61 protein-coding genes, 5 tRNA genes and 1 riboswitch (2 of these 67 only partly in view) are annotated in these 54,461 nt (G+C 55.8%); of the genes, 35 read left to right on the top strand and 31 right to left on the bottom strand.

Translation table 11 applies throughout. The annotated features are described in order from the left end of the window. The 6 genes in view from OOJ60_RS20325 to pduA are tightly spaced (at most 18 nt apart) and all read right to left on the bottom strand, a layout consistent with a single transcriptional unit that may run on beyond the window. A protein-coding gene (locus OOJ60_RS20325; protein ID WP_205613087.1) for a diol dehydratase reactivase subunit alpha crosses the window boundary here: on the bottom strand, nucleotides 1-736 show its 5' portion. The gene continues 1,097 nt to the left of window position 1, outside the view; the window shows 736 of its 1,833 coding nt (coding positions 1-736); it begins with the start codon at nucleotides 734-736; its stop codon lies beyond the left edge, outside the window. Between the two features lie 15 nt (nucleotides 737-751). Next, nucleotides 752-1,276, bottom strand: a complete 525-nt coding sequence (gene pduE, locus OOJ60_RS20320; RefSeq protein ID WP_205613086.1) for a propanediol dehydratase small subunit PduE — start codon at nucleotides 1,274-1,276, stop codon at nucleotides 752-754. A gap of 13 nt (nucleotides 1,277-1,289) precedes the next feature. Next, nucleotides 1,290-1,958: a propanediol dehydratase medium subunit PduD gene (pduD, locus tag OOJ60_RS20315; RefSeq protein ID WP_042284166.1), complete on the bottom strand. Its 669-nt coding sequence runs from the start codon at nucleotides 1,956-1,958 to the stop codon at nucleotides 1,290-1,292. 10 nt (nucleotides 1,959-1,968) lie between these two features. Next, nucleotides 1,969-3,633 (bottom strand): propanediol dehydratase large subunit PduC, encoded by a 1,665-nt coding sequence (gene pduC, locus OOJ60_RS20310; RefSeq protein ID WP_181822979.1) that lies wholly within the window; start codon nucleotides 3,631-3,633, stop codon nucleotides 1,969-1,971. Nucleotides 3,634-3,651: 18 nt separating this feature from the next. Beyond that, nucleotides 3,652-4,464 carry a propanediol utilization microcompartment protein PduB gene (gene pduB, locus OOJ60_RS20305; protein ID WP_042284162.1) on the bottom strand — a complete coding sequence of 271 codons (813 nt, stop codon included), beginning with the start codon at nucleotides 4,462-4,464 and terminating at the stop codon, nucleotides 3,652-3,654. After that, on the bottom strand, nucleotides 4,461-4,745 hold the full coding sequence (gene pduA / locus OOJ60_RS20300) for a propanediol utilization microcompartment protein PduA (RefSeq protein ID WP_042284159.1): 285 nt from the start codon (nucleotides 4,743-4,745) through the stop codon (nucleotides 4,461-4,463). Before pduA ends, pduB begins: the two co-directional genes overlap by 4 nt. A gap of 523 nt (nucleotides 4,746-5,268) precedes the next feature. Here pduA and pduF point away from each other — a divergent pair. The 23 genes from pduF (at nucleotide 5,269) to ldtA (ending at nucleotide 25,416) form a co-directional block, all read left to right on the top strand. After that, the gene (gene pduF / locus OOJ60_RS20295) at nucleotides 5,269-6,084 is read left to right on the top strand and encodes a propanediol diffusion facilitator PduF (RefSeq protein WP_042284157.1); all 816 of its coding nucleotides are present in this window, start codon (nucleotides 5,269-5,271) and stop codon (nucleotides 6,082-6,084) included. Between the two features lie 198 nt (nucleotides 6,085-6,282). Continuing rightward, nucleotides 6,283-7,200, top strand: a complete 918-nt coding sequence (gene pocR, locus OOJ60_RS20290) for a transcriptional regulator PocR (RefSeq protein WP_042284155.1) — start codon at nucleotides 6,283-6,285, stop codon at nucleotides 7,198-7,200. A gap of 314 nt (nucleotides 7,201-7,514) precedes the next feature. Beyond that, nucleotides 7,515-7,689: riboswitch (cobalamin riboswitch) on the top strand. An 89-nt stretch (nucleotides 7,690-7,778) separates the two neighbouring features. Next, nucleotides 7,779-9,158, top strand: a complete 1,380-nt coding sequence (locus OOJ60_RS20285) for a cobyrinate a,c-diamide synthase (RefSeq protein ID WP_205613085.1) — start codon at nucleotides 7,779-7,781, stop codon at nucleotides 9,156-9,158. Continuing rightward, nucleotides 9,155-10,114, top strand: a complete 960-nt coding sequence (cbiB, locus tag OOJ60_RS20280) for an adenosylcobinamide-phosphate synthase CbiB (protein WP_205613084.1) — start codon at nucleotides 9,155-9,157, stop codon at nucleotides 10,112-10,114. The genes OOJ60_RS20285 and cbiB overlap by 4 nt, the downstream gene beginning before the upstream one ends. 10 nt (nucleotides 10,115-10,124) lie before the next feature. Further along, nucleotides 10,125-10,757, top strand: coding sequence for a cobalt-precorrin-8 methylmutase (locus OOJ60_RS20275; RefSeq protein ID WP_042284148.1), 633 nt, complete (start codon nucleotides 10,125-10,127; stop codon nucleotides 10,755-10,757). After that, entirely contained in the window at nucleotides 10,754-11,893 is a 1,140-nt protein-coding gene (gene cbiD, locus OOJ60_RS20270) for a cobalt-precorrin-5B (C(1))-methyltransferase CbiD (RefSeq protein ID WP_200034098.1), read from the top strand. The genes OOJ60_RS20275 and cbiD overlap by 4 nt, the downstream gene beginning before the upstream one ends. Beyond that, the gene (locus OOJ60_RS20265) at nucleotides 11,887-12,492 is read left to right on the top strand and encodes a cobalt-precorrin-7 (C(5))-methyltransferase (RefSeq protein WP_060570645.1); all 606 of its coding nucleotides are present in this window, start codon (nucleotides 11,887-11,889) and stop codon (nucleotides 12,490-12,492) included. The genes cbiD and OOJ60_RS20265 overlap by 7 nt, the downstream gene beginning before the upstream one ends. Beyond that, nucleotides 12,482-13,051: a decarboxylating cobalt-precorrin-6B (C(15))-methyltransferase gene (locus OOJ60_RS20260; protein WP_205613083.1), complete on the top strand. Its 570-nt coding sequence runs from the start codon at nucleotides 12,482-12,484 to the stop codon at nucleotides 13,049-13,051. The genes OOJ60_RS20265 and OOJ60_RS20260 overlap by 11 nt, the downstream gene beginning before the upstream one ends. Then, entirely contained in the window at nucleotides 13,044-13,817 is a 774-nt protein-coding gene (locus tag OOJ60_RS20255) for a cobalt-precorrin-4 methyltransferase (RefSeq protein ID WP_060570644.1), read from the top strand. Before OOJ60_RS20260 ends, OOJ60_RS20255 begins: the two co-directional genes overlap by 8 nt. Continuing rightward, a complete protein-coding gene (gene cbiG, locus OOJ60_RS20250) occupies nucleotides 13,798-14,853 on the top strand; it encodes a cobalt-precorrin 5A hydrolase (protein ID WP_205613082.1) in 1,056 nt (351 codons plus the stop codon). Before OOJ60_RS20255 ends, cbiG begins: the two co-directional genes overlap by 20 nt. Beyond that, nucleotides 14,853-15,578: a precorrin-3B C(17)-methyltransferase gene (locus OOJ60_RS20245; protein ID WP_205613081.1), complete on the top strand. Its 726-nt coding sequence runs from the start codon at nucleotides 14,853-14,855 to the stop codon at nucleotides 15,576-15,578. Before cbiG ends, OOJ60_RS20245 begins: the two co-directional genes overlap by 1 nt. After that, nucleotides 15,575-16,375, top strand: coding sequence for a cobalt-precorrin-6A reductase (locus OOJ60_RS20240; protein WP_205613080.1), 801 nt, complete (start codon nucleotides 15,575-15,577; stop codon nucleotides 16,373-16,375). The genes OOJ60_RS20245 and OOJ60_RS20240 overlap by 4 nt, the downstream gene beginning before the upstream one ends. After that, nucleotides 16,372-17,166: a sirohydrochlorin cobaltochelatase gene (gene cbiK / locus OOJ60_RS20235; RefSeq protein ID WP_200034078.1), complete on the top strand. Its 795-nt coding sequence runs from the start codon at nucleotides 16,372-16,374 to the stop codon at nucleotides 17,164-17,166. The genes OOJ60_RS20240 and cbiK overlap by 4 nt, the downstream gene beginning before the upstream one ends. Beyond that, nucleotides 17,163-17,876, top strand: a complete 714-nt coding sequence (locus OOJ60_RS20230) for a cobalt-factor II C(20)-methyltransferase (protein WP_060570640.1) — start codon at nucleotides 17,163-17,165, stop codon at nucleotides 17,874-17,876. Before cbiK ends, OOJ60_RS20230 begins: the two co-directional genes overlap by 4 nt. Continuing rightward, nucleotides 17,873-18,610, top strand: a complete 738-nt coding sequence (gene cbiM, locus OOJ60_RS20225; RefSeq protein ID WP_060570639.1) for a cobalt ECF transporter S component CbiM — start codon at nucleotides 17,873-17,875, stop codon at nucleotides 18,608-18,610. Before OOJ60_RS20230 ends, cbiM begins: the two co-directional genes overlap by 4 nt. 1 nt (nucleotide 18,611) lies before the next feature. Continuing rightward, complete coding sequence (locus tag OOJ60_RS20220; RefSeq protein WP_205613079.1) at nucleotides 18,612-18,893, top strand: energy-coupling factor ABC transporter substrate-binding protein; 282 nt, start codon at nucleotides 18,612-18,614, stop codon at nucleotides 18,891-18,893. Next, complete coding sequence (locus OOJ60_RS20215) at nucleotides 18,880-19,557, top strand: energy-coupling factor ABC transporter transmembrane protein (protein ID WP_205613097.1); 678 nt, start codon at nucleotides 18,880-18,882, stop codon at nucleotides 19,555-19,557. Before OOJ60_RS20220 ends, OOJ60_RS20215 begins: the two co-directional genes overlap by 14 nt. An 8-nt stretch (nucleotides 19,558-19,565) precedes the next feature. Further along, nucleotides 19,566-20,390: an energy-coupling factor ABC transporter ATP-binding protein gene (locus tag OOJ60_RS20210; RefSeq protein WP_042284117.1), complete on the top strand. Its 825-nt coding sequence runs from the start codon at nucleotides 19,566-19,568 to the stop codon at nucleotides 20,388-20,390. Continuing rightward, the gene (locus OOJ60_RS20205; RefSeq protein ID WP_042284115.1) at nucleotides 20,387-21,907 is read left to right on the top strand and encodes a cobyric acid synthase; all 1,521 of its coding nucleotides are present in this window, start codon (nucleotides 20,387-20,389) and stop codon (nucleotides 21,905-21,907) included. The genes OOJ60_RS20210 and OOJ60_RS20205 overlap by 4 nt, the downstream gene beginning before the upstream one ends. Then, entirely contained in the window at nucleotides 21,904-22,446 is a 543-nt protein-coding gene (gene cobU / locus OOJ60_RS20200; RefSeq protein WP_042284113.1) for a bifunctional adenosylcobinamide kinase/adenosylcobinamide-phosphate guanylyltransferase, read from the top strand. The genes OOJ60_RS20205 and cobU overlap by 4 nt, the downstream gene beginning before the upstream one ends. Then, entirely contained in the window at nucleotides 22,443-23,186 is a 744-nt protein-coding gene (gene cobS, locus OOJ60_RS20195) for an adenosylcobinamide-GDP ribazoletransferase (RefSeq protein WP_042284111.1), read from the top strand. The genes cobU and cobS overlap by 4 nt, the downstream gene beginning before the upstream one ends. 25 nt (nucleotides 23,187-23,211) lie before the next feature. Further along, nucleotides 23,212-24,270 carry a nicotinate-nucleotide--dimethylbenzimidazole phosphoribosyltransferase gene (gene cobT / locus OOJ60_RS20190; RefSeq protein ID WP_042284109.1) on the top strand — a complete coding sequence of 353 codons (1,059 nt, stop codon included), beginning with the start codon at nucleotides 23,212-23,214 and terminating at the stop codon, nucleotides 24,268-24,270. 213 nt (nucleotides 24,271-24,483) lie between these two features. Then, a complete protein-coding gene (ldtA, locus tag OOJ60_RS20185) occupies nucleotides 24,484-25,416 on the top strand; it encodes a L,D-transpeptidase (RefSeq protein ID WP_199956758.1) in 933 nt (310 codons plus the stop codon). A 61-nt stretch (nucleotides 25,417-25,477) separates the two neighbouring features. Here the strand turns inward: ldtA and OOJ60_RS20180 are convergent. From OOJ60_RS20180 to OOJ60_RS24890, 3 genes are all read right to left on the bottom strand, one after another. Further along, nucleotides 25,478-25,553: transfer RNA gene (locus OOJ60_RS20180), tRNA-Asn, on the bottom strand. Between the two features lie 99 nt (nucleotides 25,554-25,652). Next, on the bottom strand, nucleotides 25,653-27,140 hold the full coding sequence (locus OOJ60_RS20175) for an EmmdR/YeeO family multidrug/toxin efflux MATE transporter (protein ID WP_060570632.1): 1,488 nt from the start codon (nucleotides 27,138-27,140) through the stop codon (nucleotides 25,653-25,655). Nucleotide 27,141: 1 nt separating this feature from the next. Further along, a complete protein-coding gene (locus OOJ60_RS24890; protein ID WP_350397303.1) occupies nucleotides 27,142-27,294 on the bottom strand; it encodes a DUF5951 family protein in 153 nt (50 codons plus the stop codon). A gap of 6 nt (nucleotides 27,295-27,300) precedes the next feature. Here OOJ60_RS24890 and OOJ60_RS20170 point away from each other — a divergent pair. Beyond that, nucleotides 27,301-27,376: transfer RNA gene (locus OOJ60_RS20170), tRNA-Asn, on the top strand. Nucleotides 27,377-27,432: 56 nt separating this feature from the next. On the opposite strand, the gene OOJ60_RS20165 is transcribed toward OOJ60_RS20170, so the two are convergent. The 3 genes from OOJ60_RS20165 to OOJ60_RS20155 form a co-directional block, all read right to left on the bottom strand. Then, complete coding sequence (locus OOJ60_RS20165) at nucleotides 27,433-28,887, bottom strand: AMP nucleosidase (protein ID WP_042284105.1); 1,455 nt, start codon at nucleotides 28,885-28,887, stop codon at nucleotides 27,433-27,435. A 115-nt stretch (nucleotides 28,888-29,002) separates the two neighbouring features. After that, the gene (gene shiA / locus OOJ60_RS20160) at nucleotides 29,003-30,319 is read right to left on the bottom strand and encodes a shikimate transporter (protein ID WP_205613078.1); all 1,317 of its coding nucleotides are present in this window, start codon (nucleotides 30,317-30,319) and stop codon (nucleotides 29,003-29,005) included. Nucleotides 30,320-30,527: 208 nt separating this feature from the next. Then, nucleotides 30,528-30,603 (bottom strand) — tRNA-Asn (locus OOJ60_RS20155). A gap of 323 nt (nucleotides 30,604-30,926) precedes the next feature. Between OOJ60_RS20155 and nac the strand changes: the two genes are divergently transcribed. Then, the gene (gene nac, locus OOJ60_RS20150; RefSeq protein ID WP_042284100.1) at nucleotides 30,927-31,844 is read left to right on the top strand and encodes a nitrogen assimilation transcriptional regulator NAC; all 918 of its coding nucleotides are present in this window, start codon (nucleotides 30,927-30,929) and stop codon (nucleotides 31,842-31,844) included. Nucleotides 31,845-31,945: 101 nt separating this feature from the next. Further along, on the top strand, nucleotides 31,946-32,896 hold the full coding sequence (gene cbl, locus OOJ60_RS20145) for an HTH-type transcriptional regulator Cbl (RefSeq protein WP_205613077.1): 951 nt from the start codon (nucleotides 31,946-31,948) through the stop codon (nucleotides 32,894-32,896). Between the two features lie 37 nt (nucleotides 32,897-32,933). On the opposite strand, the gene OOJ60_RS20140 is transcribed toward cbl, so the two are convergent. Both OOJ60_RS20140 and mtfA read right to left on the bottom strand, forming a co-directional pair. Then, nucleotides 32,934-33,009: transfer RNA gene (locus tag OOJ60_RS20140), tRNA-Asn, on the bottom strand. A gap of 100 nt (nucleotides 33,010-33,109) precedes the next feature. Then, complete coding sequence (mtfA, locus tag OOJ60_RS20135) at nucleotides 33,110-33,907, bottom strand: DgsA anti-repressor MtfA (RefSeq protein WP_042284095.1); 798 nt, start codon at nucleotides 33,905-33,907, stop codon at nucleotides 33,110-33,112. Nucleotides 33,908-34,000: 93 nt separating this feature from the next. On the opposite strand from mtfA, the gene OOJ60_RS20130 reads away from it, so the two are divergent. After that, a tRNA-Ser gene (locus OOJ60_RS20130) sits at nucleotides 34,001-34,090 on the top strand. Nucleotides 34,091-34,293: 203 nt separating this feature from the next. Here OOJ60_RS20130 and ompC read toward each other — a convergent pair. Then, nucleotides 34,294-35,466, bottom strand: a complete 1,173-nt coding sequence (ompC, locus tag OOJ60_RS20125) for a porin OmpC (RefSeq protein ID WP_205613076.1) — start codon at nucleotides 35,464-35,466, stop codon at nucleotides 34,294-34,296. A 651-nt stretch (nucleotides 35,467-36,117) separates the two neighbouring features. On the opposite strand from ompC, the gene drpB reads away from it, so the two are divergent. From drpB to OOJ60_RS20105, 4 genes are read left to right on the top strand one after another with little or no spacing between them, the layout of a single operon-like run. Beyond that, nucleotides 36,118-36,387 carry a cell division protein DrpB gene (drpB, locus tag OOJ60_RS20120; RefSeq protein ID WP_082636905.1) on the top strand — a complete coding sequence of 90 codons (270 nt, stop codon included), beginning with the start codon at nucleotides 36,118-36,120 and terminating at the stop codon, nucleotides 36,385-36,387. A gap of 52 nt (nucleotides 36,388-36,439) precedes the next feature. Beyond that, entirely contained in the window at nucleotides 36,440-37,138 is a 699-nt protein-coding gene (locus OOJ60_RS20115) for a phosphohydrolase (protein WP_205613075.1), read from the top strand. Between the two features lie 50 nt (nucleotides 37,139-37,188). After that, nucleotides 37,189-38,622, top strand: coding sequence for a DNA cytosine methyltransferase (locus tag OOJ60_RS20110; RefSeq protein ID WP_205613074.1), 1,434 nt, complete (start codon nucleotides 37,189-37,191; stop codon nucleotides 38,620-38,622). Further along, on the top strand, nucleotides 38,603-39,070 hold the full coding sequence (locus OOJ60_RS20105) for a very short patch repair endonuclease (protein WP_199956763.1): 468 nt from the start codon (nucleotides 38,603-38,605) through the stop codon (nucleotides 39,068-39,070). The genes OOJ60_RS20110 and OOJ60_RS20105 overlap by 20 nt, the downstream gene beginning before the upstream one ends. Here OOJ60_RS20105 and yedA read toward each other — a convergent pair. Continuing rightward, nucleotides 39,062-39,982, bottom strand: coding sequence for a drug/metabolite exporter YedA (gene yedA / locus OOJ60_RS20100; RefSeq protein ID WP_181822995.1), 921 nt, complete (start codon nucleotides 39,980-39,982; stop codon nucleotides 39,062-39,064). The genes OOJ60_RS20105 and yedA overlap by 9 nt on opposite strands. A 175-nt stretch (nucleotides 39,983-40,157) precedes the next feature. Here yedA and OOJ60_RS20095 point away from each other — a divergent pair, with 175 nt between their 5' ends. From OOJ60_RS20095 to dgcQ, 3 genes are all read left to right on the top strand, one after another. Beyond that, nucleotides 40,158-41,069: a DUF808 domain-containing protein gene (locus OOJ60_RS20095; protein ID WP_060571443.1), complete on the top strand. Its 912-nt coding sequence runs from the start codon at nucleotides 40,158-40,160 to the stop codon at nucleotides 41,067-41,069. A gap of 77 nt (nucleotides 41,070-41,146) precedes the next feature. Then, entirely contained in the window at nucleotides 41,147-41,332 is a 186-nt protein-coding gene (locus OOJ60_RS20090; RefSeq protein ID WP_042284069.1) for a YodC family protein, read from the top strand. Between the two features lie 122 nt (nucleotides 41,333-41,454). Continuing rightward, nucleotides 41,455-43,149: a cellulose biosynthesis regulator diguanylate cyclase DgcQ gene (gene dgcQ, locus OOJ60_RS20085; protein ID WP_205613073.1), complete on the top strand. Its 1,695-nt coding sequence runs from the start codon at nucleotides 41,455-41,457 to the stop codon at nucleotides 43,147-43,149. Here dgcQ and OOJ60_RS20080 read toward each other — a convergent pair. Continuing rightward, on the bottom strand, nucleotides 43,146-43,961 hold the full coding sequence (locus OOJ60_RS20080; protein ID WP_199956765.1) for a mannosyl-3-phosphoglycerate phosphatase-related protein: 816 nt from the start codon (nucleotides 43,959-43,961) through the stop codon (nucleotides 43,146-43,148). The genes dgcQ and OOJ60_RS20080 overlap by 4 nt on opposite strands. A 292-nt stretch (nucleotides 43,962-44,253) precedes the next feature. Continuing rightward, a complete protein-coding gene (gene yodD, locus OOJ60_RS20075) occupies nucleotides 44,254-44,481 on the bottom strand; it encodes a YodD family peroxide/acid resistance protein (protein ID WP_042284746.1) in 228 nt (75 codons plus the stop codon). 130 nt (nucleotides 44,482-44,611) lie between these two features. Here yodD and dsrB point away from each other — a divergent pair, with 130 nt between their 5' ends. Next, nucleotides 44,612-44,800 carry a protein DsrB gene (gene dsrB, locus OOJ60_RS20070; protein WP_042284063.1) on the top strand — a complete coding sequence of 63 codons (189 nt, stop codon included), beginning with the start codon at nucleotides 44,612-44,614 and terminating at the stop codon, nucleotides 44,798-44,800. Between the two features lie 54 nt (nucleotides 44,801-44,854). Here dsrB and rcsA read toward each other — a convergent pair whose 3' ends face one another. The 13 genes from rcsA to fliG form a co-directional block, all read right to left on the bottom strand. Continuing rightward, nucleotides 44,855-45,478, bottom strand: a complete 624-nt coding sequence (rcsA, locus tag OOJ60_RS20065; RefSeq protein ID WP_042284059.1) for a transcriptional regulator RcsA — start codon at nucleotides 45,476-45,478, stop codon at nucleotides 44,855-44,857. 279 nt (nucleotides 45,479-45,757) lie between these two features. Then, complete coding sequence (gene fliR / locus OOJ60_RS20060; RefSeq protein WP_042284056.1) at nucleotides 45,758-46,552, bottom strand: flagellar biosynthetic protein FliR; 795 nt, start codon at nucleotides 46,550-46,552, stop codon at nucleotides 45,758-45,760. Nucleotides 46,553-46,557: 5 nt separating this feature from the next. Then, the gene (gene fliQ, locus OOJ60_RS20055; RefSeq protein WP_042284053.1) at nucleotides 46,558-46,827 is read right to left on the bottom strand and encodes a flagellar biosynthesis protein FliQ; all 270 of its coding nucleotides are present in this window, start codon (nucleotides 46,825-46,827) and stop codon (nucleotides 46,558-46,560) included. A gap of 9 nt (nucleotides 46,828-46,836) precedes the next feature. Continuing rightward, nucleotides 46,837-47,574, bottom strand: a complete 738-nt coding sequence (gene fliP / locus OOJ60_RS20050) for a flagellar type III secretion system pore protein FliP (RefSeq protein ID WP_042284050.1) — start codon at nucleotides 47,572-47,574, stop codon at nucleotides 46,837-46,839. Beyond that, nucleotides 47,574-47,948: a flagellar biosynthetic protein FliO gene (fliO, locus tag OOJ60_RS20045; RefSeq protein WP_060571434.1), complete on the bottom strand. Its 375-nt coding sequence runs from the start codon at nucleotides 47,946-47,948 to the stop codon at nucleotides 47,574-47,576. The genes fliP and fliO overlap by 1 nt, the downstream gene beginning before the upstream one ends. 2 nt (nucleotides 47,949-47,950) lie before the next feature. Then, nucleotides 47,951-48,364, bottom strand: coding sequence for a flagellar motor switch protein FliN (fliN, locus tag OOJ60_RS20040; RefSeq protein WP_042284046.1), 414 nt, complete (start codon nucleotides 48,362-48,364; stop codon nucleotides 47,951-47,953). After that, a complete protein-coding gene (gene fliM, locus OOJ60_RS20035; RefSeq protein WP_042284043.1) occupies nucleotides 48,361-49,365 on the bottom strand; it encodes a flagellar motor switch protein FliM in 1,005 nt (334 codons plus the stop codon). Before fliM ends, fliN begins: the two co-directional genes overlap by 4 nt. Before the next feature lie 4 nt (nucleotides 49,366-49,369). Then, nucleotides 49,370-49,834 carry a flagellar basal body-associated protein FliL gene (gene fliL, locus OOJ60_RS20030; protein ID WP_042284042.1) on the bottom strand — a complete coding sequence of 155 codons (465 nt, stop codon included), beginning with the start codon at nucleotides 49,832-49,834 and terminating at the stop codon, nucleotides 49,370-49,372. Between the two features lie 104 nt (nucleotides 49,835-49,938). Continuing rightward, on the bottom strand, nucleotides 49,939-51,147 hold the full coding sequence (fliK, locus tag OOJ60_RS20025) for a flagellar hook length control protein FliK (RefSeq protein WP_205613072.1): 1,209 nt from the start codon (nucleotides 51,145-51,147) through the stop codon (nucleotides 49,939-49,941). Next, a complete protein-coding gene (gene fliJ / locus OOJ60_RS20020) occupies nucleotides 51,144-51,587 on the bottom strand; it encodes a flagellar export protein FliJ (RefSeq protein ID WP_042284040.1) in 444 nt (147 codons plus the stop codon). Before fliJ ends, fliK begins: the two co-directional genes overlap by 4 nt. A gap of 21 nt (nucleotides 51,588-51,608) precedes the next feature. After that, a complete protein-coding gene (fliI, locus tag OOJ60_RS20015) occupies nucleotides 51,609-52,979 on the bottom strand; it encodes a flagellar protein export ATPase FliI (protein WP_205613071.1) in 1,371 nt (456 codons plus the stop codon). Next, nucleotides 52,979-53,686 carry a flagellar assembly protein FliH gene (gene fliH, locus OOJ60_RS20010; RefSeq protein WP_199956768.1) on the bottom strand — a complete coding sequence of 236 codons (708 nt, stop codon included), beginning with the start codon at nucleotides 53,684-53,686 and terminating at the stop codon, nucleotides 52,979-52,981. The genes fliI and fliH overlap by 1 nt, the downstream gene beginning before the upstream one ends. Next, nucleotides 53,679-54,461: the 3' portion of a flagellar motor switch protein FliG gene (fliG, locus tag OOJ60_RS20005; protein ID WP_042284037.1), read on the bottom strand. It continues 216 nt past the right edge of the window; 783 of the gene's 999 nt are visible here — the last part of the coding sequence; its start codon lies off the right edge, out of view; the stop codon is at nucleotides 53,679-53,681. The genes fliH and fliG overlap by 8 nt, the downstream gene beginning before the upstream one ends.

Genomic DNA, 54,461 nt, shown 5'->3' with positions numbered 1-54,461 from the left:
CGACGGCGGAGCGGTTGCCAATCAGGGCGCGCGCCATCGGTACAATGTTTTTAGTTTCGTCCGCGTTCAGGTTGAAGACGGTGGCAATGCCGTACGGGTTAGACAGGGTTTCGATGACTTTGCCCGGTATTGCGACTTCGATAGCCGCCAGCATGCCGAGTGGAATTCGGTCGATGTACAGCACTTCGTCAACGATAGGCAGCGGTTTTTCCAGTCGGTTACTGACCAGTACGCCGTCATCCTGCTGCAAAATGACGCCGGTTAACTGATAGCCCGCGCGAACAGCGGCGTTGATCATGGTGGCGACATCGGCGAAGTCGAATGCCGACGATACCACCAGAATGTAAGGTACCTCTGCCGCGCGTGTCAGAAGCTCTTCCGGCGTGATAGTCATGCCCACCCCCAGACCAACGCCGCCTGGCGTCTTGGGGTTATGACCGATCATAGTGGACTCGGTGATGATGGTTTCCGTAATGGTTTCCATCGCCACATCGCCAATCACCGGCGTGGCTTCGTTTATGCGAATGAGCGAAATATCGCTGACAGTGATGCCGGCGTTTTTGGCCGCAAGCGTAAGCGCCTCCTGAATGCCAAACACATTACGTAATGTGCCTTTTATTCCGGTGGTTTCCGCCAGCGCGCTGCCGGTAATGGTCAGCTTGCCAGTATCATCGAGGGTCGCCAGAGCGACTTCTGTTGATGAGTTGCCGATATCAATGCCAGCTATATATCGCATCGCGTTTCCTTAACGTTAATCGTCGCCTTTCAGTTTTTTACGCTCGACGTACAGCATCGCGGCCTCGCGCACAAAGGCGGCGCAGATCTTCGCCTGATAGCGGTTTTCGAGATCGTCCGCGATGGCCATCAGCTCATCTTTCGTTGAGCGGTAAGGACGCAGTGCGTTGTAAATCTCAAGAATGCGATCGTCAGGTACGGCGGTCAGTTCAGCAGCGCGTTCAAAGTTCATCGCCAGGCGGTCGCGTCCGGCATCCCGGGCGATAGCGGCCTGAATACGCAGCGTTTCCGGTGTGATACGCATATCCTGGGCGGTGACTTTATTGCTGAGGACGTTTTCCAGGGTGAAATCATCCAGCGTTTTATTGGTGGCCGTTTTCACCCATTCCGGATGTTTGTTCGCCAGCGGGTAATCGGTCACTTTAACGGTCTGAGTTGAATGGCTTACCGCAGCCGCCGCCGGGGCAGGCGCATCGCCCTGCAGGCTGTTCATGCGGCTCAACACGTCCCGAACCATCGATTCAATTGCATCGGTATTCATAAAGGGATCCTTATTAAAGCGCCACGCGCAGTTCCTGCGGGTTTTTGCCTGTTACGACGTACTTCGTCTCTTTAATATGCAGAATGGCCGACTTTGCCTGATACTTCGGACGCGCCATCTGGTCGTTCAGCGTCGGCACCGGTTGCGGCGATTCACGCTTGGCATAGCGCGCGGCGTTTTTACCGATCTGCCGGTAGGTCGCCAGCGTCAACAGCGGCGCCTGCGGGAACAGCTCCAGGTTAGAAAGCGGCGGCAACCCCTGCTGGTGGATCACGGTGGTGCCTTTCGACTGAATGCCGATAGAGATACCGGAGCCGCTCAGTCTGTTGCCTTCGACCGCGACAAACGCCACGTCGGAGGATTTAAAGCAGCGAATCACGCGCGCTTTGATGCCTTCTTCTTCAATGCCGGCAATCACTTCGCGCAGGATGCTCTTATGCGGCAAGCCAACAATGTTGACTGTCTGAGAGAGACCGAACGCCGGACCGACCGCAATGACCACTTCGTCCTGTTGCGTGCCCTGTTTCGCCTCGCCGATTTCGGTCAGAAAGCTGTCTCCTGTTGGAGCGGCAGAAGCGGCAGCGCTACCCGGCGCGCGAAAGGAGACCGGCTTATCGCTGGTCTGCATTTCAGACAGCACGTCTTCGATAATCTGGCGCAGCAGTTTTTCATTGATTTCCATTGTTCACCCCTTAGCCAAGCTCGTTGGGATCAAGTGCGCCAGGGATGTTTTTAATCTCTTCCCAGCGTTCGCCCTGCAGGCGATAACCTGTTGCCGGACCGGCATAATCGTTGACGTCATTGACCGCAGAGAGCACTTGTCCGTCGCCGACGATGATGGCGGAGGTGTGCAGATAGTCCCCGGTTAACTTCGCTTTCTGGATGTTAAGCATGTCCTGCGCCACGTCGGTAAAGCCGCCCTGAGCCAGCGCTTTTACGACTTCCAGACCATTTCGGTTCTTATTGATGATCTCCTGAGCGAACTTAATGTCTTCAACGATGTTACGTTCCGGCATATCCTTCGAGCCGTGCGCGTAGGTGGCGGCTTCCACTTCTTCATCGGTGATCGGCGGCAGGCCCATCCCGGCGAATACTGCCTGCAGCGCGCGCGCCGCTTTGTTACGAATGGCGATAACGTCTTCTTCGCGGACCGGACGCAGGCCGCCGTCGACCTTCAGGTCACGTTGAATAACGTTGTAGTCATCGAAGTCCTCTGCGTCTTCGTTGGAGCCGGCAAACATGTTGTCGTAGTTCGGCACCGCGGAATAACCGGACGAGATAAAGTCCGTTCCCGGCAGAAACTGCATCAGCAGGCGGGCGGTCCGGCGCATATCGGAGTGGGTAAAGGTCTGGTCATTACTGGAGGCGCATTCCAGATCCAGTGACGAACAGATCAGGTTTTCAGCCAGTACCGCACGGATCCCGGAAGGAACGGCGGACGGAACGCCGATGCAACTCACCGAACCGTTTTGCAGTCCCTGAACGCCAGCCGCTTTGGTGATGTAAATGCAGCGCGCTTCGAGATAAAGCATGGATTTCCCTTCCGCGTAGCCCATCTGCACTTCTGAGCCGGAACCGGAGGTGAAGCGCATTTTCAGTCCGCGAGAGGCATAAGAGGACGCAAGAAACCCTTTCGACCACGGCGTATCGTCACCGTCGGTAAATACCGGTTCGGTACCATATACAGAGATGGTTTCGGCGTAGCAGGTGTGGCCCAGCATACCGAGCTTTAACTCTGTGGCTTCTTCCAGTGAACACTGGGTGAGAACCCCAGGACGCCCCACCTGCGAACCCACGAGCAGAGCGATAGCGTTGAACGGCGCATAGCGCGCGACGGCAACGGTGGTTTCCTGTTCGTCAAAACCGCGCCATGCCCCTTCGGCGGCGTCAGCGGCGATCTGTACCGGGTTATCTTTAACGTTGGTGACGTGGGCCTGCTGTGACGGCGTGCGACGGGCGCGCATTTTCTGCATTGCCATCATCATCTCAACCACGTTCATGTGGGAGACCACTTCGACAATTTTCGCCGGGGTCATTGCGGTGGTGAGCGGCACAATATCGCTGCGCTTCACGTTTGGATCGCACAGCATATTGGCGAGCTTGACGGAGTCCATCGCCATCACCTCTTCCGCGCGCGCCAGGTTAATGCCGTAGCGGGCAATGAAGTGGTCGATCAGGTCAAACTCGCTGACGGATTTGCCATCCAGTTCGGTTACCGCGCCGTTAACGATTTTAATCGAGGGTTTCGGATCGTTCGGGCTTTCCATCGCAATGAAGCCTTCTTCGATCCACTCCTTAACGAACCCGTCCTGGTTAACAGGGCGTTTCGCCAGTGCTTCAAATCTTTTCGATCTCATGAATGAGCCTCACGGATATCAGATATAGGACGGGCGATCGTTTTTCGGTTCGCTACCGAGTGTCGCCAGCACGGTTTTGCCGATTTCACGCGCGGAGATAACCGCCTGACGCACCGCGCCGGAGTCGCCGGAAATCACCAGAATCGCTTCGTTACTGAAGCTGGTGCCATGCGCTGGCGAGCTGTACGCGACAACGTCGACATTGGCGGATTTCAGGGCGGTATCCGCCATCAGCACGCCGACTGATGCCGGCGCGCCGACAATCACGCCGCAGGCGCGGCCAACAGGAGCGCCGAAGGCTTTTTCCAGCGCATAGCTGGCGCGGGCGGTATATTGAAGCTCGATGTGCCCGGCCTCGTTGCCATAGACATCGCCAAAAGTGCGGTCGAGTTCTTTTAATGCGACTTCGATCCCCCGCTTGACGTCAGAAACGTCATTCCCGCCCAAAATGATCAGCGAACCGTGACCGGCGCCGCCTTTGGTGTCGCGCGGCAGTTCAATGCTGACCACTTCGGTGTTGGTGGCTTTTACCGCTTCGTCTGCCGCCATAATGTGCGGACCCGCGCCGGTACGCGCCCCCAGAATGCCGATAGAGCGATAGCGCTTTTCAAGCTTCATTGCTTCAAGTAGAGCGCTGTCGACGTTAGCGATAACCAGACCGACGGTGTCGCCAATCGCGGTGCCTACAAATTCCGTTAAACTGCAGCTTTTCTCTGCCATAGCCGTCTCTCGTTTTGGATGGGGTGTATCAGGGGTACCCGTTTGCGCAGGTGTCGCCACACGGGCGATTACCTGTGCCATGATCTGTTCAACCAGTTCATTGCTGCTCATGGGTTAATTCCCTTCGGTAAGATTTTTTCAACATCGGTATGCGGGCGCGGAATCACGTGTACGGCTTTCACTTCTCCCACGTTGCCTGCCGCGGCAGCACCGGCATCGGTCGCCGCTTTTACGGCGCCGACGTCACCGCGAACGATGACGGTTACCAGGCCTGAGCCAATTTTTTCGTAGCCGACCAGCATGACATTGGCCGATTTCACCATGGCGTCTGCGGCCTCTATGGCGGCAGTCAAGCCTTTGGTTTCTACCATTCCTAATGCTTCTTGTTGCATAAAGACCTCGCGTGGGTTGTCCCGATATTCATGACTATAAAAAGAAGCGAGGAAAAAGAATGGCTGACTTGACAGTATGCGTGGAAAAATAGTTGGCGCTGAATGTGATTAATTTGGTGTGAATTGTTTTATGTAACTGTTTTTAAAGGGTGTTGATATTTTTATGAATAGTAAAAATTGGTTTTTGTGATTCCATTTTTACATTTTCAGGCGTGACATAAATAATTTATTTTGTTATGGGCGGGAAAGGGAAGTGTGACCTTTATAGAAAAAAGGAAACCTGCAAATAACGAATTTTTATTATCATTAAGTTTGCGGTTTAAATGCCTGACTGCGTGGTTAATGCCTGTTTGTGAATAATGCAATGGCAAAAATTTGTTATCTCAACACGATTTTTCAGAGCCCCGGCAGGTTCAGTTTGCCAACAATTTTCAGCCAGCCGTTTTTATAGTAAGTGTCGTTGTACTCTACGGCCAGCAAGGGTCCGCTGGTCAGACACGAACGCTTCTAAGAAGGTGTCACAATGAATGATTCACTGAAAGCGCAATGTATTGCCGAGTTTTTGGGCACCGGGCTGTTTCTGTTTTTTGGCATCGGCTGTCTTAGCGCTCTGAAAGTCGCTGGCGCCAGCCTCGGTCTCTGGGAAATTTGCATCATTTGGGGTCTGGGTATTTCCCTGGCGGTGTACCTGACAGCGGGGATCTCCGGGGCGCATCTCAACCCGGCGATTACCGTCGCGCTCTGGCTTTTTGCCTGTTTTCCGGGGCGCAAAGTGTTGCCTTACACCGTTGCCCAGGTGGCAGGGGCGTTTGGCGGCGCAGTATTGGCCTATCTGCTGTATGGCAGTTTGTTCACCGAGTATGAAACCGCCCACAACATGGTGCGCGGTAGCGTCGACAGTCTGTACCTGGCCAGTATTTTCAGTACTTATCCGGCGGCTGCGCTGAACGTGTGGCAGGCGGCTGGCGTCGAAGTGGTTATCACCTCGATTCTGATGGGACTGATTATGGCGTTGACGGACGACGGCAACGGTGTGCCAAAAGGGCCGTTGGCGCCGCTGCTTATCGGGATCCTGGTTGCCGTTATCGGCGCGTCCACCGGGCCGTTGACTGGCTTTGCGATGAATCCAGCCCGTGATTTTGGCCCTAAGCTGTTCACCTGGATGGCTGGCTGGGGGAATATTGCGATGACCGGCGGGCGGGATATTCCTTACTTTATTGTGCCGATTATTGCACCGGTGATTGGCGCATGCGGCGGCGCAGCCATTTATCGCTTTTTCATTGGCAAAAATTTGCCCTGCAATGCCTGTAAAATTGAGGAAACGAACGCCTCTTCCTGAACAACAAGGTTATTATCACGAAATCAATAACGATTTCGTGATCTGCTTTCCCGAACTGACTAAAAAGTCTCCCCAGCCCGGGAGACTTTTGTTATTGTCATTTGGCTTTCAGTCATTAACTAAGGACAGCCGATGACAAAAAGTAAATGTAAAAAATATGTTTTAATTATAACAATGGATTAACTGAGGGATTTTATCATGATTTCTGCGAGTACCCTGAACTCAGAACTCATTAATAAAATCGCACAGGATTTTGCGCAAGCCACAAGCCTGGCCGTTGTGGTTGTCAATATTCACGGTGATGAGATTTCTGAGCTATTTAATTTCACGCCTTTTTGTCAGCTGATGCGTCAACATCCTCAGCACAGCACCCGCTGCCGGATGAGCGATCGCTGCGGAGGGCTGGAAGCCTCGAAATCGGATCAGCCCTGTATCTACCGTTGCCATGCCGGGTTAACCGATTTTTCTATCCCCCTGGTTATCGCCGGGCATCTGGTTGGGTTCGTATTGTGTGGTCAGGTGCGTCTGCGTAACGATGAGGGGGTTGATTTGGTCGATATTCTCAACGTTGACGACCGCTGGCAGGCCGACCCGGAACTGCTCAATGAATTTCGCAACGTCCCGGAAATGGACTACTCGCGAGTGATGGCATCTGCGGATTTGTTGAAGCTAATTGTTGAAAACTGCCTGAAAAAACAGCTGAATTTTGTGGTAATCAAAGACAGCGAACAGAGCGCGGAACCGTCGCGTCCGGCGCGTGCGCCCAGCCCGCATGACAGCAAAATGAAAAAAGCGCTGCGCTATATTGATGCCCATTTGTCCGACGATTTACGCCTTGAAGATGTGGCTTCACACGTCTACCTCAGCCCGTACTATTTCAGCAAGTTGTTCAAAAAATATCAGGGGATCGGCTTTAACGCATGGGTGAATCAACAGCGTATGGCCAGCGCGCGGGAACTGCTTTGCCATAGTGACTGGAGCATTGCCAGTATTGCCCGCAATTTAGGTTTTTCTCAAACCAGTTATTTCTGCAAAGTATTTCGTCAGACTTATCAGGTGACGCCGCAGGCATATCGGCAGCAGGCCGCAGAAAATTTACCGGTAGAATCGGCGTAAATAGCAATATTTTGCTATTGCCGATTTTTGATATTTCCCGTGAGCGCGCCATTATTCGCGGTTTATTTTATTTGGCGCAGCAATAAATTGTCATAGCGCAATAAAATATCAAAATTTGCAGCGTAAACTTCGCCAGTTTTTATTTTTGTGATGAGATACAGTTTCATTGTGAAGGGTTTTCATTATTCTTCTGCGTGTCTTTTCAGAAAGAAGCGTGTTAATCCGGCATTGTTTTGCCGTTGAGGGTTGCAATACCCGCGCGAAAAAGAATGCGTTAAAAAAGAGTTTAAGATGATGAGCAGATGCCAGTCTGTTCATCATTGAAGCCGACAGGTTAGACACATTTGTGTCAGGGAAGGGGGTGAAAATCCCCCGCAGCCCCCGCTGCTGTGATGCTGACGACCCCGTAAAGACCACTGATCGCAAGATTGGGAAGGACGGGAGAGGATGACGCTAAGCCAGAAGACCTGCCTGTCGGATACATTCAACAACTTCGGTGGGAAGTGGGTTGCTTTACAACAGACAGTCGAAAGACTGGATGTCAGTACATCCCTACCACCCTGAACAGGATCAGGGTCATGGCGGCACAGCAGTATGCGTTTGTTCTGGCAGGTACCGGGAGTGGCTGTGGAAAAACCACTGTTACATTGGGTCTGCTTAGCGCGCTAAAACAACGAGGGCTTCGCGTCCAGCCCTGCAAAGTCGGCCCTGACTATCTGGATACCGCCTGGCATACGGCGGTCTGCGGTACACCTTCCCGTAATCTCGACAGCTTTATGCTTCCCGAACCCGTCCTCAATGCGCTGTTTTGCGAGCAGATGCAGGAGGCGGATATCGCCGTTATCGAAGGAGTGATGGGACTCTACGACGGATACGGCACCGATCCCGGCTATTGCAGTACCGCGGCGATGGCGAAACAGCTGGGGTGTCCGGTGATCCTGCTGGTGGATGGCAAGGCCGTTTCGACCTCCATTGCCGCGACGGTAATGGGATTTCAGCAATTCGACCCGACGCTTAACCTCGCGGGCGTGATGGTGAATCGCGTCAACAGCGAAGCGCATTTTCACTTGCTTAAAACGGCGATTGAGCGCTATTGCGCAGTGCCCGTGCTGGGTTATGTGCCGCACGTTGAGGGCGTTACGCTGCCGGAGCGCCATCTTGGACTGGTGACTGCCCGCGAGTCGGTGGTGACACAGCAACCCTGGCTGGATTTTGCCGCTACGCTGGAGCAGACGCTCAATATCGACCACCTTTTAGCGCTAAGCGAAATAGCAACCTTACCACAGGGCGCATGGCCGGAATTGCCCGCACAGGACGCCGGAAAGGGACTCACGCTGGCGATGGCCGACGACGAAGCGTTTAATTTTTACTATCCCGATAACGTGACGTTGCTGGAGCGTACCGGCGTGAAGATCGTCCGCTTCAGCCCGCTGCATGACCGGGTTTTACCCGACTGTCAGATGGTCTGGCTGGGTGGCGGTTATCCTGAGCTGCATGCCAGCGCGCTGGCGGCTAACGGCACGATGCTGGCGAGTCTGCGCGATGCGCACCAGCGTGGCGTCGCCATTTATGCCGAGTGCGGCGGGTTAATGTACCTCGGTACGCAACTGGAGGACGCCGGTGGATTCGTGCATTACATGGCGGATATCCTTCCCGGTTACAGCAAAATGGGGGAACGGTTGACCCGCTTTGGCTACTGCGAAGCGCAGGCGCTGCAGCCAACCCTGCTGGCGGCGGAAGGTGAAATCCTGCGCGGCCATGAATTTCACTACTCCGATTTTTTCCCGCAAATTTCTGCCGTGATGGCCTGTCGCAAGGTGCGCGACGGTAAAACGCTGCAGCAGTGGTCCGGCGGCTGGCAGGCAGGTAATACTTTCGCCAGTTATCTGCATGTCCATTTTGCCCAGCGTCCGCTCATGCTGACCCGCTGGCTGCAGGCGGCGAGGGAGGCGTTATGACACTGCTTGCGTGGTGTGTCGCCTGGCTCCTCGACGTTATGGTTGGCGACCCGCAGCACTGGCCGCACCCGGTGCGCTGGATAGGCAACCTGATTACCGTCGTACAGCGGACGGTTCGTCGTCATTGTCACAGCGAGCGCGCGCTGCGCATCGGTGGCGGCGTGATGTGGCTGGTGGTGGTGGGGGTGACGTGGGCGGCGGCCTGGGGCGCGTTGACCGCCGCCCGGCTGATCCATCCGTGGCTGGGCGGGTTGGTGGAGGTGTGGATGATTTTCACCGTGCTGGCTGGTCGCTGTCTGGCCAATGCCGCCAGAGACGTGGAACGCCCGCTGCGCGCGGGGGATCTCGCCGCCAGCCGGGAGAAATTGTCGTGGATTGTCGGTCGTGACACCTCGCAGCTGGCTCCACAACAAATAAACCGGGCGGTGGTGGAAACCGTCGCAGAAAATACAGTCGACGGCATTATTGCGCCGCTGTTCTTTCTTATGCTGGGCGGCGCGCCGCTGGCGATGGCCTATAAAGCGGTCAACACCCTGGACTCGATGGTGGGCTACAAGCACGAAAAGTACCGGGCGATCGGCATGGTCAGCGCCCGTCTTGATGACCTCGCAAACTTTCTTCCCGCCCGGTTGAGCTGGCTGCTGCTGAGCGCCGCGGCATTTTTGTGCCGCAACGACGGCGCGCGCGCCCTGCGTATTGGCTGGCGCGATCGCTATAACCACAGCAGCCCCAACTGCGCATGGGCGGAAGCGCCCGTGGCCGGCGCGCTGGGTATTCGCCTCGGCGGTCCAAATGACTATTTTGGCGAGCGCGTTGAAAAGCCGTGGATTGGCGACGCGCAGCGCGAGATTACCGTAAATGACATTCCCCAAACGATTCGACTGATGTGGGTTGCGTCCACGCTGGCCCTGGCGCTGTTTATGTTGACGCGCTGGCTGGTGGTTGGCATGGCCTGAGGATTAAACAATGCATTACATCCAACAACCGATGGCGATAGAGGCCAAAAGCTTCGACATCATTGGCGAGATCATCCATGAAACGCGCCCGGAATACCGCTTCGCCAGCCCACTGCATGAGGCCATTATCAAGCGTGTCATCCACACCACCGCCGATTTTGACTGGCTCGATATTCTCTGGTTTTCCGATGATGCACTCTCCCGACTTTGTGCGGCGCTGCGTCGTCCGTCAGTGATCTACACCGATACCACGATGGCGCTGTCGGGGATCAACAAAACGCTACTGGCGAAATTCGGCGGTGAGTGCCGTTGCTACATCAGCGATCCGCGGGTGGTGGCGCAGGCGAAAGCACAGGGGATCACTCGCTCAATGGCGGCCGTGGATATTGCCGTGACGGAAGAGAGCGAGAAAGTGTTTGTTTTCGGCAATGCCCCCACCGCGTTATTTCGTCTGCTTGAACATGATGCGGCGGTGAATGGGGTGGTCGGCGTACCGGTCGGATTCGTCGGAGCGGCGGAATCAAAAGAGGCGCTGACGCGCAGCCCATTACCCGCGATTGCCGCCCTCGGACGTAAAGGCGGCAGCAACGTCGCAGCGGCAATTATCAACGCCATCCTTTATCACCTTGAGGGGGCGCGATGAGCGATCAGACGTTTGATGCTCCCGTCTGGCACAACGGTAAAGCGCTGCGAAAAGGCTATACCACCGGTTCGTGCGCCACGGCGGCGGCAAAAGTCGCGGCGCTGATGGTGCTGCGACAGCATTTGATCCATCAGATTTCCATCGTCACGCCGTCCGGCGTCACGCTGTGCCTTAATGTGGAATCACCGCACATTGAAGGCCAGCAGGCGGTTGCCGCGATCCGCAAAGACGGCGGGGATGATGTCGACGCTACACACGGCATGTTGATTTTCGCCCGCGTGACGCTGAACGACAGCGGTGAAATAACGCTGCTGGGCGGGGAGGGGGTTGGCACCGTTACGCGTAAAGGTATTGGTCTGCCGATTGGCAGCGCCGCTATTAACCGCACGCCACGTCATACCATTGAATCGGCGGTGCGAGAGGCGATAGGCCCGGCGCGCGGCGCGGAAATTGAAATATTCGCGCCGGAAGGCGAAGTGCGGGCGCAAAAAACCTACAACTCGCGGTTGGGGATCGTTGGCGGCATTTCCATTATCGGCACCACCGGCATCGTGACGCCAATGTCGGAGGAAAGCTGGAAACGATCACTGTCGCTGGAGCTGGAGATTAAGCGCGCCGAGGGGCTTGAACGGGTGGTGCTGGTGCCGGGCAATCATGGCGAGCGCTTCGTGCGCGAGCAAATGGGGATTGACAGCAAAGTGGTGGTCACCATGAGTAACTTCGTCGGTTACATGATTGAAGAAGCCGTGCGGCTCGGTTTCCGCCACATCGTTCTGGTCGGTCATCCGGGGAAACTAATCAAAATCGCCGCCGGGATCTTCCATACCCATAGCCATATTGCCGATGCGCGAATGGAAACGCTGGTGGCGCACCTGGCGCTGCTCGGCGCACCGCTGGCGCTGTTGAGAGAGGTCAGCGACTGCGACACTACCGAGGCGGCGATGGAACATATCGACGCGTATGGCTATCAGCGCATTTATGACCATCTTGCGGAACGCATCTGCCTGCGCGTGAAGCAGATGCTGCGCTTTACCAAAACCCCGCCGACCTGCGACGCCATTATGTTCTCGTTCGATAACCAGGTACTGGGAAGCAACCGTCCTCTCGGGGCGATAGCTCAGGAGTTGCAATGTTAACGGTGGCAGGAATGGGGCCTGCGGGCTTGCATCTGATGACGCCTGCCGCGCGGGACGCGGTGGCGAATGCCGACGTGCTGGTGGGAGGTAAACGTCACTTGCAGCAGTTTCCGGCGTTTCAGGGGGCAAGGTTTACGCTCGGCGCCAATATTCCGGCGCTGCTGGCATGGATTGAGACGCAGCAGGATAAAAATGTGGTGGTCCTCGCCTCTGGCGATCCGTTGTTTTATGGCATCGGTACGCGGCTGGTCGCGCACTTTGGCATTGAGCGGGTACGCATTATTCCCGGGATCAGCGCCGTGCAGTATCTCTGCGCCCGGTCAGGTATCGACATGAATGACATGTGGTTAACCAGCAGCCACGGGCGCAGCGTCTGTTTCGATACGCTGGCGGCGCATCGCAAAGTGGCGATGGTCACCGACGCGCAGTGCGGGCCGCGGGATATCGCCGCGCAGTTGGTGGCGCGCGGCAAAGGCGATAGCTGGATGGTGATTGGCGAGAACCTGGCGATGGACAATGAACGGATCCACTGGCTGCGCGCCAGTGAGGTACAGGCCGACTACGAGATGAATGCGGTGGTGATCTTAGATGAAAGATGAGCTTTTTCTGCGCGGCGGAAACGTGCCGATGACCAAAGAGGCGGTACGGGCGATTGCGCTGGCAAAACTGGAGCTACACCGGGCCAGTCACCTGATTGATATTGGCGCGGGAACGGGCAGCGTCTCTATAGAGGCGGCGTTACGCTATCCCTCTTTGCACGTGACGGCCATCGAACGTAACCCGGCGGCGCTACGGCTGCTGGACGAGAATCGTCAACATTTTGCCTGTCCGAATATCGATATCCTGCCGGGGGAAGCCCCCATGATGTTGACCGAAAAAGCCGACGCGGTGTTTATGGGCGGCAGCGGCGGCCATTTGACCGGGCTTATTGACTGGTCGCTGCGCCAGTTGCACCCGAGCGGACGTCTGGTAATGACCTTCATCTTGCAGGAAAACCTCAACGCCGCGCTGGCGCATTTGCAGCAGTTGGACATACACGACGTTGACTGCCTGCAACTGCAAGTATCGTCCCTGACCGCGCTCGGCAGCGGCCATTTTTTCAAACCGAACAACCCTGTGTTTGTCATCGCCTGTCAGAAGGAAGAACGCTATGTCTGAGACATTTGATCCCCGCTGTGTGTGGTTCGTTGGTGCCGGTCCGGGCGACCGCGAGCTGATTACTCTCAAGGGCTACCGCTTACTGCAACAGGCGCAGGTGGTGATTTATGCCGGTTCGCTGATCAACACCGAACTGCTTGAGTATTGTCCTGAGGGAGCCGAGTGCCATGACAGCGCGGCGTTGCACCTTGAGCAGATCCTCGATCTCATGGAAGCGGGCGTGAAGGCCGGGAAAACGGTGGTACGTCTGCAAACCGGGGACGTTTCGTTATATGGCTCGGTGCGTGAGCAGGGTGAGGAACTGACCAAACGCGATATTCCCTGGCAAGTGGTGCCGGGCGTCAGCGCGTTTCTTGGCGCGGCGGCGGAACTGGGCGTTGAGTACACCGTGCCGGAGGTGTCCCAGAGTCTGATCATCACCCGGCTTGAAGGACGTACGCCAGTGCCGGAGCGGGAGCAGCTTGAGTCCTTCGCCAGCCACCGTACCTCAATGGCGATTTATCTTTCGGTACAGCGCATTCATCGGGTGGCGGAACGGCTAATTGACGGCGGCTACCCGGCGACCACCCCTGTGGCGGTGATCTACAAAGCCACCTGGCCGGAAAGTCAGACCGTGCGCGGCACTCTAGCGGACATCGCAGACCGCGTGCGTGACGCCGGGATCCGCAAAACGGCGCTGATTCTGGTCGGGGATTTCCTGGGTGAGGAGTACCACTACTCAAAACTGTATGCGGCGGACTTTAGCCATGAATACCGTAAAGCCTGAATCCATTGCCCTGTTTTGCCTGACGCCCGGCGGGGTGCAACTGGCGAAACGGCTGGCGGCGATGCTGCCGCTGACCTGTTTTACCAGCGAGAAGCTGCTTGAGGACGGTTTTTTGCCGTTTGACGGCGGTTTCGCCCAGGCGGCGCGTGACGCGTTTAGTCATTATTCAGCGCTGATTTTTATTGGCGCGACCGGCATTGCGGTCCGCGTACTGGCGCCGCTTGTGAACGACAAGTTCAGCGATCCGGCGGTGGTGGTTATTGACGAACGCGGCCAGCACGTTATCAGCCTTCTTTCCGGCCATGCGGGCGGAGCAAATGCGCTGACCCGCTATCTGGCGGGGATGCTGGGCGCGGATCCGGTGATTACCACGGCGACCGACGTTAATGACATGGCGGCGCTGGATACCCTCGCTTTTCAACTTAACGCGCGCATGAATGATTTCCGCGCGGCGGTCAAAGTGGTCAACCAGATGCTGGTGAGCAATCAGCGGGTCGGTTTGTGGTGGGATCCCGAACTGGACGAAGACGTGGGCCACTGTGACCGCCGCGGATTTATCACCGTGACCGATCTCAGGCAGTTACCCGAGCTGGATGCGCTGGTGTGTATCACCTTGCGTGACGAACTGCCTGATATTCCAGTGCGTCACTGGAAGCTGGTGCCGCAGCGTGTGGTGGCCGGAATCGGCTGTCGTCGGGATACGCCGTTTCCGCTGCTGGCGGCGCTGCTGGCGCGTCAGCTCGCCGCGCAGCGTTTTGACCCGCTCGCCCTGAAAGCCATTGGCAGCGTGTCGCTAAAAAAAGATGAAGAAGGGTTGATTCAGCTCGCGTCATGCTGGCGCGTGCCGTTTGAAACCTTTAGCGCTGACGTGTTGCGTGAACATGAGCACCGCTTTCCGGCATCGTCGTTTGTTCGCCAGACGGTAGGCGTCGGAAGTGTGTCGGGGCCGGCAGCCTGGCTGCTGAGTCATGGGCAGTTGTTAGGCGAAACCCTGCGGGAACAGGGCGTCACTATTACTTTAGGAGTTTCAAACTGATGTTAAGCGTAATTGGAATCGGCCCTGGCTCACAAGCCATGATGACCATGGAAGCGGTGGAGGCGTTGCAGGCGGCGGAGATCGTCGTGGGCTACAAAACCTACACCCATCTGGTGAAAGCTTTTACCGGCGACAAGCAGGTCATCAAAACCGGAATGTGCAAGGAGATTGAACGCTGCCAGGCGGCGATTGAGCTGGCGCAGGCCGGACATAATGTGGCGCTGATCAGTAGCGGCGACGCGGGCATTTATGGCATGGCGGGACTGGTGCTGGAACTGGTCAGCAAGCAGCAACTGGACGTAGAGGTGCGTCTGATCCCCGGCATGACCGCCAGCATTGCCGCTGCTTCGCTGCTTGGCGCGCCGCTGATGCATGATTTTTGCCACATCAGCCTGAGCGACTTGCTTACGCCGTGGGAGGTGATTGAAAAGCGCATCGTCGCCGCCGGGGAAGCTGACTTTGTTATTTGCTTCTATAACCCACGCAGCCGGGGCCGTGAGGGGCATCTGGCGCGGGCGTTTGAACTGCTTTCCGCCAGCAAAAGCGTGCAAACGCCGGTCGGGGTCGTGAAGTCAGCGGGCCGCAAAAAACAGGAGAAATGGTTGACCACGCTCGGTGAAATGGATTTTACGCCGGTGGACATGACCAGCCTGGTGATTGTGGGCAACAAAGCCACCTATGTGCGGGAGGGGCTGATGATCACGCCAAGGGGCTACGCACTGTGAGTGTCGGCGAGGTGCTGGTGGTAGGGGGAACCAGTGACGCCCGGGCGATCTGCCAGCAACTGGATGCCGCCAACGTGGCGTACACCCTGTCTGTGGCGACACCGACCGGGAAACAGTTGGCGGGGGATATCAAAGGTCAGGTGCGCTGCGGACGGCTGGAGCAGGAACAAATGGTCAACTGGTTGAAGGAAAACGGCACGCGCTGGGTGATAGACGCTTCTCATCCGTATGCCGAAATAGTGAGCCGCAACATCATGCGCGCCTGCGAGCAGGCTGGCGTCTTGCTCAGTCGCTATCAGCGTCCCGAACAGCTCCGTGACTTAACGCATCCGCTGCTTTACACCGTAAACAGTATCGCCGACGCCTGTGAAGTGGCAGGACGGCTGGGCGAGCGCGTTTTGCTGACGACCGGCAGTAAAGATTTGGCGAACTGGCGTACGGGGTTACCGGGGAAAACCCTGCTTGCCCGGGTACTGCCGGTGCCTGAAGTGATAGCGCAATGCGCAGAACTTGGCTTTGGCGTCGGGGAAATATTCGCGCTTTGTGGTCCATTCAGCGCAGAGTTTAACGCCGCATTTTACCGCCAGTGTCAGGCTGACGTCGTGATAACCAAAGCCTCAGGCGCTGAGGGGGGGTATCAGGAAAAAGTTCAACCCTGTCTGGATGCAGGGATCCCTTGCATCGTCATTACCCGCCCGGCGCCGCTGGTGACGGGAGAAGAATTACTGGAAAGTCAGGCCGCATTTGCTCAGCGTCTGTCACGCTGGCTGGCCGCTGCTAAAGGAGTCATACAATGAAAAAAGCGCTTCTGGTGGTCAGCTTTGGCACCAGCTATCACGATACCTGCGAGAAAAACATTGTCTCCTGCGAACGCGATCTTGCCGCAAGTTGTCCCGATCGGGATCTGTTTCGCGCGTTTACCTCGGGAATGATTATTCGCAAATTGCGCCAGCGGGACGGCATCGACATCGACACGCCGTTGCAGGCGCTGCAAAAGCTTGCCGAACAGGGCTATCAGGACGTGGCGATTCAGTCGCTGCACATTATTAACGGCGACGAATACGAGAAAATTGTTCGCGAAGTGCAGACGATGCGGCCACTGTTTTCCCGTCTGACGCTGGGGGTGCCGCTGCTGAGCAGTCATGACGACTACACGCAGTTGATGTGCGCCTTGCAGCAGCAGATGCCTACGCTGGGCGAGGGTGAAAAGGTGGTATTTATGGGCCACGGCGCCAGTCATCATGCCTTTGCCGCCTATGCCTGCCTTGACCATATGATGACCGCGCAGGGCTTTCCGGCCCGCGTCGGCGCGGTAGAAAGCTATCCGGAAGTGGGGGTGCTGATCGACAGTCTGCGTAAAGAAGGCATCCGTGCCGTTCATCTCATGCCGCTGATGCTGGTGGCGGGGGACCATGCGATTAACGACATGGCTTCTGACGAAGAGGATTCATGGAAAACCCTGTTCAATGCGGCCGGTATCCCGGCGACACCGTGGCTGAGTGGACTTGGCGAAAATCCGGCGGTACGTGCGATGTTTGTCGCGCATCTGCAGCAGGCGCTGAACATGGCGATGGAGGCGGCGGCATGAGCGGAAAACTTTACGCGCTGAGCACCGGGCCAGGCGCCGCGGATCTGATTACCGTTCGCGCCGCCCGTATTCTGGGGTCGCTGGATATCCTCTATGCTCCGGCGGGGCGGAAGGGCGGTGACAGCCTGGCGCTTTCCATAGTTCGCGAATATGTCGGCGCGAAAACTGAAATCCGCTGTTGTCACTTTCCCATGAGCGCGGACAGCGCGGAAAAAGAGGCGGTCTGGGACGACGTCGCCGCCGCGCTGGTTCAGGCGGTGACCGCCGGAAAACAGGTGGGTTTCATTACCCTTGGCGACGCTATGCTGTTCAGCACCTGGGTCTTTTTGCTCCAGCGCATCGGCTGCCCGGACTGGCTCGACATTGTTCCCGGCGTCACGTCATTCGCCGCCATCGCCGCGCGGTCGAAAACCCCGCTGGCGATGGAGCAGCAGTCGCTGGCGGTAGTTTCGTGCACGGCGCCGGAAGCGGACATTCTCCGCGCCTTACATCAGCATGACAGCCTGGTACTGATGAAGGTATATGGTCGCTTCGCACGCATTAAGGCGCTACTGAAGCAGGCCGGGTTGCTGGAGTGCGCGCTGATGATGTCGGAAGCCACCCTGCCTGGCGAACAGTGTTGGCGACATCTCAATGAGGTTAGCGACGACCAGCCGTTGCCTTATTTCTCGACCATTCTGGTCAATAAACAGTGGGAGAATGCACAATGAAACGTGAACAGCAGCTGAAAAAGCTGTCATTCAGTGGTCTGGCTGCGGCGCTATTGCTGATGCTCGTGCCCGAGCAGGCGTTCGCGATGCACATTATGGAAGGCTTTTTACCGCCGATGTGGGCGCTCGCCTGGTGGCTGCTGTTTTTACCGTGTCTGTGGTACGGGCTGGTGCGCCTGCGTCAGATTGTGATGGAAGACAGCCATCAGAAGGTTCTGTTGGCGCTGTGCGGCGCGTTTATTTTTGTGCTGTCCGCACTGAAGATCCCCTCTGTGACGGGCAGTTGTTCTCATCCTACCGGCGTCGGGCTGGCGGTGATCCTCTTTGGTCCGGGGGTGGTAGCCGTGCTTGGCGCCATCGTGCTGCTGTTCCAGGCGCTGCTGCTGGCGCACGGCGGCCTGACGACGCTCGGCGCAAACGGCATGTCGATGGCGGTGATTGGCCCGGTTGTTGGCTATCTGGTGTGGAAAATGGCCTGTCGCGCCGGGCTGCGTCGTGATGTCTGCGTCTTTCTTTGCGCCATGCTGGCGGATCTGGTGACGTATTTTGTCACGTCGGTCCAGCTTGGCGTGGCTTTCCCGGATCCGCAGGCGGGGGCCACCGGATCGGTCATTAAATTCATGGGGATCTTCTGCCTGACGCAAATCCCGATTGCTATCGCTGAAGGGCTGTTGACCGTCATGATTTATGACCAGTTGACGAAACGGCAACTCATAACCGCACAAGGACATTAAGATGAAAAAGACGCTGATACTGCTGGCGATGGTCATTGCCCTCGTTATTCTGCCGTTTTTTATCAACCACGGCGGAGAATACGGCGGCTCGGATGGCGAAGCGGAAAGCCAGATTCAGGTCGTCGCGCCGCACTATGAGCCGTGGTTCCAGCCGCTGTACGAGCCGGCCAGCGGTGAAATTGAAAGCCTGCTGTTTACGTTGCAGGGGTCACTTGGCGCGGCGGTGATTTTCTATATTCTTGGTTATACCAAAGGCAGACAACGCCGTGATGACCGGGCTTGACAGACTAAGCTACCAAAGCCGTTGGCTTCATATAGCACCGGAGCGTAAGTTTGTGTTCTGGTTGCTGATGATGGTGCTGGCCTTTACCCTGCCGCCCTTGGGGCAGGGTATTGAACTGGCGCTGATAGCCGGTTTAACCTGCTGGCTGCTGCGTATTTCGTTTGGCCGTTGGTGTCGCTGGATGGCGCTGCCGTTTGGTTTTTTAGCGGTGGGCGTGGTTACCATTCTCCTCAGCATTAGCCGCGATCCGCAGACGTTGCTGGCGGCGTTTCCGGTTGGCGACTTCTGGCTTGGGGTCAGCGCTCTGGGCTTACAGACGGCGAATGAGACGTTCTGGCGCAGCCTGGCTGCGCTGGCCGCTACCTTCTGGCTGTTGCTGAATCTGCCGTTTCCCCAGTTGATCACGTTACTCAGGCGGGCGCATGTCCCCCGCCTGCTGACCGAGCAGATCCTGCTGACCTGGCGCTTCATTTTTATTCTGTTAGACGAAGCGCTGGCGATTCATCGCGCGCAAACGCTGCGTTTTGGTTATAAAAGTTTGCCGAATGGCTACCGTTCGCTGGCGATGCTGGTGGGTTTACTGTTTACCCGGGTGCTGATTCGTTATCAGCAAATGGCTGCGACGCTGGATATCAAACTGTATCAGGGTGATTTTCACCTGTAAGGAATCACATGCTTGCCACCGCCGATCTCTGGTTTCGCTATCAGGAAACGCAGGTACTTAAAGGGCTGACGCTGGATTTTTCAGCACACGCTGTCACCGGGCTGGTGGGGGCGAACGGCTGCGGGAAATCGACCTTATTCATGAACCTGAGCGGCCTGCTGCGGCCGCAGCAGGGGGCGGTACTTTGGCAGGGGAAACCGCTGGACTACAGCAAACGCGGCCTGCTGGCGCTGCGTCAGCAGGTGGCGACAGTGTTTCAGGACCCCGATCAACAAATCTTTTATACCGATATCGACAGCGATATCGCCTTCAGCCTGCGTAATCTTGGCGTCGCGGAAGATGAGATCGCCCGCCGGGTTGATGATGCGCTGACGTTGGTGGATGCCCGGCATTTTCGCCAGCAGCCGATCCAGTGTTTAAGCCACGGGCAGAAGAAGCGCGTGGCAATCGCCGGAGCACTGGTGCTGCGCGCGAAATATCTGTTGCTGGATGAGCCGACGGCGGGGCTGGATCCCTCTGGTCGTCGCCAGATGATCGCCATCATTAAACGTATCGTGGCGCAGGGGAATCACGTGGTAATTTCCAGCCATGATATCGATCTCATTTATGAAGTTAGCGATGCCGTCTATGTGCTTAACCGTGGTGAAGTGCTGGCGTACGGTGCGCCGGGCGACGTTTTTGCCCAAAGCGCGTTAATTGAACTCGCCGGATTAACCCCGCCCTGGCTGGTCAAACTGCACGCGCAGTTGGGGCTGCCGCTGTGCAAAACCGAAGATGAATTTTTTAGCCGCATGCGGCAACACACTTTTCATTCCATCAAGGAGGCGTCATGACGCAGGCGATTATGTTGCAGGGGACGGCGTCTGACGTCGGTAAAAGCGTGCTGGTAGCGGGACTGTGCCGCATCTTTTATCAGGACGGTCTGCGCGCCGCGCCGTTTAAATCGCAGAATATGGCGCTAAATTCCGGCATCACGCCGGACGGTAAAGAGATGGGCCGCGCGCAAATTTTCCAGGCGGAAGCTGCTGGCATTTCCCCTGATGTACGGATGAACCCGGTGCTGTTAAAACCGACCAGCGATCGCAAGGCCCAGATAGTGTTGATGGGGCAGGTGGCGACTGACATGGATGCCGTAAGCTATCACGACTATAAACCGCGCCTGCGCGAGCAGATCCTCTCGGTGTATACCAGTCTGGCGCAGGAATTCGACGTCCTGGTGTTGGAAGGCGCGGGCAGTCCGGCGGAAATTAATCTCCGTGACCGGGATATCGTCAATATGGGCATGGCGGAGATGGCGAAGTGCCCGGTGATCCTTGTTGCGGATATCGACCGGGGCGGGGTTTTCGCCTCAATCTTTGGCACGCTGGCGCTGCTGCGCGAACATGAGCGCGCGCGGGTGAAAGGGGTGATCATTAATAAATTTCGCGGCGACGTGGCGCTACTTTATTCCGGCATTGAGCAGATCGAAAACCTGACCGGCGTCCCTGTGCTGGGCGTGATGCCATGGCTGGATGTCGATCTGGAGGATGAGGACGGTGTGGCGCTGCAAAAAGGAAAGTATCTGCGTACCGACAGACGCGACATCAACATTGCGGTGATTCAGGTACCGCACATCTCCAATTTTACCGATTTTAATGCGCTGGCGGCGCAGCCGGACGTCAGAGTGCGCTACGTTCGTCAGCCGGAGGAACTGGCTGATGCCGACTTGCTGATCCTGCCTGGGAGTAAAAACACGCTCGGCGATTTAGTGTGGTTACGGGAAAGCGGCATGGCGCACGCGGTGATGCAGGCGCACCGGAGAAATGTACCGGTCTTCGGGATCTGCGGCGGTTATCAGATGCTTGGGGAAAGCATAATTGACGAGGTGGAGTCGGGGCTGGGCACCCTTCCGGGGCTGGGACTGCTTGGCACTGTGACCCATTTTGCCTGGCATAAAACCACCACCCAGGTGGATGCGACACTGTCGGCCTCGCTGCCCGGGTGGCTGTCAGCAGCGGCGGGGCTGCCGGTGCGCGGTTATGAAATTCATATGGGCGAAACGACGCTGACCGGAGACAGCCAGCCGGTGATGCAACTGCATAAGAACGGGGAGCACGTGGCGGATGGCGCAGTAACCGCTGACGGGCTGGCGTTTGGCACATACCTGCACGGCCTTTTTGACAGCGATGATTTTACCCGCGCGCTGATTAATGGGTTGCGTGTGCGTAAAGGGCTGGAACCGCTGGATTCCACCTTTCAGTACGCGCAATATAAATCGCAGCAGTTTGATCTGCTGGCGGATGCGATGCGGCAACACATCGATATTGAGAAAATCTATACCATCATGCAAAACCATCAGGAGCCCGTATGATTCTCGTCACCGGCGGCGCGCGCAGCGGGAAAAGCCGTCATGCGGAAGCCTTGATCGCCGAATGCCCCCACGTATTGTACATCGCCACCTCGCAAATCGTTGACGAGGAGATGGCGGCTCGCATTCAGCATCATCGCGACGGGCGTCCAGCGCACTGGCGTACGGCCGAACGCTGGCAGCGTCTGGATGAGCTGATTGGCGCAGATAACGCGCCTGACGACGCTATTTTGCTGGAGTGCATTACGACCATGGTCACCAATCTGCTTTTTGCCTGTGGCGGCGACAGCGATCCCGACGGCTGGGATTATGCCGCGCTGGAAAAGGCGATTGACGCGGAGATCCAGACGCTCATTAGCGCCTGTCAGCGCTCACCGGCAACGGTTGTGCTGGTAACGAACGAAGTGGGGATGGGGATCGTTCCGGAAAACCGGCTGGCGCGCCATTTTCGGGATATTGCCGGGCGCGTTAATCAGCGTCTTGCGGCTGCGGCGGATGAAGTCTGGCTGGTGGTATCAGGCATTGGAGTCAAAATTAAATGAGTAAGTTGTTCTGGGCGATGCTCTCTTTTATCACCCGTTTACCGGTTCCGGCGCGCTGGTCGTCAGGGCTGGAGTTTGAGCACTATTCGCGCGGGATTATCACCTTCCCGGTCATTGGCCTGTTGCTTGGGGGACTGAGCGGTGCGGTGTTTTTGCTGTTTGAGAATTGGTGCGGTATTCCGTTGGCGGCGCTGTTCAGCGTGTTAGCGCTGGCGTTGATGACCGGCGGCTTTCATCTTGACGGTCTGGCGGATACCTGTGACGGCGTTTTCTCCGCGCGCAGCCGCGAGCGGATGCTGGAGATCATGCGTGACAGCCGCCTCGGCACCCACGGCGGGCTGGCGCTGATTTTTGTTCTGCTGGCGAAAGTGCTGGTGGTCAGTGAGCTGGCGCTACGGGGCACGCCGATGCTGGCGGCGCTGGCGGCGGCCTGTGCGGTGGGACGAGGTTTAGCCGTTCTGCTGATGTACCGCCACCGCTATGCCCGGGAAGAAGGCCTGGGGAATGTGTTTATCGGCCACGTCACCGGGACCCAGACCTGTATCACTCTCGGCCTGTCAGTGATTTTTGCCGCTGTTCTGCTCCCGGGAATGCACGGCGTTGGGGCAATGATTGTGGCTGCCGCAGCTATTTTCCTGCTTGGACAACTGTTGAAACGCACGCTGGGCGGGCAAACCGGCGACACGCTTGGGGCAGCCATCGAACTGGGTGAGCTGGTCTTCCTGCTGGCTCTGCTGTGAGTCAGCCAACATAACGAGAACCCTTATGCAGACCTTAACCTCTTTACTTCACCACATTCCGCCGACAGACCGTGATGCAATGGCGCGTGCCCAGCAGCATATCGATGGCCTGCTTAAGCCGCCGGGCAGCCTTGGTCGCCTGGAGTCCCTCGCTGTGCAACTGGCGGGAATGCCAGGCCTGAAGGGCGTACCGCACGTCGCGGATAAAGCGATGCTGGTGATGTGTGCCGATCATGGTGTATGGGACGAAGGGGTGGCGGTTTCGCCAAAAGCGGTGACCGCTATTCAGGCTGCTAATATGACGCGGGGTACCACGGGCGTGTGTGTGCTGGCGGCGCAGGCAGGGGCGAAGGTACATGTGATTGACGTGGGCATTGACGCCGACCCGATCCCCGGCGTGGTAAATATGCGCGTGGCGCGCGGATGCGGCAACATCGCCAGCGGCCCGGCAATGAGTCGCGGCCAGGCAGAGGAACTGTTGTTGGAGGTGATTCGTTACACCCGGGAGTTGGCGCAAAACGGCGTGACCTTATTTGGCGTCGGCGAACTGGGAATGGCAAACACCACGCCTGCCGCGGCGATTGTCAGCGTGATCACTGGTAGCGAAGCCGAAGCTGTGGTGGGCATTGGCGCGAATTTACCGCTTTCGCGCATTGGCAATAAGGTGGCGGTGGTTCGCCGCGCCATTGCCGTTAATCAGCCCGATCCGCGAGATGGCATCGACGTATTAGCCAAAGTCGGCGGCTTTGACCTGGTCGGCATGGCGGGAGTGATGCTGGGGGCGGCGTCCTGTGGATTACCGGTGCTGCTGGACGGCTTCCTTTCCTATTCCGCCGCGCTGGCTGTTTGTCAGATCGCCCCACAGAGTAAGCCCTATCTGATCCCTTCGCATTTTTCGGCTGAAAAGGGCGCGCGGATAGCACTGGGGCATCTGGAGCTGGAACCTTATCTTAATATGGGAATGCGGCTGGGCGAAGGCAGCGGCGCGGCGCTGGCGATGCCGATTGTCGAAGCTGCCTGCGCGATGTACAGCAATATGGGACAGTTAGCTGCCAGCAATATTGTTTTACCCGACGGCAGATAATCTGCCCTGCGCCAGCATTGACGTTCTCCGGCCTGAACATCTCGTGGTGTCAGGCCTTTCTAATGTCAATCAACAAAACCCGCCCGCGAGCCATATCGCAAAGATTCTGTACTTTTGTATCGGGGCGCTGGCCGTGCGGGATCGCCAGGAATTAGATAATACAGTTATAAAAGCTATAATTTCCCGATATCTGTCGTGATTGAGGAAAGGGAAATGAGACCTCGAGTGAAAGGCTTCTGTTCGTTATTACTGCTGCTGGCCGGGCAGAGCGCGCTGGCGGTGACTTATCCGTTGCCGCCGGAAGGCAGCAGACTGGTGGGCACACCGCTGACGATAACGGTGCCGGAGAATAATACCCAACCGTTGGAGGCGTTTGCCGCTCAGTATGGACAGGGCTTAAGCAACATGCTGGAAGCGAATCCGGATGTTGACGTCTTCCTGCCGACGTCTGGCTCTACGTTGGTGGTGCCGCAGCAGCTCATTCTGCCCGCCACGGTGCGTCAGGGGATTGTGGTTAACGTTGCGGAAATGCGGCTGTACTATTATCCGCAGGACAGCAATACGGTTGAAGTCCTTCCGATTGGCATTGGTCAGGCTGGACGTGAGACGCCGCGTAATTGGGTGACCACCGTGCAGCGTAAGCAGGAAGCGCCGAGCTGGACGCCGACGGCGAATACCCGGCGCGAATACGCAAAACGAGGGGAAACGCTGCCAGCGTTCGTGCCAGCCGGGCCGGACAATCCGATGGGGCTGTATGCGATCTATATCGGTAAGCTGTATGCCATTCATGGCACAAATGCGAATTTCGGTATTGGTCTGCGCGTGAGCCAGGGCTGCATTCGCTTACGTAATGACGATATTAAGTATCTGTTTGATAATGTTCCGGTTGGCACACGGGTACAAATTATCGATCAGCCGATAAAAATGACGGCTGAACCGGATGGAAGCCGTTGGGTTGAGGTGCATGAACCGCTTTCGCGTAATCGTGTGGAATTCGAGTCTGACAAAAAAGTTCCGCTGCCTGTCACCCCTGCCATGCGCACCTTTATGGCGGGCGAGGGCGTGGATGTACATCGGGTCAGCGAGACGCTTGAACGCCGCTCAGGTATGCCGGTGAAGATCACTCACGAACACGTCGGTATCTGAAGCTAAACAGACGAAAACGGAAAAAGCAAAAAGCCCGCTAAAAAGCGGGCTTCTTTAAATCTGGCTCCTCTGACTGGACTCGAACCAGTGACATACGGATTAACAGTCCGCCGTTCTAAGGACTGAACTACAGAGGAATCGTGTGAACGGGGCGCATATTAGCGACGCTGAATGTTAATGTCAAAGCCTGAATACGCTTTTGCGTTTGTTTGCCGAAATATTCTTCATTTCGCTGTTTATTCCGCCGCGACCGGCGTTTTTGTCGCCTTTTCGCGTTCCGGACGTGGGTATTTCCATAGCCAGCGACCGCTGACCATACGCCAGTAAAACAGCGCTGCGCGTACTGCCCAGTCAAAAAACATCCCCATCCACACACCGACCACGCCCCAGCCCAATACGATCCCAAGCGCATAGCCCGCCACAACACGACAGCCCCACATTCCCAGCATCGATACCCACATAGCAAAGCGCGCGTCGCGTGCTCCTTTAAATCCGGAGGGTAATACCCACGATGCTGCCCAGATAGGCATAAACGCCGCGTTGAGCCAGATAAGAACCACGACAACGTCTTTGACGTCCTGATCGTGGGTATAAAATGATGCCATAAGTCCAGCAAACGGGGCGCTCAGCCAGGCGATGGCGGTTAAGCCAATGGTTGAAAGCCAGAACACGTGGCGCAACTGGATTTCCGCCTGTGCGATCTGACCATTTCCCAGACGTCTGCCGGTAATAATCGTCGATGCTGACCCCAGCGCGTTACCGGGCAGGTTGATCAGCGCGGCAATAGAAAAGGCAATAAAATTACCAGCGATGACGCTGGTGCCCATGCCAGCAACAAACATTTGCGTTAGCAGTTTGCCGCCGTTAAACAACACTGACTCAATGCTGGCAGGGATGCCAATCCCCATCACTTCCCAGATAATGGCGAAGTTAAGCGGTTTGAAATAGCTTTTGAGCGGAATGCGTAGCGCAGGATTAAAGCCAATCATCAGCACCCAGATAATGGCCGCCGCGCCAATATAGCGTGAGATCGTTAATCCGAGCCCCGCACCGACAAAGCCAAGACCTTGCCATGAAAAAATACCGTAAATAAGGATGCTGCTGATAATGATATTGAGGATGTTCATCCCGCCATTAATCAGCAGTGGGATTTTTGTGTTGCCCGCGCCGCGTAGCGCGCCGCTGCCAATGAGGGCAATGGCAGCGGCAGGGTAGCTGAGAACGGTTAATTCAAGGTACGTCAGCGCCAGCGCTTTAACTTCCGTTGTCGCCTCTCCGGCGACGACATTGATAATCTGCTCGCCAAAATAGTGAATCACCGCCGCCAGTATCACCGCGAACAGCGTCATGATGACCAGCGACTGTCTGGCTGCTGCCCGGGCGCGTCGGCGGTCGCGCTTACCGAGGCTAAACGCCACCACAACCGTCGTACCCAAATCGATAGCCGCGAAAAACGCCATAATGACCATATTGAAACTGTCGGCAAGGCCGACGCCCGCCATGGCTTCTTTACCCAGCCAGCTAACGAGGAACGTACTGAGTACGCCCATGAGCAGTACGCAGGTATTTTCAAGAAAAATGGGGACGGCAAGCGGGGTAATTTCTCGCCAAAAAAGCACCTTATAACTCTTGCGTTTAGCGTACCAGGGCGTGCGGGCGACGGCCTGGCGTAGAGCAGTGGAGACGTTCAAAATTGACCTTAGAGAAGAAAGTTGAAACCACATTTCAAATGATGAGGGAGAAAGTAAAAAGCTGCAAAGTTTTTTCCCTGGAAAATGGCCGTAATTGCAACAAATTGTTGAGAGAAACGGCAACTGAACGTTGTTGTTGGAAATGGGGTTTGACAAAAGATTTTTCGCCGTTAAGATAAGCCTCCACAACGATTCCTCTGTAGTTCAGTCGGTAGAACGGCGGACTGTTAATCCGTATGTCACTGGTTCGAGTCCAGTCAGAGGAGCCAAATTTAAAGAAGCCCGCTTTTTAGCGGGCTTTTTGCTTTTCGGATTCAGAAGAAAATCAACGGAACGGTGGTTCGTTGAAGGTACGCAGCTTGCGCGAGTGCAGGCGGTCGCCTTCCGCGCGCAACAGGTCAATGGCGCGAATGCCGATTTGCAGGTGCTCGGAGATCGCGCCCTCATAGAATCGGTTCGCCTGGCCGGGCAGTTTGATCTCGCCATGCAGCGGTTTATCTGACACGCACAGCAGCGTTCCATACGGCACCCGGAAGCGATAACCCTGTGCGGCGATGGTCGCGCTTTCCATATCAATCGCGACTGCGCGGCTCAGGTTAAATCGCAGCGCCGAGGCTGAATAACGCAGCTCCCAGTTGCGATCGGAAGTGGTGACCACGGTACCGGTACGCAGCCGCTGTTTCACCTCTTCGCCCGGCATACCGCTGACCAGCTTCGTGGCGTCATACAGCGCGCGCTGGACTTCCGCGATGCTTGGGATTGGAATATCCGGGGGCAGTACCGCATCCAGCACCTGATCGTCGCGCAGGTAAGCATGCGCGAGCACATAATCGCCTATAGCCTGACTTTCGCGCAGACCACCGCAGTGGCCAATCATCAACCAGACGTCAGGGCGCAGCACCGCCAGGTGATCGCAAATGGTCTTGGCGTTTGACGGACCCACCCCAATATTCACCAGCGTAATGCCTTGCCCATCGGCGGTGATAAGGTGCCAGGCGGGCATCTGATGCTTTTTCCACGCCAGATCCGAAATCGCTTCTTCGGGCGCTTCTGTTTCTGCCGTAATCCAGATACCGCCCGCGCAGGAAAGGGCAATATAAGGACTGTCCGGATCGAGGATCTGACTGCATCCCCAACGGACAAACTCATCAACATAACGGGTGTAGTTGGTGAACAAGACAAACGGCTGAAAATGCTCCACCGGGGTACCCGTATAATGGCGTAGCCGCGCGAGGGAAAAATCGACCCGGCGCGCATCAAAATGCGACAGCGGCGAAAATTCTGCCGGATGATAAATACCGTCTGCCGTTTCATCACCAATCTGCGCCAGCTCAGTGGTGGGGAAGTGTCGGGTTAACCCGGCGCTCATGGAACGGTCCAGCGTCAGCTCGGATCCGTCAATCACGTAGGGGTAGGGGATCTCATGCTGTGAAGGCTCTACGGTGATATGCGCGTCGTAATCCTGATAAAGCAGTGTAAGCTGTTCTTCAAGATAGCGACGGAACAGCGTCGGGCGAGTGACGGTAGTTGAGTAACATCCCGCGTGAGTGAAGCGACCATAGGCACGCGTTTTTGGCGGGTTGGTGGCATTACCGTCCCAGCTCACGGAAAGCGACGGATAAACAAAAAGACCTTTATTGCGGGCGGTGATATCGGGAAGCTCCCCGGTTTCAATGTACTGGCCAATGGCACTGCGCAACGCCTGAACCGACTGCTCATATAGCGCGTCAAGTTTTTCCAACGCTTGCGCTGGCGTCAGGCTGGAGCCCTTACTCTTCATCTGTGTCTCCTTGTTTTACAGGTGTACTGCTCACCCGATAGTATGTCAGGCATTTATGAAACAAAAGTGAGAGTTTTTGAGAGGATGCGAGAGCCGAATGGCCCTCGCAATACGATCAGGCGTGTTGCTTATCTTTCATAAATAATGCGGTGAGGGCTGAAATCAGGCAACCTGCCAGTAAATAGAGGGCGACACTGTGCCAGCTCCCACCAAAGAAGGCGACCAGCGCAGCGGCGATGAAAGGCGTAAAGCCGCCGCCCACCACGCTCGCCACCTGGTAACCGACTCCCGCCCCGCTGTAGCGATAACCTGCGCCAAACATGCCGGTAAACATCGGCTGCTGAACGCAAACCACCATGTCATGCGCGATGTTGGCAAGCATGATGGAAAAGAACACAATCCAGAACAGAGATTGCGCTTCAAGCGCCATAAAGAAGGGAAACGCGCTGAGCGTCCCTATCAACGCTCCGGTAATATAGACGCGACGACGACCAAAACGATCGGCCATCCAGGCGAACAGAGGGATGGTCAGGCAGCTTAATCCACCGACCAGCAGGCCGATATTCAAAAAAAGCTCACGTGGCAGACCGAGATTCTGCGTCGAATAGTTCAGCGCAAACGCGGTAACGATATACATCGTCAGAAGCTCACACATGCGCAGAGCGATAATTTTCAAAAACGCGCCAGGATGTTGTGCGAGCGCTTCGAGAACCGGCAGCCGCTTTTTCGCCTCGGGCGCTTGTTCTCTTTGTTGCTCAAATTCGGCGGATTCTTCCATTCCGTTTCGCACCCACAGCGCGCCCAGCACCAGAACGATGCTGAACAGGAAGGGAATACGCCAGCCCCAACTCAGAAACTGCTCATCGGTGGTCAGATAGCTGATTAACGACACCAGCCCCGTCGAGAGCAACAGACCGACGCCGTATCCCACTTGTACGCCACTGCTGTAAAACGCTTTTTTGTGTTCTGGCGCACTTTCAACGGAGAGTAACGCCGCGCCGCCCCATTCGCCTCCCACGGCAAAGCCCTGAATCGCGCGCAGCACGACCAGCATAACCGGCGCCCACCAGCCGATAGCGGCGAATGAAGGCAGGATACCGATTAGCGCAGTGGCAATCCCCATCATCCAGACGGTGAGCATTAGCATCCGTTTGCGCCCCAGACGATCGCCGAAGTGGCCGAAAATCACCCCACCAAGCGGGCGGAACAGGAACCCGACGCCAAAGGTCGCAAAGGCAGCGAGCGTACCCATCGCCGGACTGACCTGAGGGAAAAATTCGCTATTAAAGACCAGCGCGGCGGTGATGCCATAAAGCAGAAAGTCATACCAGTCGACAACCGCGCCGGCAAAACTGCCCAGCGCAGCGCGCCGGGCACGATGAAGTGAAGGTGTTTGCTCCTGCGCGGAAGCGGAGATGAGGGTGGAATCCATAGTAATCCTGTCAGTACTGTTTTTATTATTAGTATGGGAATCAAGGTCACACACATTGCGGCCGACGTATAAGTGGCTGTTATGAGACTACCGCGACAGGCTGAAAGAGAAAACGATTTTTATTCTTGTTTGGCGAAGAACAGGAAAATATAGGCTTTATGGTGAGAAGGAAAGCAAAAAGCCCGCTAAAAGCGGGCTTTTTTAAATTTGGCTCCTCTGACTGGACTCGAACCAGTGACATACGGATTAACAGTCCGCCGTTCTACCGACTGAACTACAGAGGAATCGTGTGAACGGGGCGCATATTAACGAGGGTGCCCGATGTTGTCAAAGGGGGAAATACGATTGTGCGTTTGTTTGTCGACAAAACCAGCAAAGCGGCGAACTTCTGATCGTTGATCTTGCTCTCTTCTGGTGCAGCGCTACCCCGAATGGGGCAGATCAAAAAGTGCTGACGGCACAGGGCCATAAGCGGAACAATCATAAGCGCTTATTTTTTGGGAGGTTAAGACGCGCGAAAACCTTGATAAGAAACTGGCAAGCATCTTGCAATTCTCTCCTGACATCACTGCCAGCATAGGTTCTGGCATTCCCGACAGGAGGCAAAATGAACTTCAGACGACTGAAATATTTCGTGAAAATTGTCGATATTGGTAGCCTGACCCAGGCCGCTGAAGTATTGCACATCGCCCAGCCTGCTTTGAGTCAACAGGTCGCCACGCTGGAGGGTGAACTGAACCAACAGTTATTGATACGCACCAAGCGGGGTGTAACCCCGACCGAAGCGGGGAAGATCCTTTATACTCATGCCCGCGCGATCCTGCGTCAATGCGAGCAGGCGCAACTGGCGGTCTATAACGTGGGCCAGACCCTGACGGGGCAGGTGTCGATTGGACTGGCGCCGGGAACGGCGGCCTCGTCGGTGACCATGCCGTTGCTCCAGGCCGTACGCGCGGAACTGCCTGAAGTACTGGTTTATTTACATGAAAACAGCGGCGCAGTGCTCAACGATAAGTTACTCAGCGGTCATCTGGATATGGCCGTATTGTATGAGCGTTCACCGCTGGCGGGTATTTCCAGCCAGCCATTGCTGAAAGAAGATCTGTTTCTGGTCGGCACCCGAGATTGCCCTGGCCCGAGTGTCGACCTCACCGCCGTCGCTCAGATGAATCTGTTCCTGCCGCGCGACTACAGTGCCGTGCGTTTGCGGGTCGATGAGGCTTTTTCACTGCGTCGCTTAACCGCGAAGGTCATCGGAGAGATAGAATCGATCGCCACCCTGACCGCCGCGATTGCCAGTGGAATGGGGGTCACCGTATTGCCGGAATCCGCTGCGCGTTCATTATGCGGTGCGGCAAACGGTTGGATGGCGCGGATCACAGCGCCGTCCATGAATCTGTCGTTGTCGCTGAATATATCGGCACGAGGCAGTTTGTCGCCACAGGCGCAGGCGGTGAAAGAGATCCTGCTGTCATTGGTCAGTAGCCCGGCACTGGCAAATCGCGAGCTGCAACTGGTCAGTTAGGCCTTATTCCCTGACGGAATAAGTTGCGGGTTTTTATTATTTGTTATGCCGGACGTCAGACTTTAACAATAGCGTCATGTCTGATGTTTCCGGAGCAACACGTGAATTTCCAGCAGCTAAAAATTATTCGGGAGGCGGCCCGTCGGGATTTCAACCTGACCGACGTTGCCAATATGCTGTATACCTCGCAGTCAGGCGTCAGCCGACATATTCGGGAACTGGAGGATGAGTTAGGCATCGAAATCTTTATCCGCAGGGGCAAGCGTCTTCTTGGCATGACCGAACCGGGTAAGGCGCTGTTAGCGATCGCTGAGCGGATCCTTAATGAAGCCAGTAACGTCCGGCGTCTGGCGGATCTGTTTACCAACGACACGTCCGGTGTGCTTACTGTCGCCACAACCCATACCCAGGCGCGCTATAGTCTGCCAGACGTAATCAAAGCGTTCCGCGATATTTTTCCGGAAGTTCGTCTGGAGTTGATTCAGGGCACGCCACAGGAAATTGAAACCTTACTGCATAATGGTGAGGCGGACATTGGTATCGCCAGCGAGCGGCTGAGTACCGATCCGCTATTGGTCGCATTTCCGTGGTTTCGCTGGTATCACAGCCTGCTCGTGCCTGTCGAACATCCGCTGACGCAGTCCTCTCCGCTCACGCTTGAGGCCATCGCACAGTGGCCGTTGATTACTTACCGTCAGGGCATTACCGGGCGTTCGCGTATTGATGAGGCGTTCGCACGTAAGGGACTGCTGACGGATATCGTGCTTAGCGCGCAGGATTCCGACGTAATTAAAACCTACGTCGCACTGGGGCTGGGCATTGGTCTCGTGGCGGAACAGTCCAGCGGCGAGCGGGAAGAGGGGACGTTGGTGCGCCTGGATACCCGGCATCTCTTCGACGCCAATACCGTTTGGCTGGGGTTGAAACGTGGGCAGTTACAGCGCAATTACGTCTGGCGATTTATTGAGTTATGTAACGCGGGCCTGTCGGTTGAGGAGATTAAACGGCAGGTGATGGAACCGGACGAGGTAGTGATTGATTACCAGATATAAAGCAAGAAGCCCGCTAAAAAGCGGGCTTCTTTAAATCTGGCTCCTCTGACTGGACTCGAACCAGTGACATACGGATTAACAGTCCGCCGTTCTACCGACTGAACTACAGAGGAATCGTGTGAACGAGGCGCATAATACTGGCCGCACTACAGCGTGTCAACTGTAAAATTAACACGCTTTTTCAATTGGTTAATTAATCTTCAAATCAATGAATTAATGAACCTGCGAAGGTGGAGGCGCGTCCTCTTCCTGGCTGTCGCGTAGCCGTTGCAGCGGGTCCTGCTGATAGAACTGGCAAAACCGTTGCCAGAGTGCAGGGAAGCGTGGGGCGAAAAGCTCCGGCGCGCTGAAAAAGTACTCCGACAAAACAGCAAAACACTCGGCGGGATCGCTCGCTGCGTAAGCGTCGATGCTTGATGCTGTTTCGCCCACCAGATCAATTTCATCCTGAATATTGTTCATTGCCGCGTGCAGGTCATGCTCCCAACTGGCCACTTCGCGCAGTGGGATGAGCGGAATGCCACTGGCGCGATCGCCGTTACGCATGTCCAGCTTGTGCGCCACTTCGTGAATGATCAAATTGAAACCGGAAGCATCGAAGGAGTCCTGAATATCCAGCCAGTTCAGAATAATCGGCCCTTGCTGCCAGCTTTGTCCAGACTGCACGACCCGCTGGTTATGCACCAGACCAATGTCGTCTTCCCATTCATCATCGACGACAAACGGAGCAGGGTAGATGAGCACCTCATGGAAACCATCGAGCCATTCGATGCCCAATTCCAGCACCGGAAGACAAAAAAGCAGGGCAATACGCGCGCTTTTCAATGCGTCGAGTTCGAATCCCTGAAGTGCGACCAGCCTTTTTTGCTGTAAGAATCGTTCCGCCAGCGCGATCAGTCTGGCTTGTTCCTGCGCGGTTAGGGTCATCAGCAAGGGGATAGCGAGGGCTTCCTCCCACTGAGCGGACGCATTTTGCGCGTTATCTTGTGCTTTCCAGGGCCACTTTATCATCGTTTTGCTCGCAAACTCGTCACTTGAACAAAATTGAAGGGACAGGGTCTGTTAAAATGCCAAATTACCTGGCATCATGGCAACCATCAAAACGGAGAGATGCCGGAGCGGCTGAACGGACCGGTCTCGAAAACCGGAGTAGGGGCAACTCTACCGGGGGTTCAAATCCCCCTCTCTCCGCCACTATTCAAGCACTTACCCCACCCGCTGTCAGTGACGCAACTCTCGTTGAGCAAAATGAATTGACGAACTCACGTTTTTTACGCCTTGATGTGCGTCATGTTTTTCTACCGTGTCTGGACAATTTCGGATATATCAAAGACGTGAGACTGGTATAGCAGGCAACAAAAAGCCCGCCAGAGGCGGGCTTGGGCGAGGCGGTGGGATTAGAACTGATACACTAAGCCCACTGCAACGATATCATCGGTTGCGATACCGTTATCCGCGTAGAAGTTATCGTCTTCGTCCAGCAGGTTGATTTTGTAGTCAACGTAGGTGGACATGTTTTTGTTGAAGTAGTAAGTCATACCCACGTCAACATATTTCACCAGATCTTTGTCGACATAGCGCCAGTGACCACGATGAATATCCTGGCCGCCTAAGTCGACGCCTTTAGATTGCAGGTACGCGATAGACGGACGCAGACCGAAGTCGAACTGATACTGTGCGACAACTTCGACGTTTTGGGTCTTGTTAGCGATGCCGCCTTCAAAATCTTCACCACTTCCGTAAGAAGTCATATTGCGGGTTTCTGCATACATGGCTGCCAGATAAACGTTGTTAGCATCGTATTTCGCGCCAACGGTCCAGGCTTCAGCCGTTTCGCCGCCAGCATATTTGTTATTCTGACTGCGATCGCCATAACCGCGACGAACCTGATTATCGGTACGATCGGAAGTAGAGTAAGCAGCCCCCAGGCTCAGCCCGAAGTCAAAGTCGTAAGACGCAGACATACCGAAACCGTCGCCATTCTCACGTGCCAGTTTACGTTCGCCGCCATTACCTGTGCCTTCACCTGAACCCGGGTTTTCATTGTTACCCTGATACTGCAGCGCAAAATTCAGACCGTCTACCTGTCCAAAGAAACCGTTATTACGGTAGGTGGCAACGCCATTAGTACGACCAGTCATGTAGACATCGGTCTGCGACCAGGTATCACCGCCGAACTCCGGCAGCATATCGGTCCATGCTTCAACGTCGTAAACCACACCGTAATTGCGACCGTAGTCGAAGGTGCCATTCTGACCGAAGCTTAAACCCGCGAAACCCAGACGGGTCCAGGAGTTAGCGCCTTCGCCTTCAGTGGTATTTGCCTGGATATTGTATTCCCACTGACCGAAGCCCGTTAACATGTCGTTGATCTGCGTTTCGCCTTTGAAGCCTAAACGCGCATAAGACATATCGCCGTCGTTACCCGTGTCATCAGAGAAATAGTGCAGACCATCAACTTTGCCGTACAGGTCCAGTTTATTGCCGTCTTTATTATAGATTTCCGCTGCATTTGCTGCGCCCGCAACCAATAATGCCGGGACAAGCATTGCCAATACTTTTCTTTTCATTATGTATTCCCTTATGATAATAACCATCATGAATAAGTGCTTTTTTCACGAAAGCACATTTGGATACTATTCTAAAGAGTTCATTTTATTTTAAATATTACATGTAACAAATGTATTTAAAATATTTCAATATGTGTCTAACAGGGAATTTAAAATTCATTATATATGAGTCGATTACAATGTATTCATGATTGTTATCTATTTATATCAGATAGTTATTGGTTTTTGAGGTTGATTTTTACAATGAATGTTTTATGCCTTCTCAAACACGACGCTTCAGGGGGTAAGCATAAAAAAAACCGACATAAATGCCGGTTGTAAATGAGGGGGTAAATAAATGATAAAAAGGCTAATAACCTAAGGATAATGCCATGTTTGATCTAAAGAGAAAAGGGCGCAGATAAAACACAATTATTATTATTGTCATCAATATATTCACTCGGAATAAACCTGACAAAAGCGGTAAAATAGGGTTGATATGCGAGATTTTCAGGCGCATGGGTAATTTGCGCCGGATCAAAACATATACAAAATAAATGGTTGGTTTTTAGACAATCACCTCCACACCCGCATAATGTGACTATACTCACAAACAGTTAAGTGAAATTTTTTCTGCATCAGATCACAAAACTGGAGATTTCTTTGAGTCGTCTGGAAGTAAACGCAAGCCGTAGCCTGGGGGGCAAACTGGCGCTGTGGGTATTTTATGTCTTTTGCCTCTATTTCATCTGGGCAATGTTGCATTATGTATGGGTTATCAGTCATGTCGAATCTGCTCCGGTTGCCGGATTCGACAGCAGCCCCGGTTCAACCAGCGGGAAATGGCTGGGGGCGTTGCTCGGCTTTGTAGTGCTAAGCGTCGTGGGTGCCATTCTCGGCGCTATCGCCTGGTATACGCGCCCGCGCACCTCGTCAGAGTGAACGCGGCGCTAAAAATTGCTACTGTAGCGGTTTCAAACGCACGGGAGGCAATGTGGATCTTCAGCACTGGCAGTCACAATTTGAAGCGTGGTTAGTCAACCACCATAACCAACAGGACGCCGCCCACGATATCTTCCATTTCCGCCGGGTCTGGGCGACTTCTCGTCAGCTCAGTCGTGGACTGGCTGTAGATGAACTCGTGGTACTGACGGCTTGTTATTTTCATGACATTGTCAGTCTTGCTAAAAATCATCCTGAACGCCACCGCTCGTCTGTCCTTGCTGCCGCTGAAGCGCGCCGTATTCTTATTCATGACTTTCCCGGCTTCCCGGCATCACGGTTAGCGGCGGTTTGTCACGCCATTGAAGCTCATAGCTTCAGCGCCAATGTAGCCCCCGTTACCCTGGAAGCGAAAATCGTACAGGACGCCGACCGGCTTGAAGCGCTGGGGGCGATTGGCCTGGCGCGTGTCTTCGCCGTTTCGGGTTCGTTAGGCGCGGCGCTATTCGATGCGGAAGATCCGCTTGCCCGGCGGCGAGCGCTCAACGATAAACAGTTCGCGCTCGATCACTTCCAGACCAAACTGCTGGCGCTGCCCAACACCATGCAAACCGCCCGGGGGAGGGAACTGGCGCGACACAACGCAGATTTCCTGGTGACCTACATGGCGAAGCTCAGCGCCGAGCTGAAAGGCGAGTATGCGTCGCTGGACGCCACGGTGATTGCGGCGTTTAGCCCCAACCACGCGTGACGCCAAATTTATGTTACTCTCACATCACTCTTTTTTGGCCGGTTAAAGATATGCAGCACACTCTCTCAGTAGCGGACTCGCTGATTCCTGCGACAGACAATAGCGCGGAGTCGATACAGGCGATGCTGGCGAAGTTAATGGAAATCTATGATGTCAAAACGCTGGTGGCGCAGCTGAACGGGGTTGGCGAACACCACTGGAGCCCGGCCATCTTAAAGCGTGCGGTGGCGAACGCCTCGGTCTGGCACCGGCTGAGTGAACGTGAAGCGGCGCATCTGCGTACGTTGCTTCCCGCGCCGCCAGCGCATCATCCCCATTATGCTTTTCGCTTTATCGATCTTTTTGCGGGCATAGGCGGGATCCGCCGCGGGTTTGAAGCGATCGGCGGGCAGTGTGTTTTTACCAGCGAATGGAATAAACATGCGGTACGCACGTATAAAGCTAACTACTACTGCGACCCGGACAGCCATCACTTTAATGAAGATATCCGCGATGTCACGCTGAGACACCGCGAAGGCGTGAATGACGCTCAGGCGGCAGAGCACATTCGCCAGCATGTGCCGGAACACGATGTACTCCTGGCGGGCTTCCCCTGTCAGCCGTTTTCTCTGGCTGGCGTGTCGAAGAAGAATGCGCTCGGTCGCGCTCACGGTTTCGCCTGCGATACGCAGGGCACGCTGTTTTTTGATGTCGTGCGCATCATTGACGCGCGGCGTCCGCCGATCTTTGTGCTGGAAAACGTGAAAAACCTGAAAAGCCACGATCAGGGTAAGACGTTCCGCATCATTATGCAGACGCTTGACGAGCTGGGTTATGACGTGGCGGATGCAGAGGACAATGGCCCTGACGATCCGAAGATCATTGATGGCAAACATTTTCTGCCTCAGCACCGCGAACGCATTGTGCTGGTTGGGTTTCGCCGCGATCTCAACCTCAAGGGCGATTTTACCCTGCGGGACATCACCACGCGTTATCCGCAGCGGCGTATCACCCTTGGCGAACTTCTTGAACCTGTCGTTGAGGCGAAATATGTTCTGACGCCTGTGCTGTGGAAGTATCTCTACCGCTATGCGAAAAAACATCAGGTGAAGGGGAACGGTTTTGGTTATGGCATGGTATACCCGACCAACCCGGACAGCGTCACGCGAACGCTGTCCGCTCGTTACTACAAAGACGGCGCGGAAATTCTGATCGATCGCGGCTGGGATATGGCGAAAGGCGAAGCCCATTTCGACGATCCGCAAAACCAGCAGCATCGTCCGCGTCGCTTAACGCCCAGAGAGTGCGCACGGCTGATGGGCTTTGAATCGCCGCAGGGATACCAGTTCCGCATTCCGGTTTCCGACACCCAGGCCTATCGTCAGTTTGGCAACTCGGTCATCGTGCCGGCCTTTGCCGCGGTGGCGAGCCTGCTGGAGGAGAAAATCAAAGCCGCTGTCGCCCTGCGTCAGCAAGGGATGGCCAGTGGCGGACGTTCACGATAAGGCCACGCGCAGTAAAAACATGCGGGCCATCGCGACCCGCGATACCGCTATTGAAAAACGTCTTGCCGCGCTGCTGACGGAACAGGGGATCGCCTATCGCGTGCAGGATGCCGGGCTGCCGGGGCGGCCTGACTTTGTGATCGACGATTATCGCTGCGTCATTTTCACCCACGGCTGCTTCTGGCATCAGCACCACTGCTATCTGTTTAAGGTGCCGGCGACGCGGACCGCGTTCTGGCTGGAAAAAATTGGCAAAAACGTAGAGCGCGATCGTCGTGATGTCCAGCGTCTGCAGGCGCTCGGCTGGCGGGTATTGGTGGTCTGGGAGTGCGCCCTGCGCGGGCGGGAAAAACTCAGCGACGCCGCTCTGTCCGAACGTCTCGAAGAGTGGATCTGCGGGGATGGCGCCCCCGCGCAGATCGACACGCAGGGAATACACCTACTGTAGCGTTTTATCTTTTACCGTCGTCGCCACAACCGGTTTAGCCGGGAACAGATATTTACCCAGCGTTACCAGCACGACCGCAAAGACGATAACCCCCAGCGCCAGCCATTCAATCGGCGCCAGACGTTCGCCGCCAAGTCCGGTGCCCAGCAATACCGCCACCACCGGGTTCACATAGGCATAGCTGGTTGCCAGCGCCGGGCTGACGTTGCGGATAAGATACATGTAGGCGTTAATCGCGATGATTGACCCAAACACCGCCAGGTAACCGACGGCGAAGAAGCCGGAAAGCGAGGGCAGCGCGGTAAGCTTTTCACCGCTAAGAAACGACGCGCACATCAGCACCACGCCAGCGGCCAGCATTTCAATGGCGCCCGCCATCATGCCCACCGGTAGCGTAATACGCGAGCCGTAAACGGAGCCGAACGCCCAGCTAATGGAGCCAATCAAAATCAACATCGCCCCCCACGGATTACCGCTTAAATTGCCGCCGCTGTTAAGCATGACAATCCCCGCCAGACCAATCGCAATCCCCATCCACTCGAGCTTACGGGTCCTGATGCCGAAGAAATGGCTGAAACACAGGGTGAACAACGGGACTGTCGCCACGACTACGGCGGCGATACCCGAAGGGACATTCTGATGTTCAGCCACGGTAACCAGTCCGTTGCCGACGGCTAACAGGAGAATGCCAATCAGCGCGGCGTTGAGCAGGGGCCGTAGCGGCGGGAGTTGATGTCCCCGAAGCAGTAAAAAGGCGGTTAACAGCACGCCAGCGGCCAGGAAGCGCACGCCGGCCATCATCAGCGGCGGCCAGCTCTCCACGCCGATACGGATAACGAAATACGTGGAACCCCAAATGATATACAGGGCGAATAACGCACTGAAAAGCGGTAACAACTGCCGAAAACGCATAATCCCTCACGGGCGAAAGAGTCAGAATCAATAGAGTAAACGCGAAAATACCTGCCTGGCGAGCACTATACTCGCAGCATGTTGTTAAATAAATGTTGACGAGCAACATCTGTTTCCGCTCTGCGTGTTTTACTCCATACTTAATGCTTCAAGAAGAAAAATCGAGGGACTTATTTTGGCAGGAAGTAGTTTACTGACGTTACTTGATGATATCGCCACGCTGCTTGACGATATCTCTATGATGGGAAAACTGGCCGCAAAAAAAACTGCGGGCGTACTGGGCGACGATCTGTCGCTTAACGCCCAGCAGGTCACTGGCGTCAGAGCGAACCGCGAGCTGCCGGTGGTCTGGAGCGTGGCGAAAGGCTCATTTATCAACAAAGTGATTCTGGTGCCGCTGGCGCTGCTGATCAGCGCCTTCATCCCCTGGGCGATCACCCCTTTGCTGATGATCGGCGGCGCTTTCCTGTGCTTTGAAGGGGTAGAGAAGGTGCTTCATACTCTTGAGTCACGCAAACACAAGGAAGATCCGGCTGAGCGTAAGAAGCGGCTGGAAGCGTTGGCGGCGCAGGATCCACTCGCCTTTGAGAAGGATAAAATCAAAGGCGCGATCCGAACCGATTTTATCCTGTCGGCTGAAATTGTAGCGATTACGCTTGGGATCGTGGCTGACGCGCCGTTGCTGAATCAGGTGCTGGTACTTTCCGGCATCGCGTTAGTGGTGACGGTGGGCGTTTATGGCCTGGTGGGGATCATCGTTAAGCTGGACGATATGGGCTACTGGCTGGCAGAAAAATCCAGCGCGCTGGCGCGGGCGGTCGGGAAAGGGCTGCTGATTGTCGCGCCGTGGCTGATGAAATCGCTGTCGGTGATTGGCACGCTGGCCATGTTCCTGGTCGGTGGCGGCATTGTGGTGCATGGCGTCGCGCCGTTGCATCACGCCATTGAACATTTTGCCAGCCAGCAGAGTGCCGCGATAGCGCTAATGTTGCCAACGTTGGCGAACCTGGTGCTGGGCTTTATTATCGGCGCCATTGTGGTTGCGTTGGTGAAGATGGTGGCAAAAGTGCGTGGCGTCGCGCACTAATTATCTTCTGTCCAACCAGGCAAAACTCGCCATTCTCGTCTAAGGTGAAAAAGTTTCACATGATACAGGAGGCAGGTATGCACTTTTTGGTCAGTGATGAAGTTACCGTGAAAGAGGGCGGACCACGCATGATTGTCACCGGGTATTCCAGCGGAATGGTGGAGTGTCGGTGGTATGACGGCTTCGGCGTTAAGCGGGAGGCATTCCATGAGAATGAGCTGGTTCCCGGTGACGCAAGGCGCCAGCGTGAAAATGCCAGATAATAAAACGCCCGGTGAATGCCGGGCGTTTTATTAGGCAGAAAAAAAAGCATCGCGTCAGCGATACGTAACGTACTGAATTATGCCAGGATTAGGAAAGCAATTGCGAGTAGGGAGTGGTCAGCGTGCCGCACGAAACAACGATCGAAAACTGGGGCTGGCTGAAAATGTTAGCGCGGCGATTCGGGCCCGGTCACGTCGTCAACCTCTGTTTTCTGATCGTGATGATTTTTTCCACTCTGCTGACCTGGCGGGAAGTAGTCGTACTGGAAGAAGCCTATATTTCCAGCCAGCGCAATCACCTGGAGAATGTCGCCAACGGGCTGGATAAGCAACTGCAGTATAACGTCGATAAACTGCTTTTTCTGCGTAACGGTATGCAGGAAGCGCTGGCAATGCCGCTTGACTTTCCCGCGCTTCGGGACGCCGTCTCCCGTTTCGAACAGCAAAGGCATTCGCGATTCTGGCAGCTTGAACTGGATAAGCGTCGAACCTTGCCGCTGAACGGCGTGTCTGACTCCTTTGTTAACCAAACCCACATCCTTTCCCGTGACAGCGACACGCTGGATAATGAGCTGACCGCCGCGCTGGAGGTGGGGTATTTGTTGCGTTTAGCCCAGACCCGTTCTTCACTGACGCAGCAGGCGATGTACGTCTCCCGCGCCGGGTTTTATGTTTCCACCCAACCCTCCGCCCTCTCCAGCGAAATTACCGCCCGCTATTATGATTATGTCATCCAGCCGTGGTTTAAAGAGCAGTCGCAGCGGCAGAACCGGATGCGCGGGGTACGCTGGTACACCGGCCAGACCACGCAGTTGCGCGATGAGCTGCAACGGGTCACCGTCAGCGTTCCGCTGGATAACGGTCAGTACTGGTATGGCGTGCTGGCGATGACGATCCCCGTCTCCTCGGTGGAACGGTTTATGGAAGACGCCATCGACAAGGATGTGGAAGGGGAATACCAGCTGTATGACAGTAAATTGAAGATGCTGGCGGCATCGACGCCGGCATTGCGCAACATCAACACTTTTGACGCGCGTGAGCAGGCAATGCTTGCCCACGAGATTGAACAGGACACCGAAGGCGGCTTACGAATGGGAAGCCGCTACATCAGCTGGCAGCGGCTGGACCACTTCGACGGCGTGCTGGTCCGCGTTCATACGCTCAGTGAAGGGGTGCAGGGAGACTTCGGCAGTATCAGTATTGCGCTGGCCCTGCTGTGGGCGCTGTTTACCAGTATGTTAATCATCTCGTGGATTGTCATCCGCCACATGGTGAGCAACATGTTTGTGTTGCAAAGCTCGCTACAGTGGCAGGCCTGGCACGACACGCTAACCCGTTTGTACAACCGTGGCGCATTGTTTGAAAAAGCCCGCCAACTGGTACAGCGCTGCCGGGCGCAAAAGCAGTCGCTGTCGGTGATTCAAATCGATCTTGATCACTTTAAAAGCATTAACGACCGCTTTGGCCACCAGGCGGGCGATCGGGTGTTGGCTCACGCCGCGAGCTTAATCAGCGGCACTCTGCGGGCGAACGACGTCGCCGGGCGCGTCGGGGGAGAGGAGTTCTGCGTGGTACTCCCGGACACGACGCTGGCGCAGGCGGAACGTATCGCAGAGCGGATCCGCCTGCGCCTGAATGAAAAAGAGCTACTGATAGCGAAAAGCACCACGCTGCGGATCAGCGCCTCGCTGGGGGTGAGTGGCACGCAGGAAACCCATGAATACGATTTTGAACAGCTCCAGTCGCTGGCCGATCGCAGGTTATACCTGGCGAAACAGGCTGGCCGCAACCGGGTTTGTGCGAGCGAGAGGGGCTAGTCAGGGGTAAACAGATGCGACATGCCTTCACTCCAGCCTGCCGGACCTTCTGAACGGGTGCGGTAGACGTAGGGCGAAGCCTGATCGGGTAACACCACCCCTTCGCGGCTCAGTCCTTTCACCACCACGGCGTAATTCATGACCTTAAGCAGTGGCGCATCGTTTGGGCCATCACCCAGGCCGACAGTAACAGGGCGTTGCCCCCACTGGCGCTGATAACGTGCGATTAACCCGTTTGCCGCCTGATCTTTTCCCGCGCTGGCGTCAAGTACGTGCCAGAAGCGTGCGCCGTGAACAAACTGCAACCCCAACGCGTTTAGCTGTTGGCTGAACGCCGCCATGCGCGCATCGCTGTCACGCCAGATCAGGGTGACAGAGGCTTCATGCAGGCGGCTTAAGCTGGCCTGGGCGTGGGGCAGGCCTGTCCATTCGCTAATGGTCGCCTCATCGACATCGTCGAAGGTTGTGAATTTATACTGTCCTTTTTCGCGAAGCTTATTGAGCACCGCGCTAACTTCATCGTGCGGCACGCCGCTCATCAGACGCGGAGAGTCAGATTCAGTTTGCCAGCGACTGTCATATTCAATGACGGCGCCGTTTTCGGCAATCAGCGGAAGGCCGTGCAGATTGAGTGATTTCTGGATGTAAAGCATTTCTGCGGCGGTTTTGCTGCTGCATAGAATGACGGGAATCTCGTGCTCACGCAGACGGGCGAGCCAGCCAGCGGCAGGTTGCCAGTCATAGGTTTGATTGTCCAGTAACGTGCCATCCAGATCGGTAAAAACCAGCACCGGATCGTTCAGTGAAAGCATAATGATTTCCCGTGTTGTAAAAAGCTATTACTAGGAAAAATCCTAAAGCCAGGAGGCGTAGTCCACGCTGAAGACGGGATCGGTCCCGTCGACATGAGGCCTGCAGCCGTGTTCACCTTAACCATTAGTAGTATTAATCATTCATCGCAAAAATATTTGCTTGTCATACAAAAAAATTGCAGATAAGGTTTAACGCACATCAGATTTCCTGGTGTAACGAATTTTCAAGTGCTTCTTGCATAAGCAAGTTTCATCCCGACCCAACTGGGTCGGGATTTTTTTCCTCTGCGGGTTAGCGGTTGATTTCCGTCACGCTGAAATCGTGTATATCCAGCTCAAAGGCTTCCGCTAATTCATGCCATGTATGGTATTCACGCCCATCAACGCTGACCTTTTCCGGATCGCTTCCACTGCGATGAATTTCGCTCTCACTGATTTCATTGATTGCGGCCAGCAGCGCGTCGACATCGACGCTGACTTCGCGTTTCGCGGTATCGCTGTAGTCTTTTGCGGTCTTCATCATTAACCTCTCCCGTTAGCGTGCTTCAGCCTAAGTATAGACCGTTGAGAAAAGCCGCAATCGCGCCGGGTGAACGCTGCCAGGAATGGATTTTTGTTCTACACTGGCACAAAGCCACAGGAGGAGAAAAATGAACGTAAATGATCGGGTTACAGTCAAGACGGATGGCGGTCCTCGTCGTCCTGGCGTGGTACTGGCGGTAGAGGAGTTTAACGAAGGCACAATGTACCTGGTATCGCTGGAAGACTACCCGCTCGGCATCTGGTTCTTCAATGAGTCGGGGCACCAGGACGGCATTTTTGTGGAAAAGGCGGAATAGGGCGGCAACGGGGTTGTTATCCCGGCTGGTGGACGCCCCACCAGTCGGGAGGTCTTAGCGCATGTTAACAAATATGCCGTTGGTCACGTTATCGGTCAGGCGAACAACATGATAGATAACTTGTTTGTTATGCGTTTTTATCTTTCGTTTTATATTCCCCTTATGGGAGGAGACGGTTTTCGCTTTGATGTTCATCCGATCCGAAATTTGAATCGTTCCTTGTCCTTCCATCCACATGCGTAACATGCTTGATTCCGTTCGACTTAACGATAACGTTGGTAAATTTATTACGCTGGCAGTATCGGTCTCTTTTTTCAGAATATCGCCAAGAAGATCGTCCAGTGATTGGGGTTTTATAGATTTAGAACTGATCAATAAGTTTTTTCTGACTAATAAATATTCATCAAAATGGACATTAGCAATGGCCATGAAAACAATAAATAACGTATTGGGATGCTGATTAATGATTTGCTTTATATGTTGACTGTCGTCAGGATCGTGGATGAAACAGTCCTCATTAATAAACACCACAGAAGGTCGGTGGGTCTCACACGCGATGTCGAGTTCGTCAACGGTCTCGATGTCGTTGATTTCCCTTTTTTTCACCCCTCTGCTTACAAGATACCCGGTCAAACCCAGCCGGGTGTAACTGCATAAATCCATAATAATCGTTGACATGGCATACCCTCACTCAATGCGTAACGATAATTCCCCTTACCCGAATATCTCATCACAACTTAACGGAACGTAACTTTCACCCAACGAGACGCTAATGCGATTTCCAGGCGGACTTACTATCCCGTAAAGTTACGTATAATTTGCCTGGAATTGTCTTAAAGTAAAGTAAATGTTGCGTTATGTGAGTGAGATAAAAACAAATAACGCGCGTCAGAGTTATCCTGGTAGATGTTTTTGATGGGTCAATTTAGGATAATCCTTAGAATAACTGGATAAACATTATGGAATATTATTTGCGGGTAATTCACTAACGATATCAGCTAATAAATTGAAAATTTCACTAAATAAATGTTCGCAAAAAGGGGCGATAAGCGGCATTAAAGCCGCAATTAATGTCATACCGACCGTCAACGTTAACGGGAAACCAATAACAAATACTGATAGCTGAGGCGCCATTCGATTCAATAATCCTAGCGCCAGGTTCAGCGTTAATAACATCGTGATCACCGGCAGCGCCAGCATTAAGCCATTCAGAAAGATCAGACCGCCCGCTCTGGCAAGCGCCAGAAACGCATTGCTGTTAACCGGATTGCCGCCGATGGGCAGGGTATGGAATGTATCGACCAGCAGTGAAATCAGCCACAGATGACCGTTAAACGTTAAAAACAGCAGCATCGCCAGCATATCAATGATGCGGGCCAGCACCGGCATGTTGAGATGACTGCCTGGATCGACAAAGGTGGCGAAGGACAAACCCATTTGCAGACCAATGATCTCCCCGGCAGTCCGCACCGCCGCGAAGGCAAACTGCATGGTGAAGCCCAGCGCGATGCCGATCAGAATTTGTTGCATCGCTATCCATAAGGCGTCAAACGAAAAAATCGGCACGTTATGTGTTGGAAGCGACGGCGCGATCACCACGGTAATGAGGAGCCCCAGTCCCAGCTTAATCCGTTTTGGGATCGCGCGTTCGCTGAGTATGGGGGCGGTAGAGATCAGCGCCAGCACGCGCAGCAGCGGCCAAAAATACAGGTTAAGCCACTGAAGCCATTGATCGCTGGTTACCTGCAGCATCCCTGTTATCCGATGATATATGGCAGGTTAGTGAACAGCGTACGCACGTAATCCAGCAGCAGGTTCAGCATCCAGGGGCCAGCGATAATGATGGCGGCAAACACAGCCACAATTTTCGGGATAAACGACAGCGTCATTTCGTTAATCTGCGTGGCGGCCTGCAATATGCTGATGATCAGACCCGTCACCAGCGCGACCAGCAGCAGCGGGGCAGCAAGCGCCAGGGCAACCTTCATCGCCTCGGTGCCAATCATCATGACCGATTCAGGTGTCATTTATTGCCTCTAACTGTAAAAGCTTTGCGCAAGCGAGCCGACCAGCAGTTGCCAGCCGTCGACCAGCACAAACAGCATGAGTTTAAACGGCAGGGCGATAGTGGCAGGCGGAACCATCATCATCCCGAGCGCCATCAGCACGCTGGCGATAACCAGATCGATGATCAAAAATGGAATGAAAATGGTAAAGCCGATCTGAAAAGCGGTTTTCAGCTCGCTGGTGACATAAGCGGGCAGCAGAATACGCATCGGAACCGCTTCCGGTCCCTGTAACGGCCCGCTGTTCGCCAGACGCGCAAACAGGGCGAGATCGGCTTCGCGGGTCTGGCGCATCATAAACTCGCGCAGCGGCTGCGCCCCTTTTTCCAGCGCTTCCTGCATGGATATTTTTTCTTCGCTGAACGGCTGATAGGCGTCAACGTAGATTTTATCGATCACTGGCGACATGATGAAAAAGGTCAGAAACAGCGCCAGCCCGAGCAGAACCTGGTTGGGTGGGGCAGACGGCGTGCCGAGCGCGTTACGCAGCAGGCCGAAAACGATGATGATGCGGGTAAAGCTGGTCATCATCAGCAAAATCGCTGGAATAAAGGTCAGTGAGGTGATAAACACCAGCGTCTGAACGGAAAGCGACCAGCTCTGGCCGCCGCCGGGCAATGGCTGAGTGACCAGACCGGGCAGTTGCGCCAGCGCGGCTGGGCTGAAAAGCCATAAACCGGCAAGCGTAAGGGACAACAAACGGCGCATCAGGATCTCCCGGAACGCTTTAACAAATTCGCCATCAGGCTGTGAAAGTTTTCAGGCGTGGAAGAGGTCTCTTCAGGCACGACGGGGGACGGCGGCAGGGTGTGTAGCACGTTGATTTGTGATGCGGTGACGCCAAGCACCAGACGCGCGTCCTCTACGTCGACAATCACCACCCGCTCACGGGGACCCAGAGAGGTGCTGGCCGACACTTTCAGCCCGCGCGTGTTGCCGCTTTTGGGCGCAAGGCCCAGACGTTTAATGACCCAGGCGGCCGCCAGAATCAGCACAATAATTCCCAGCAACGCGCCGCTGACCTGAAGCAAAGGGGAGCCGGGAACCGCGGAGGGCTGTTGAACGGAAGCCTGGGTTTGCATGTTTAGCGGCTCAGGCGACGCATACGTTCAGACGGCGTAATGATGTCGGTAATGCGCACGCCGTACTTGTCGGCGACGACCACAACTTCGCCCTGGGCGATCAGATAACCGTTGATCAGAATGTCCAGCGGCTCGCCTGCCAGACCATCCAGCGCGACCACGGAACCTTGCGTCAGGCGCAACAGTTCTTTGATGGTCATACGTGTGCGGCCTAATTCCACGGTCAGTTTAACCGGGATATCCATAATCAGATCGATATCCTGCAGCGTGCCGCTGACGTCGCCACCGCCAAGCTGCTGGAACACCGCGTCCGCCGGGCTTTTCGCCGTCGTCGTTTTTTGCTCGTTTAACGCGTCAGCCCACAGATCGTCCAATGCGCCAGTGTTCTCATCAGACGGATTATTCATGTCACTCATTTGGGCTGTTCCTCATTCAGCGAATTCAAAATCGGGTTAATCAGATGTTCTACGCGTAACGCGTACTGACCGTTAACAGTGCCATACTGGCTGGTCAGGACAGGCACACCGTCCACATGAGCAATAATGCGGTCTGGTTTTTCAATCGGCAGCACATCGCCGGGTTGCAGTTTTAAAATCTGCGAAAGACGCAGCGGAATATCGGCGAAATTCGCTACCAGCTCCAGCTCGGAATGCTGAACCTGACGCACCAGGTTGTCGCGCCAGTTCTGATCCTCATGGCGGGAGTTTTCCAGCGGCGGGTTGACCAACAGTTCGCGCAGCGGTTCGATCATGCTGAACGGCAGGCAGATGTTGAATTCGCCGGTCAGGTTGCCAATTTCGACGTGGAACGGCGTGTTCACCACGATATCGTTCGGTGAGGTGGTGATATTGGTAAACTTCACCTGCATCTCGGAACGTACATACTCGACTTCCAGCGGATTAATCGCTTTCCACGCGTCGCTGTAGCCTTCAAGCGCCAGCTTCAGCATGCGGTTGATCACCCGCTGCTCGGTATGCGTGAACTCACGGCCTTCCACTTTGGTCGGGAAACGACCATCGCCGCCGAACAGGTTATCGACGGCGATAAACACCAGACTCGGCGAAAAAACCACCAGGCCCGTTCCACGCAGCGGCTTCAGGTGGATCAGGTTGAGGTTGGTGGGAACCGGCAGGTTGCGCGCAAATTCATGGTACGGCTGAATGCGGATCGCCCCGACGGTAATATCGGGGCTACGTCGCAGCAGGTTAAACAGCCCCATCCGGAACTGGCGCGCGAAACGCTCGTTGATGATCTCCAGCGCCTGAAGACGCTCGCGTACGACGCGACGCTGGGTATTCGGATCGTAGGGACGGATATCGCTTTCACCCGCGATCCCTGCTTTCGGTTCGTCTTTCGTTTCGCTGTCGCCGTTGAGCAGCGCATCGATTTCAGCCTGAGAGAGAATACTGTCGCCCATGTCGTTACCGCAGAATGAAAGCTGTGTACAGCACGTCGGTCACGTCCTGTTTAGGTTGTCCGGCAACAAGCGGAGGGGAAAGCGTCTCTTTAATCGCCGCGATCAGCTTTTGTTTACCGTCTTCGGTAGACAGCACTGCGGCATCCTGACGTGAGAACAGCAGCAGCAGGCGGCTACGGACTTCCGGTAAATATTCGTTAAGACGCGCGCGCGTCGCCTCATCTTTCAGACGCAGCGTCACGCCGATATACAACACGCGATCGGCATCACCGAGATTCACCGTAAAGGTGTCGAGGGCAAAAAAGACCGGCGCAGGCGGAGGCGGCGGTTCGTTCGCCGCGGTTGTCGGCTTCTGCTGCATACGCCAATAGCTATAACCCGCGGTGGCGCAGGCGGCGAGGGTAATGATTACCAGCAGAGGGATCCAAATTGAGCGCTTGCTCTTTTTGTTAAGTGCGGAATCAGTCATCTGATACGGGCTTCCTGTTTCGGTACAGCTTATGGGCTGATTATCCCGTGTCCTGACCACGGCAAAGCGTGGAAAAGACGCGGATAATCGTGCTACCTCTGGCGTTAGGCGAAGATATCGACGGCGCCATTACCGCGCGCGGCAGACTGCAGCGAGGCCGGAACCGCCAGTTCGCTCTCATCATCGCCCAGCGCCAGCGCCTGTCCCGGTGTACGAGATGCATGCTGCTGCGAGGAAGAGTGCTGCTGACCGGCGAAGCTTTCGCTGCTGATGTTGCTTTGGCCCAGTTGGATCCCGCTTTCCGCCAGCTGGGTGCGCAGAACCGGCAGGGCGGCTTCCAGCGCGGCGCGAACGTGGCTGTGCGCGGAAACCATCTGCAACTGCGCGTGGTTATCATCCAGCTTAAGCGAGATCTGCACCTGACCCAGATCTTCAGGATGCAAACGTAACTCCGCGCTCTGCTGACCCTGGCGGGTGAACAGCGTGATGTGCTGGCTCAGCGATTGCTGCCATTCGTGGCTGCCGAGCGGGGCGCTCAGCACTGGCGCGGGGCTGCCAGGCTGCGCTGTTTGCGGGGTGGATGGCGCGTTGGCGCTCATTGCCAGACCCGGCGCGACGGGCGTCGGCGTGCTCTCTGCGTCAACATGATCCGTTGCGCCACCTGTTATGACTGGCGCGGCAACCGCCTGGCTTTTGGCGTTATCCGCCGCTATGCCCGGTAATGCAGCCTCTTTTTTAGCGTCTTTTAGCGTATCGCCGTCGAAAGGCGTGGCGCGCTCTTGCGACAGAGAACGGGGATCTACCCGCAGGGATGTCCCTGGTGCGCTGAGCTGCGCATCTGTCGGGGCGGTGGTGAATCCGGGCTGGCCGGGCAGCATCGCGAACAGCGCGCTCAGGCTGGCGAGATCGTCGTCGCTGAGTGCGCTTTTCTTCTCACCTTTTTGTTCTGCCTGACTCAGGACGGCCAGCGCGCTGGTTTTCTGCGACGGCGACAGGGCCGAAAACAGCGCTCCGGCGTCGTGTAGCCCTTTGAGCGACTCATCGGTTTGCGCATCTTTGGCGGCGAGGAGCGCCGTCAACTTATCGCGCGGCAACGCGTCGCCGTCCTGCGCCAGCAGCGCTTTCTGCAGTTTGCCGCCCGCAGCCCGCAGGTCGGCAAGCGTAAGCGGCGCGCCCTGACCCTGCGTGTCGCCAGCGCCAAGCGCGCCCGCCAGCAGAGCCAGGAAATCCTGCGCAGAATCCGCCGCTTTCCCGGACGGCAAGCCGGTGGTCAGATCGGTGTCGGTGGTGACCAGTTGGGGCAAGGTGATCATTCGGGTTTCCTCATTGCTGCACGCTGAGCAAATTCATCCATTTTTTTCTGATCCAGGCGGTTTTCAGCCAGTAGCGCCGCCGCGTTTTGTCTGTCCTGCAACGTCTGCCAGGCCTGCAGGCGTTGCTTTTTTTCTCGCCAGTTGTTCAGCGCCACGTCGACCTTTTGCGTCCATTGCGTTAACTGCTGACGGTGCTGTTCAACGGCTTTTTCCAGCGTCTGAATAAACTGCTGGTAGTTGATCCAGCGATTACTGGCGATCCCCTGGCTCATGTCGTTATTCAGGTTGCTGCGATACTCATTCTGGTAGTCAATCAGCATCTTGAGTTGTTCTTCCGCCTGCTGAAATCCGCGACGCATTTCCCCTAACAGTTGGGCAGCGTCATCGACCTCTTTTTCAGCGAGATCTTTGAGTGTTGCCAGTGCACCGTGTTCTGCCATGACGCATCTCCTCCTGCGTTATCATCCCGCCGGGAAAAGTAGATCCAGCGCCTGCAGGGAATCCTCCCAGTCGGCCCGTTCAAAAATACTTTGCTGAAGAAACGCCTCCAGCTGTGGCCAGAGTGCGATCGCTTTGTCGAGCATCGGGTCGCTGCCCTTAGCGTAAGCCCCGACGCTAACGAGATCGCGGTTACGCTGGAAGCTCGACAATAACTGCTTAAACTGGCGTACTTTGGCGTAATGCTGCTCGCTAATCAGCGCCGTCATGGCGCGGCTGATGGAGGCTTCGATATCGATAGCGGGGTAGTGTCCGGCTTCCGCCAGCCGCCGCGACAGCACAATGTGTCCGTCAAGGATTGCACGCGCCGAGTCGGCAATCGGATCCTGCTGGTCGTCGCCTTCGGTCAGTACCGTATAAAACGCAGTGATCGAACCGCCGCCGTGGATACCATTGCCCGCGCGTTCCACCAGCGCAGGCAGCTTGGCGAATACCGATGGCGGATAGCCTTTGGTCGCGGGCGGTTCGCCTATTGCCAGCGCGATTTCACGCTGCGCCATCGCATAACGGGTCAGGGAGTCCATGATCAGCAGAACATGCTGACCCCGGTCGCGAAAGTCCTCTGCGATCCGGGTGGCATAGGCGGCGCCCTGCATCCGCAGTAGCGGCGACACGTCCGCCGGCGCGGCAATGACCACCGAACGCGCGCGTCCGTCTGCGCCAAGAATGTTTTCGATAAAATCTTTTACTTCGCGGCCACGTTCGCCGATCAGCCCGACCACGATCACATCGGCGCGGGTATAGCGCGCCATCATGCCGAGCAGCACGCTTTTACCGACGCCGGAACCGGCAAACAGGCCCATACGTTGGCCGCGTCCGACGGTTAACAGCGCGTTGATAGGACGCACGCCGGTATCCAGAACATGCTCAATCGGCGTGCGCTGTAGCGGGTTAAACGGCGCGGTGATCAGCGCGCCGGTTTCGGTGGTGTCGGGGGAGGGCAGACCATCGAGCGGCTTACCGCTGCCGTCCAGCACGCGACCCAGCAGCGGCGGACCAAGCGGTAACTGTTTGCCGCTCTGCAGTCCCTCTCCGGCAATGTTCCTGGCGTAAACGCGCGCGCCGGGCAAAATGCCTTCGACCTCTTCAAGCGGCATCAGAAACAGGCGCTGGCCGTTAAAGCCGACGACTTCACTTTCCACTTCATGGGTTTCGGTCCCTTCCTGACGTTCAATAACGCAGGTGGCGCCCAGCGGAAGCTGCAGACCGGTCGCCTCCAGCACCAGTCCGGTGGCGCGTGTCAGCCGGCCATAACGGCGCACTGCCGGAAGCTGCGCCATTTTGGCTTCGAAATTATCCAGCGTCGTCAGCCAGCGGGTGAGACGGGTCGTCATCAGACAACTCCCGGCGCAGCCAGGCGGCAAAGTTCCTGCCAGCGGGTGGCGACGCTGGCGTCCAGATCGCCTTCATCCGCAGAAACCTTGCAGCCGCCATGATGCAGCGTCGGATCGCCGCGCAGTCGCCAGCCGTGGAGGCTGAGGGTTGCGCCGAGCATCTCTTCCACGCGCTGTAAATCATCCGGATGCACGCGAAGCTGCGGTTTGCCGCTGAACAACGGTTCCTGTTGCAACAGGTGTTGAATTTGTTTAATCAACGCCGAGTTGTCTACGGCTGGCGTCTGTCCGATCACCTGGCGGGCGGCTTCCAGCGCCATCTGCATCAGACGTGACGCAATGACGCTGTCCAGCGCATCCAGCGTATTCTGAAACTCATTGACCAGTTGTTGCATCCGCGCGTGAAGGGGCGCCTGCTGACTGCGTGCCTGCGCCTGGCCCTGTTCCAGACCTTGCGCCAGACCCTCCTGGTAGCCCTGCTCATGACCCGCTTTGCGGCCTTCCGCAAGACCGGCGTTATACCCCTGTTCGTGCGCCTGGATCTTCAGTTGCGCCAGCTGCTGTTCAAGTTGTTGTTCCGCGCTCAGTTCCGGTTCGCCGCCGTCTTCAGACGGCAGTTCTTCGCAGTGATCCACGGGCGTAAACTCCGCCAGCGGCGGGGCGAGGTCGTCTGGCGTCCAGACTTTCCACGGCAGCGCATCAGACATAGGTATCCTCGCCGCTGCCGATCACCATTTCGCCGGTTTCCGCCAGACGACGCACAATAAGCAGAATCGCTTTCTGTTCGTTCTCCACCTGCGACAGACGCACCGGACCACGGTTGGCCAGGTCGTCGCGCAGGATATCGGCGGCGCGCTGGGACATGTTGCGCAGGAACTTCTCGCGCAGCGGCTGCTCCGCGCCTTTCAGGGCGATCAGCAGCGACTCGGAATCCACTTCCTGCAGCAGGCGCTGAATGCTGCGGTCGTCCACATCCACCAGGTTTTCGAACAGGAACATCTCGTCGATAATTTTTTGCGCCAGCTCGCCGTCGAATTCACGCACGGCGGTAATGACAGCCTCTTCCTGCTGCGTTTTCATCAGGTTGATGATTTCCGCCGCCGTTCTTACGCCGCCCATTTTGCTGCGTTTGAGGTTCTGGCCGTCGAGCAGACCATTGAGCACTTCGGTCAATTCCGCCAGCGCGGCAGGCTGGACGCCGCCGAAGGTGGCGATACGCAACATCACATCGTGGCGCAGGCGTTCGTCGAACAGCGCCAGAATGTCGGCGGCCTGGCCGCGTTTGAGGTGCACGAGAATGGTGGCGATAATCTGCGGGTGTTCGTCGCGGATAAGATCGGCGGCGCTTTGCGGCTCCATAAAGTTGAGCGTCTCAATGCCGCTGGCGGTATCGCGGGTTTCGAGAATATCTTCCAGCAGGCTCGCGGCGCGCTCTTCGCCCAGCGCTTTGACCAGCACGGAGCGCAGGTACTCGTTGGCGTT

The organism is Citrobacter sp. R4 (assembly GCF_026719175.1).
Lineage (GTDB): Bacteria > Pseudomonadota > Gammaproteobacteria > Enterobacterales > Enterobacteriaceae > Citrobacter_A > Citrobacter_A sedlakii.
The sequence above is the reverse complement of the archived record's forward strand: the minus strand, read 5'-3'. Positions and strand labels throughout refer to the sequence as shown.

Coding starts and splice junctions, on each gene's coding strand:
- OOJ60_RS20205 (WP_042284115.1), top strand. CDS start 20,387: ATGACGCAGGCGATTATGTTGCAGGGGACGGCGTCTGACGTCGGTAAA.
- pduF (WP_042284157.1), top strand. CDS start 5,269: ATGAATGATTCACTGAAAGCGCAATGTATTGCCGAGTTTTTGGGCACC.
- fliR (WP_042284056.1), bottom strand. CDS start 46,552: ATGCTGCAGGTAACCAGCGATCAATGGCTTCAGTGGCTTAACCTGTAT.
- OOJ60_RS20165 (WP_042284105.1), bottom strand. CDS start 28,887: ATGAAGAGTAAGGGCTCCAGCCTGACGCCAGCGCAAGCGTTGGAAAAA.
- OOJ60_RS20210 (WP_042284117.1), top strand. CDS start 19,566: ATGCTTGCCACCGCCGATCTCTGGTTTCGCTATCAGGAAACGCAGGTA.
- cobS (WP_042284111.1), top strand. CDS start 22,443: ATGAGTAAGTTGTTCTGGGCGATGCTCTCTTTTATCACCCGTTTACCG.
- cbiG (WP_205613082.1), top strand. CDS start 13,798: ATGAATACCGTAAAGCCTGAATCCATTGCCCTGTTTTGCCTGACGCCC.
- cbiK (WP_200034078.1), top strand. CDS start 16,372: ATGAAAAAAGCGCTTCTGGTGGTCAGCTTTGGCACCAGCTATCACGAT.
- cbiB (WP_205613084.1), top strand. CDS start 9,155: ATGACACTGCTTGCGTGGTGTGTCGCCTGGCTCCTCGACGTTATGGTT.
- OOJ60_RS20275 (WP_042284148.1), top strand. CDS start 10,125: ATGCATTACATCCAACAACCGATGGCGATAGAGGCCAAAAGCTTCGAC.
- pduE (WP_205613086.1), bottom strand. CDS start 1,276: ATGAATACCGATGCAATTGAATCGATGGTTCGGGACGTGTTGAGCCGC.
- fliO (WP_060571434.1), bottom strand. CDS start 47,948: ATGCAAACCCAGGCTTCCGTTCAACAGCCCTCCGCGGTTCCCGGCTCC.
- OOJ60_RS20215 (WP_205613097.1), top strand. CDS start 18,880: ATGACCGGGCTTGACAGACTAAGCTACCAAAGCCGTTGGCTTCATATA.
- fliJ (WP_042284040.1), bottom strand. CDS start 51,587: ATGGCAGAACACGGTGCACTGGCAACACTCAAAGATCTCGCTGAAAAA.
- OOJ60_RS20265 (WP_060570645.1), top strand. CDS start 11,887: ATGTTAACGGTGGCAGGAATGGGGCCTGCGGGCTTGCATCTGATGACG.
- ompC (WP_205613076.1), bottom strand. CDS start 35,466: ATGAAAAGAAAAGTATTGGCAATGCTTGTCCCGGCATTATTGGTTGCG.
- fliN (WP_042284046.1), bottom strand. CDS start 48,364: ATGAGTGACATGAATAATCCGTCTGATGAGAACACTGGCGCATTGGAC.
- cbiM (WP_060570639.1), top strand. CDS start 17,873: ATGAAACGTGAACAGCAGCTGAAAAAGCTGTCATTCAGTGGTCTGGCT.
- fliK (WP_205613072.1), bottom strand. CDS start 51,147: ATGATCACCTTGCCCCAACTGGTCACCACCGACACCGATCTGACCACC.
- shiA (WP_205613078.1), bottom strand. CDS start 30,319: ATGGATTCCACCCTCATCTCCGCTTCCGCGCAGGAGCAAACACCTTCA.
- OOJ60_RS20080 (WP_199956765.1), bottom strand. CDS start 43,961: ATGCTTTCACTGAACGATCCGGTGCTGGTTTTTACCGATCTGGATGGC.
- OOJ60_RS20220 (WP_205613079.1), top strand. CDS start 18,612: ATGAAAAAGACGCTGATACTGCTGGCGATGGTCATTGCCCTCGTTATT.
- OOJ60_RS20285 (WP_205613085.1), top strand. CDS start 7,779: ATGGCGGCACAGCAGTATGCGTTTGTTCTGGCAGGTACCGGGAGTGGC.
- pduB (WP_042284162.1), bottom strand. CDS start 4,464: ATGAGCAGCAATGAACTGGTTGAACAGATCATGGCACAGGTAATCGCC.
- cobU (WP_042284113.1), top strand. CDS start 21,904: ATGATTCTCGTCACCGGCGGCGCGCGCAGCGGGAAAAGCCGTCATGCG.
- OOJ60_RS20110 (WP_205613074.1), top strand. CDS start 37,189: ATGCAGCACACTCTCTCAGTAGCGGACTCGCTGATTCCTGCGACAGAC.
- pduD (WP_042284166.1), bottom strand. CDS start 1,958: ATGGAAATCAATGAAAAACTGCTGCGCCAGATTATCGAAGACGTGCTG.
- pduA (WP_042284159.1), bottom strand. CDS start 4,745: ATGCAACAAGAAGCATTAGGAATGGTAGAAACCAAAGGCTTGACTGCC.
- fliP (WP_042284050.1), bottom strand. CDS start 47,574: ATGCGCCGTTTGTTGTCCCTTACGCTTGCCGGTTTATGGCTTTTCAGC.
- rcsA (WP_042284059.1), bottom strand. CDS start 45,478: ATGTCAACGATTATTATGGATTTATGCAGTTACACCCGGCTGGGTTTG.
- mtfA (WP_042284095.1), bottom strand. CDS start 33,907: ATGATAAAGTGGCCCTGGAAAGCACAAGATAACGCGCAAAATGCGTCC.
- OOJ60_RS20175 (WP_060570632.1), bottom strand. CDS start 27,140: ATGTGGTTTCAACTTTCTTCTCTAAGGTCAATTTTGAACGTCTCCACT.
- ldtA (WP_199956758.1), top strand. CDS start 24,484: ATGAGACCTCGAGTGAAAGGCTTCTGTTCGTTATTACTGCTGCTGGCC.
- fliH (WP_199956768.1), bottom strand. CDS start 53,686: ATGTCTGATGCGCTGCCGTGGAAAGTCTGGACGCCAGACGACCTCGCC.
- pduC (WP_181822979.1), bottom strand. CDS start 3,633: ATGAGATCGAAAAGATTTGAAGCACTGGCGAAACGCCCTGTTAACCAG.
- fliM (WP_042284043.1), bottom strand. CDS start 49,365: ATGGGCGACAGTATTCTCTCTCAGGCTGAAATCGATGCGCTGCTCAAC.
- yodD (WP_042284746.1), bottom strand. CDS start 44,481: ATGAAGACCGCAAAAGACTACAGCGATACCGCGAAACGCGAAGTCAGC.
- OOJ60_RS20245 (WP_205613081.1), top strand. CDS start 14,853: ATGTTAAGCGTAATTGGAATCGGCCCTGGCTCACAAGCCATGATGACC.
- cobT (WP_042284109.1), top strand. CDS start 23,212: ATGCAGACCTTAACCTCTTTACTTCACCACATTCCGCCGACAGACCGT.
- OOJ60_RS20255 (WP_060570644.1), top strand. CDS start 13,044: ATGTCTGAGACATTTGATCCCCGCTGTGTGTGGTTCGTTGGTGCCGGT.
- fliI (WP_205613071.1), bottom strand. CDS start 52,979: ATGACGACCCGTCTCACCCGCTGGCTGACGACGCTGGATAATTTCGAA.
- dsrB (WP_042284063.1), top strand. CDS start 44,612: ATGAACGTAAATGATCGGGTTACAGTCAAGACGGATGGCGGTCCTCGT.
- cbiD (WP_200034098.1), top strand. CDS start 10,754: ATGAGCGATCAGACGTTTGATGCTCCCGTCTGGCACAACGGTAAAGCG.
- yedA (WP_181822995.1), bottom strand. CDS start 39,982: ATGCGTTTTCGGCAGTTGTTACCGCTTTTCAGTGCGTTATTCGCCCTG.
- OOJ60_RS20260 (WP_205613083.1), top strand. CDS start 12,482: ATGAAAGATGAGCTTTTTCTGCGCGGCGGAAACGTGCCGATGACCAAA.
- fliQ (WP_042284053.1), bottom strand. CDS start 46,827: ATGACACCTGAATCGGTCATGATGATTGGCACCGAGGCGATGAAGGTT.
- OOJ60_RS20090 (WP_042284069.1), top strand. CDS start 41,147: ATGCACTTTTTGGTCAGTGATGAAGTTACCGTGAAAGAGGGCGGACCA.
- pocR (WP_042284155.1), top strand. CDS start 6,283: ATGATTTCTGCGAGTACCCTGAACTCAGAACTCATTAATAAAATCGCA.
- OOJ60_RS20230 (WP_060570640.1), top strand. CDS start 17,163: ATGAGCGGAAAACTTTACGCGCTGAGCACCGGGCCAGGCGCCGCGGAT.
- nac (WP_042284100.1), top strand. CDS start 30,927: ATGAACTTCAGACGACTGAAATATTTCGTGAAAATTGTCGATATTGGT.
- fliL (WP_042284042.1), bottom strand. CDS start 49,834: ATGACTGATTCCGCACTTAACAAAAAGAGCAAGCGCTCAATTTGGATC.